Here is a 55,074-nt window from a genome sequence, read left to right as displayed (position 1 = left end):
CACGAACGCGCGTGTCATGCCGGGTCGGTCTGGGCGCCCGGCGACGCGCCCTCAACTGGCGCGTTCGGTGGCTCGACGTGCTGCTGTCCGTCAGTTTTGGTGATGGGCGTGAACGCGGTCAGGTTCTGTCCGCATTGGTTCGTAGGTTTTGGGGACCAGTACGAACTACAGGGGGCATTGATGACGATCGTCGTTACCACTCCGACCGGGCATGTCGGGTCCCGCGTGGTCCGGTTGCTGCTGCAGGCCGGCGTCCGGCCGCGGGTGCTGGTCCGCGACCCGGCGCGGCTGGACGCGGCCACCCGCGAGCGCGTCGACGTCAGGCGCGGCGACCTGACCGACGCCGCGTTCGTCCGCGAGGCGACGTCGGGCGCGCGGACGGTCTTCTGGGTCGATCCGACACCGCACTCGTCCGAGGACCCGATCGAGACGTCCGACCGGACGGCGGATCCGCTGATCGAGGCGGCCCAGGCCGGGGACGTCGCACGCGTCGTCCTGCTGAGCAGCGTCGGCGCCGAGAAGCGCCACGGAGCCGGACACATCGACGGGCTGGCCCGGATCGAGGAGCGGCTCGACGCCACCGCCGCCGACACGCTCCACCTGCGCTGCGGCTACTTCTTCACCAACCTGCTCATGGACGTGGACGGCCTCGCCGGCGGCGTCCTGACCACGCCGTTCCGCTCCGACGTGCCCATGGCGTGGGTCGACCCCCGCGACATCGGGGACGTCGTCGCCGCGCGGCTGCTCAACGACGACTGGAAGGGCCACGAGGTGCAGGCCGTCCACGGGCCGGAGGACCTCACCTTCCAGCAGGTCGCGGCCATTCTCACCGAAGTGCTCGGACGGACGGTCCAGCTCGTGGTCGTCGGCGAGGACGACGTCCGGGGCGCGCTGCGCTCCGCCGGGCTGAGCCCGAGCGCCGTGGAGGGCATCGTCGGCATGTCCGCCGGGATGCGCGACCTCGTCCCCGAGCAGCCGCGCGACCTGGTGACCACGACTCCCACCCCGCTCGCGGCCTGGGCCTACGCCCACCTGCGTCCGGCACTCAGCAGAGCCGGCGGGTGAAGCGGCCGCCCGCCGGAATCAAGAAAGTGACCAACAGGATCTGGTGAGTGGTGAGTCTGTCAGGCGAGGCCAGAAGCTGATGGAGATCCCCGTCCGGCCCGAGGGGACGACGCCCGCCAACACCAACCGCCTCGGGCTCTGATTGGACTTACACCCACCCCGGTTGTGGTGTTTGGCCCACTGCCTGCCGCCGTGCCCGCTCTTAGGTTGACGTTCATCCAGACTGAGGAGCGCGCATGGCGGAGAAGAGCAGAAGGAATGTGTTGCGGGGCGGCCTGGCGGTGACGGCGGCGGGCCTTGCCGTCCCGATCACCGGAGCGAGCCCGGCCGAGGCGACTCCGGGCGGGGCGACTCCGGGCGGGGCGGGCCTGCCGCCGGGTGTCTGGCCGCCGCCTCCCGGCCCCGCCAAGGTCGGACGGGACGACCCGCGCTACGCGTCCCTCGCCTACCGCGGCTACAACCGGCGGTTCGTCGGGAAGCCGGAGCACGTGTGGGTCGCAGGCACGACAGAGCATGTCGTCCGCGCCGTGCAGGACGCGGTCGACACAGGCAGGAGGGTCACGGTCCGCAGCGGCGGCCACGGTTTCGAGGATTTCGTCGGCGATCCCTCCGTGCAGGTCGTCATCGACACCAGCGCCATGACCGCCGTCTACTACGACCCTCGCCGCCGCGCTTTCGCCGTCGAAGCCGGGTCTTCGCTAGGGGAGGCGTACCGCAGGCTGTATCTGGGGTGGGGCGTGACCGTCCCGGCGGGTTGGTGCCCCACTGTGGGTGCAGGCGGGCACGTTCTGGGCGGCGGTTTCGGGCCGCTGTCGCGGATGATGGGCCTGGCCGTCGACCACCTCTACGCGGTCGAAGTGGTCGTGGTGGACGGCCGCGGCCGGGCGCGCAGCGTCATCGCCACCAGGGAGCGGACGGACCCGAACCGCGACCTGTGGTGGGCGCACACCGGCGGCGGAGGCGGCTTCGGCATCGTCACCCGCTACTGGTTCCGGACACCGGGCGCGCGCGGCGACGATCCGTCCCGACTCCTGCCCGCGCCGCCGCCGTCCGTGCTGAGCTTCACGATCACGTGGGACTGGCGGGACTTCACCCAGGACGCGTTCGCGCGGCTCGTCCGCAACCACGGCAGGTGGGTGGAGCGCAACAGCTCTCCCGGTTCCGCGGCGACGAAGCTGTACAGCGAGATCCAGCTCAATCGGCGTCCGATCGGGCAGCTCGGCATGATCGGACAGGTGGCGGCCGCGTCCGGCGCCGCCGAGCGGCTGCTGGACGAGCACCTCGCCGCGATCAACGAGGGCGTGCCGGCGACCCCGTCCCGCCAGGTGAGGACCCAGCCGTGGCTGGCCGCCGCGCTGGCGGGCTCGCCCGGCGATCCCGGCCCCGTGTACCGGCTGAAGGTGAAGTCGGGATATCTGCGCCGCCGCCTGACCGACAGGCAAATCGACGTCCTGCATCATCATCTGACCAGGCCGGACTACGACCATCCCGGCGGCAGCCTGAGCCTTTACACCTTCGGCGGCCAGGTCAACACGGTCGCCGCGGACGCGACGGCCGCGCCCCACCGCGACACGATCATGAAGCTGTTCTTCGCCAACGGCTGGGAGGACCCGAAGGACGACGCCAAACACATCGCCTGGCTGCGGGAGCTTTACCGCGACCTTTTCGCCGACACCGGCGGCGTCCCCGCGCCCGGTGACGGCGCGTTCATCAATTACCCGGACAACGACCTCGCCGACCCGTCCTGGAACCGCGGTGCGCCCTGGCACACCCTGTATTTCCGGGACAACTATCCGCGGCTTCAGCGGATCAAGGCGAAGTACGATCCGCGAAACGTCTTCCACCACGCCCTCTCGGTGCGCGCCGAAGACTGAGCGTTCAGGCGACCTTCGTGTAGATGATGTCGAAGTCGTGTTCCCAGGTCTCGTTGTCGAGCGACTTCTCCCAGGCGGCCTGGATGGTGCGACCGTCGTCGCTGAGCGTCCCGGAGAACCGCTGGTCGAAGCTCGGCGCGTCCCGCCACATCTTCCACAGGCCGTTGTCGAACGTCATCTGGTAGACGCGCGACACCCCACGCGAGTCGTAGTAGAGGACCGTGTAGACATCGGACGAGTCGTCCCGGCTGACGAGCTGCGTGGCAGTCGGGAAGGGTGGCGGCGATTCCGAGTGAATGCGCAGGAAGGCCCCGTCCTCAAGCCATTCGCACGTGACCGCCGCCTCCGCCTCCTCGAAGGTCGGAATACGAATCGTCCATTCTCCGAGCAGCGGCTTCAGCGGCTCCAGCGCCGGATTCGGCGGCAACGTTGTCATGGCATGCCCTCCACTTCCCGTCGCCGAGTCACGGCCCGGCCCGACTGGGCCTCCTACGCTACCGGTCGTCTACCGGTCGTCTACCGGTTCAAAGTGGGAGATAGGGGTGCGGGCCGTGGCCTGCCCGTTGCGCACCGGCCGGGAGTTCGCCATTTCATGATCAGTTCTCCGGCGGCCTGTCATAGCGTGGGCGGTATCGAATGGTTCGCAGCGAGATGCGGAGGGTGGCGGATGATCAACCCGGGGCTGGTGCTGGCGGGACGGTACCGGCTGGTCCAGCCGCTGGGCGCGGGTGGCTTCGGAGAGGTCTGGCGGGGCCTGGACGAGCGCCTGGAGCGCGAGGTGGCGGTGAAGGTCCTGCTCGGCGCCGGCGAGGAGGACGGGCAGGCCGCCCGGCTCTTCGAGCGCGAGGCCAAGGTCGGCGCGAAGCTGACGCATCCGGGGATCACCGTGGTGCACGACGTCGGGGTCGACTCTTCATGCCGGTTCGTGGTGATGGAACTGCTCACCGGCCGCAACCTGGCTGCCGAACTGGAGGCGGCTCCCCAGGGGCTGGGGGTCGCCGAGGTCGCGGAGTGGGGGGCCCAAGTGGCGGACGCGCTGGCGGCGGCGCACGGCGCCGGGGTCGTGCACCGCGACATCAAGCCGGCCAACCTCATGCTGCTGGACAGCCGGCGCGTCAAGGTCTGTGACTTCGGGATCGCCCGAGCCGCCGCGGCTACGGCCAGCGTGACCGCTCAGGGGTTCGCCTCCCTGGCCTACGCGGCCCCCGAGCAGCTCTCGAACGAGACCGTGGACGGACGCGCGGACCTGTATTCGCTGGGCTGCACCCTGTACCACCTGTTGACCGGGAGCCCGCCGTTCACCGGAGACACCCACGCCGCGATTCTGGCCGGGCACCTGTCGAGGTCGCCCGCCCCGCCGAGCCTGCTGCGCGCCGAGATCCCCTCCGCGTTGGACGACGTCGTCGTGGAATTGCTGGCCAAAAGTCCCGCCCAGCGCCCGGACGACGCGTCCGCGCTCGCCGACCGGCTGCGCACCGCCTCACTCGGGCAGGGGCCGTCCACTGCGCGGACGCGGCGGCTGGTGACGGAGGACGTGCCATATTCGCAGGCCGCGGAGCCTGTCTATATCGGCCCTATGAGCTGGAGCGCCACAGCGTCGATCTTTCGTGGGCGTGATTATGAGGTTTTCACTGTTGAGTTCCCGTCTGGGGGGTCCATCGATGATGGAGACGTCTGGGGAAACAGGACCTACACCGACGATTCCTCCATCGGGCTGGCCGCCGTCCATGCCGGGATCATCACCGTTCAACATGGAGGCTCCGTCACCTTCGAAATCCGTCCTGGTGAAGGGGCCTATGGCTCGGCGATAAGCAACGGCATCGAGTCCTCCTCCTGGGGAGACTGGCACGGCAGCTTCGTATTTCCCGAGAACCAAGTAAGCGGGGGTGCGGGTCCGCAGGTGGAGGGCCCGGTCTACGTCGGCCCTATGAGCTGGAGCGCCACAGCGTCGGCCTTTCGTGGGCGTGATTATGAGGTCTTCACTGTCGAGTTCCCGTCTGGGGGGACCATCGATGATGGAGATGTCTGGGGGAACAAGACCTACACCGACGATTCCTCGATCGGCCTGGCCGCCGTCCATGCCGGAATCATCACCCTTCAAGGCGGAGGTCTCGTCACGTTTGAAATCCGTCCCGGAAAAAGGTTCTACGGCTCGGCGAAACGCAGCGGGATCGAGTCAAGCCGCTGGGGACGCTGGCATGGCAGCTTCGTGTTCCACTGACGACCCGGCCGACCCTCGTTGCCTCAGACGCTGGGCCGTCCGCCTGCTGGAGGAGAGCGGGTGACGCGGTCCGGGACCGGTCTCGGAGGGTATGCGGAAGGGTGGCCCGTATGGTTCTGAGAAGGTTCCGCCGCGGGCTGCGGAGTGCGGGCCGCGATGACGCGAGTAAGGGCGGGGTTTCACGCGAAGCGCAGGTGTACATCAACCTGTCCGACGAGGGGCGCACGCACAAATGCTCGCCCGAGTTCGTCAACGATCTGTGCGACAGGATCATGCCTCCCGCGGTGGAGGAGCTGAACCGCCGTCTCGGTCAGGGGTGGGCGCGTGAGATCGAACCCTGGCTCGTTCTCGAAGGCCCGGCCCTCACCTTCAAAATCCTGCTCGTGAAGCTGGACGGGTTGGAGCTGATCGATATGTCCACGCTCGTGAACGAGGTGTTCAACGAGTATTGGGAAAGGGAGATCGACCGCATTCCTCCCGAGTAGCCGGTCGGGTGCGGCGTCAGCGGGCGGGGCGTTCGTAGAGGAGTTCGCGGCCGTCCTCGTCGTCCCATTGCTCGCCGACCTCGGTGAAGCCGTGGCCCGCGATCGTGGCGAGAGACGCGGCGTTGCCAGGGCTGATCGACGCGCGGACCGTCGTGACGGACGGTTCGGACGCGGCGCGGTCGAGCAGGGCGGCGAGCATCGCTTTCGCGTAGCCGCGGCGGCGGTGGGCGGGGTCGACGGAGTAGGCGATCTCGACCGTCCCGCTGGCGTCGGGCGCGCCGTGAAAGCCCGCGTGGCCGACGACGATTCCTTCTGGTTCCGCGACGACGGCGCGGACTATCCAGCGCGCGTGTTCCGGTTCGCGGGCGAGCTGGCCGAGCCGGAATCGCCAGAGGAATTTCGCCTCTTCGGTGACGAAGTATTCGGTGAGTGGGATTCCGGCGGCGGCGCTCGCGGTCGATGTGTCGTCGTCGAGCAGCGCTTTCATCGCTGATCGGGGCAGCTCGACGAAGCGGATGGCAGGTGGCATGGGCGGCTCCTCGGGTCGGAGCCGCCCAGTTTATGTCGGGCTTTCCGACGGTGAGAAACGCATTTAGCGGCGGCGGATCTTCGCGTAGTGGTCGACCAGGCGGCTGCTGGACGGCCCGCAGCCGATCATGTTGCTTGCGCTTGTGAGCGCAGGCGGGCTGCGTGGTAGGTCTGGTTGTCCAGCGCGCGTTGCAGGAACGTCTCGATGACCTCTAGTTCGGCGATGGTGAAGCGGCGCAGCTCGGCCAGGGCATCGGTCACTATTGGTCCCCAGATCTCCTGGCTGAGCAGGTCGGCCTGGTCGGTCAGGTGGACCAGGACGCGGCGCCGGTCCGCCTCATCGCGGACTCGCCGGGCCAGGCCCGCCCGCTCCAAGCGGTCGATGGCGGTGGTGGCCGCGCCTCCGGTCAGTCCGGCGGCGGCGGCCAGTTCGCTCGCGGTGAGCGGGCCGCGCGCGGTGAGCCGGCTCAGACATCGCAGGTCGGTGCGGTTGACGCCCAGGCGCCGGGCCGCCAGCTCATCGATCAGGTCGGTGGCGTCCTGCAGCTCCTGAACGGCCCTGGCGATGGCGCCCGCTCTCAGTTCCTTTGACAATCTAATCCTTAGAAAGTTAAATCAATCGGGTTGTCGAAGTCTAACCCCGAGGGAGGCGGTCGTGCCAGAACACCGGTTGCACCTGCGCCAGGCGATGGCGAGCGATGTTCCCGCTCTGCTGTCGCTGATGGACTCCGTCCTGAAGTGGCTGGTGGCCCAGGGGCGACCCGAGCAGTGGGGGACGGTGCCGTTCTCGCAGCAAGCGGCCTTCCCGGAGCGGGTCGCCGACTGGACGTCTCAAGGCGTCATCACCATCGCGGAGCGGGGCGGTGCTTGTGTCGGGCTTCTGGCTGCTGCGCCCGTCGTCCCGCCGCGCATTCCCGATGGCGTGGTGCCTGAAGGGTCGATGTTTATCCACAGTGTGATGACCGACCGTGGGCCTGGCGGGCGCGGTGTAGGTTCGGCTCTGCTGGCCCACGCCGAGCACCTTGCGAAAGCGCAGGGCGCGCCCGCTCTGGCCCTGGATCACTGGGCGGGCAGCCCTGAACTCGGACGCATCTACGACGAACACGGCTACGTCCGGGTCGCCGAATACACCGATGGGCAAGGTGAGAGCGCCGTCCGCAACCTTGTGCGGGTTCAGCGTCTCAAGGGGAGGTGAGTTCTTCGGAGAGGGCGCGGAGGCGGGCGCGGGCTTCGGGGTCGTATGCCTGGGCGTCGGCTCGGGCTTCCTGGAGGCCGTCGAAGAAGCGTCCTGTGACGTCGTCCAAGGCGGGGTCGGTGACGAGACGGTGCGTCGCGCGCATTCCTTCTTCTAGCGTGCTGATCGGTGATGAGACCATCTTCGTCGGCATGTAGGTGGCCGGGTGGAGGGCGTTCGCGGTGACGCCCGTCCCGGCCAATTCGGCGGCCAGGTCGATGGTGAACAGGATTTGCGCGAGCTTGCTCTGGCAGTAGGCCCGCGTCCCGCTGTATCCACGGGTGATCATGACGTCGTCGAAGTCGATGGCGCGCTGGCCGAGGCTGCTCACGTTGACGATCCGCGCCGGCGCCGACGAGATGAAGGTGGGAAGGAGGAGCCGGGTGAGCAGGTAGCCGGACAGGTAGTTCACCTGGAATGTCAGCTCGTGCCCGTCGGCGCTTTCGCGGCGCGGGCCGTCGTTGCCGATTCCGGCGTTGTTGACCAGCACGTCCAGGCGGGGATGGTCGGCGCGGACGGCCGCGGCCAGCGCGCGGGTCTCGGCCAGGGACGACAGGTCGGCGCGGTACCAGGACGCGCGGCCGCCGAGCTCCTGCAGGGTCGCCTTGCCGCGCTGGTCGTCCCGTCCGTGGACGAGGACCGTCGCGCCTTCGGCGGCGAGTTCGGCGGCCAGCGCGCGGCCCAGTCCATCCGTCGCGCCGGTGATGAGGATGGTCTGCTGATCGATGGAACGCATTACTCCATGGTCCGCTATGGCCGGTCGAGGAAGTCCCTTATGAGCTTCGTGAATTCGTCGGGCCGTTCCATCATCGCCACGTGGCCGGTGTCGAGCTCGGTGTACTCGGCGCCCGGGATGGTGCGGACGAATTCGCGGTGGTTCTCGACGGGGACGGTCTGGTCACGGGTGCAGCCGATGACGAGCGTGGGGGCCTCGATGCGCGGGAGCAGGTCGCGGACGTCCAGCCGCTGGACGAGGTCGAGCTGGCGTAGCCGCGCGTCGGTGGGCTGCATGAAGCCGCGCATCTGCTCGGCGCCATCGTGGCCGATCGCGTTGAGGAACTGGGGGCTGCAGGCGGTCAGCGTGCCGAGGCGTCCGAACGCGTCGGGGTCGGAGGAGAGGCCCAGCCAGGTGGTCATCAGCTGCCGGACGTACTCGTCGCCCGCGTGGTTCAGCCCGGCGACGGGGATCAGCCGGCGGACGAGGTCCGGACGCAGCGCGGCGGCAGCGGCGGCCGTGGGCGCGCCGAGCGAGAAGCCGACGACGTCGGCGGGCCCGGCCCCGGCGTCCTCGATCACGGCGTTGACCTGGGTTGCGAGGGCCTCGATGGTCAGCGGGGAGCCGTCGTCCTCGGCGGGGTCGGAGCCGGCGAGGTCGGGCAGGATCACGGTGTGGTCGGCGGAGAGGGCGCCGGACCAGCCGTCCCACATGGCCGACCCGGGGCCCACGCCGTGGACCAGGACGACGGCGGGCCCGGAGCCCTCCGTGCGGTAGGCGATGCGGGCGTTTCCAACGGTGAGTTTCGTCATGCGTTCAACGCTGCCCGCCCCGGGCGGCGATGAGGAGCGGACCGCTTTGGCTAGGACAAGCGATCCCAGGCTGCGCTCCCGGCGATCACGGATCATGGACGGTATGGGCATGGACCACGGTTTGGGCACGAACCGACGCGAACTCGCCGATTTCCTCCGCCGTTCCCGGGAGCGGCTGCGCCCGCAGGAGGTCGGCCTCGCGGCCGGGCCTAGGCGCCGGACGCCGGGGCTGCGCCGCGAGGAGGTGTCGCAGCTCGCGGGTATGTCCGCCGACTACTACATGCGGCTTGAGCAGGCGCGGAGCCCGCAGCCGTCGGCGCAGATGCTCGGCGCGCTGGCACGTGCGCTGCGGCTGACGGAGGACGAACGCGACCATTTGTACGTCCTGGCTGGGCATCGTCCGCCTGCGGGGCCGTTCGCGGGCGAGCACGTCCGGCCGGGGCTGTTGTATCTGCTCGATCGGCTGCATGAGACGCCTGCGCAGATCGTTGGGGACCTTGGGGACGTCCTGGCGCAGAACGTCCTAGCCGAATCGCTATTCGGTTGTGTGTGCACGGTGGAGCCGGGTGACCGGAACATGGTGTGGCGGTGGTTCACCGATCCGTTCGTCCGAGAGGCGTACCCGCCGGACGAGCACGACCACTACAGCCGCCTGCACGTCGCCGATCTGCGTGCCAGCGTGGCGCGGCGCGGCAACGACGCTGTTGCGTCCGGGCTTGTTCGGCGCCTACACGACGCTAGCGACGAGTTCGCTGAGCTTTGGAAGCGGCATGAGGTGGCTGTGCGCCGCACCAGCCGCATGAGGGTCCTGCATCCGGAGGTCGGGGCGATCGAGTTCGACGCGGAGACGCTGCTCACCCCGGCCGAAGATCAGCGGGTGGTCGTCTTCACGCCGCCGCCCGGAAGCCCCACCATCGAGGCCCTCGAACTCTTGCAGGTCATAGGGCCCGAGACCGCCCACCGCAGCCACGTCTGACTCGGGCTCAGCGGGCTCAGCGCGCTCAGTGGGCTCAGCGGGCCGGCCTCAAGCGCCAGAGGGTCGTCGTCTCGGCGGCGCGGGCGGCGTGGAGAGGGTCGTCGGGGTCGGCAGCGCGCGGGTGCGTCGGCTTGGTGTCGCGCCGTCCGGCGACCTCTAGGCCAGACGACTCGATCAGCTTGAGCAGGTCGTCGCGGGTGCGGAGCCCTAGGAGTTCGGCAAGGTCGGAGAGGATCAGCCAACCCTCGCCGTCCGGTTCAAGATGTTCGGTGAGGCCGTTGAGGAAACCGTGAAGCATCCGGCCGCCAGGGTCGTAGACGGCGTGTTCGAGGGGTGAGCTGGGTTTCGCCGGTAGCCAGGGCGGGTTGCAGACGATGAGCCCGGCGCGTCCTTCTGGAAACAGGTCGGCCTGGACGACTTCGACCTGTTTCGCCACATCCAAGCGGGTGAGGTTCTCCTGGGCGCAGGCAAGCGCGCGCGGGTCGTGGTCCGTGGCGACGACTCGTCCCATACCGCGACGGGCTAGAACGGCCGCCAGGACGCCTGTGCCCGTCCCGATGTCGAACGCCTTGGTCGTCGGTGGGAGTGGTGCTTCGGCTACCAGATCTACGTACTCTCCTCTGACTGGCGAGAACACTCCGTAGTGCGGATGTATCCGATCGTTGCCCAACGCGGGAATGGGTACGCCCTTCTCACGCCATTCATGGGCGCCGATCAGTCCGAGCAGTTCGCGCAAGGACGTCACGTAGGGCCGGTCGTCCGGCCCGTACACCTGCGTACACGCGTCCTGGACGTCGGGTGCGCGGCGTAGCGGAATCACGTGTCCTGGGTCGAACGGGATGAGCAGCATGGCGAGCGTCCGCGCGCGCTGGGCGCGTGCCTGGCGGTAGAGGTGGAACGCCTGTACCTGGGACGGTTCCTCCTTGCGTTTGCGTCGCCGCGCCATCGTCGGAGGACGGTCGATACGGCGCGCCATCGCGTTGAGTAGCTGCCGCGCGTTCTGGAAGTCGCCGCGCCACAGCAGCGCGGTGCCTTCGCAGGCCAGCCGGTAGGCGTCGTCCGCCCGGGTCTCGTCGTCGGCGATCGTCACGCGCCGGGGCGGCGGGGCGCCGCTCTCCGACCGCCAGCGGACGCGCTGGTCCCGGCCGTCCTCCCGCCAGGAGATCTCGTCCACGAACTCACGGTATCGCTGCGGAGGCTATGAGGTCGGCGCTGGAGAGGTGGGCGGACTGGGCGGACGCCTCCGCGAGCCTCCGCAGCGCCTTCTCCGAGGCCGAGCCCGGTTCGGCCGCGTACAGCATGAGGCGGCTGAGGTCGGGGTTGCCGGGCAGGTGCAGCGTCTCGAATGGCAGGACGAGCCGTCCGACCTGCGGATGGTCGATGCGGGCCTCGCCGTGCGTCAGGTCCGTCACGTGGTGCGCCTCCCACAGGGACGCGAACTCGGGGCTCCGGTCGCGGAGGGTGTCGATGAGGGCGCGCAGGCGCGGATCGTTCGGGTCCTGGCCGGAACGGAACCGCAGGTAGGCGACGTTGCGGCGGGCGACGTCCGGCCAGTTGTCGCCCAGCCGCGCCTTGTAGTCGTCGTTCAGGTGGATCTGGTGCGACCAGGTTCGTTCTTCTGGCGGGACGGCGGCGAGGTCGACGAACACGGCGGCGGTCAGCCGGTTCCACGCGACCACGTTCGTGTAGTGGCCCACGATGTACGCGGGCGCGTGGGTGATCGAGTCGAGCAGGTGCTGGAGCGGGGCGCGCAGGCGGGGCGGGCCCTGGACGGGCGTCCGGCGGGGCGGGTGCGCGAGGCGGTGCAGGTGCGCGTGCTCGTCGCCGTCCAGGCGCAGCGCCCGCGCGATCGCGTCCAGGACCTCGGCGGACACGCCGTCCGCCGTGCCCTGTTCGAGCCGGATGTAGTAGGCGACGCTGACGCCCGCGAGCTGCGCCAGCTCCTCCCGCCGCAGGCCGGGCACGCGCCGCCGCGTCCCGTACGACGGGACGCCCGCGTCCTCGGGCCGCAGCCGCGCCCGCCGCGACTTGAGGAACTCGCCCAGCTCAGGATTCCGCGCCATGCCGCCGAGGCTACGCGCCGTGGCACCGAGGTCATCCACAGGGCCGCCGAGGTCATCCACGGGGCGGTCGAGGTTACCCGCGGGCCGCCGAGGTCATTCGCAACGCCACCGAGGTCATCCGCCGGGCTTGACGTTGATGTCGCCGTTGTCGGTGGTCAGGTCGAGGCGGTGCGGGGCGGACGCGTCGTTGGCGATCCCGATCGTCGGGTCGCCGTTGTCGGTGCGCGCGGACACGCGGTAGCGGCCCGCCGGGACGGTCACGGTCACGCCGCCGTTGGACGTCACCGCGCGGATGTTCTGCGGTTTCGCCGGAGTAAGGACGATCTTCCCGTTGTCGGTTCGGACGTCGACGCCGTCGCCCTTGAGCCCGCGTCCTTCGATCTTTCCGTTGTCGGTCTTCGCCTTGACGGACCCGGCGACGTCGTCCAGGTGGATGGAGCCCGAATCGGTCGACACGTTCACCGCGCCTACCCTGGACAGTTTGATCGAGCCGTTGTCCGTGGCGCCGTCCACGGGAAGGCCCGCTGGAACGTCGATCGTGTAGCGGACCGAGCAGTTGTTGCCGCAGCCGCGAAGCTTCAAAACACCGTTCTCGACGCGATGCGTCTGGCCGGTCGGCTTGTCGCCGCGATACTCGACCGTCCGGCGCAGGGACGCCTTGGACGCACCGCCACGCAACGTCACGCTGCCCGAATCAATGTTGTCGAGGTGCACCGCCTTGATTTCGCCGTCGAGCGTGGCGTTGTCATCGAAAGTCGAAGCGAAAGCCATGCCGCACGCGCCAAGAGTGGTCGCGCCGACCGCGGCTAGGACGAGAACTGAAAACTGGCGACGCACGGATTCCTCCTGTTGACCCTAGGCCCTAGGCCTGAATGCTGTTGAGCCTAGAAAGGCGAGGGTCGAACAGCCTTCACGCCAGGGAACGAGGTTCGTCCTGGCTCCCAGGTGCCGGTGCACGCCGCCGGTGGTCTCCTAGCCTGCTACTGCCGGTAGTACTAAAGAGCGGTGGCTGGGTGGCCGTGCCCAGCGCGGCGATCGTCTGTGGCATGACAGCACTGACCACCACCGCCGTATCCGCCCCCTCTGGACGGATGTCTTCGCGGCACAAGCTGGTACTGACCCTTCTGCTCGGCGCGCAGTTCATGCTCGCCATCGATTTCTCCATCCTGAACGTGGCGCTGCCCGTCGTCGGCCGGGGCCTGGGCTTCGGCCTGGACGAGTTGCAGTGGATCGCGACCGCTTTCGCTCTTCCGGCCGCCGGTTTCACGCTTCTGTTCGGTCGCGTAGCCGATTTGTTCGGACGGCGCCGGATGCTGCTCGCAGGCATGGCTCTCTTGGCCGGAGGGTCCTTGGTCGGCGGGTTCGCTACGTCACCGGCGATGCTGCTGACCGGACGGGTTCTCCAGGGGCTCGCCACTGCGATCGCCACACCGGCGGCCCTGTCGCTGCTCACCACGTCCTTCCCGGAAGGCCCGCTGCGGACGCGGGCGCTCGGACTCAGCGGCGCGCTGATGTCCGCCGGTTTCACCGTGGGCGCGATCCTCGGCGGCGTGCTCACGGACGTCCTGAGCTGGCGCTGGGCCTTCCTGATCAACGTGCCGGTCGCGGCGGTGATCCTCGCCGTGATCCCGGCCGTGGTCGCCGAGAGCCGCTCGCAGGACAGGGCGAAGCTGGACGTTCCCGGCGCGGTGACCGTGACCGGCGGCCTCCTCGCCCTCGTGTACGGGATCACGACCGCCGCCGAACACGGCTGGGGGTCGGCGCCGGCGCTCGGCACGCTGGCCGCGGCCGCCGTCCTGCTCATCGCGTTCGTGCTGGTAGAGCGGCGTTCACCGGCTCCGCTCGCACCGCTCGGTGTCCTGACGCGCCGGACCGTCACCTGGGGCAACGTGGGCGGCTTCGTGGCGTTCGCAACGGAAACGTCCCTGGTGTTCCTGATGACGCTCTACCTGCAGAAAGTCCTGGGCTTCTCGCCGCTGGCCACCGGGCTCGCGCTCGGCGTCCTCGGCGCCGGGACGTTCGCCGGAGGCGTCGCCGCGCCCCGGATCATGGCACGGCTAGGCGGCCGCACGACCCTCGTCTCCGGGCTCGTCCTCCAGGCGGCGGCGACCGCGGCGCTGCTCGGACTTGGCGAGTCGCGCGACGGGCTTGCGCTGCTCCTCGTCGCGACCGCCGTCGGGGGATTCGGGAACCTTGTCGCGATCGTCGCGTTCATGGGGACGGCGACGTCCGGGCTGCCGGACGGCGAGCAGGGCCTCGCGACCGGCCTCGCCACGATGACGCAGCAGGTCGCCATCACGCTCGGGATACCCGTGATGAGCGCCGTGGCCACGGCGAACGCGTCCGTCCTCGGCGGCGTCCACGTCGCGACGGCCGCGAACGTCGTGATCGTCCTCGCCGGGGCGGCCCTCGTCCGGACGTTCCTCCGCGCCCCGCGCTCTGAAAGGGTTTGATCATGGATCTGAAGCTCGGCGGCAAGGTCGTCATCGTCACCGGCGCGTCCGCCGGGATCGGCGCGGCGACCGCGGAACTCCTCGCGGACGAGGGCGCGCACGTCGTCGGCGTCGCCCGCAGGCCGTTGGACGGGGGCGTCGCCGCCGACCTGACCGACCCCGCCGCCGCCCAGCGCGTCGTGGACGCCGCGCTGGAGCGGCACGGGCGGCTGGACGGCCTGGTCAACAACGCCGGAGCCCTCGAATCCCGGATCGGCTTCCTCGACGTGACCGACGCCCAATGGCATGCCACGTTCGAGCTGAACTTCCACGCGGCCGTCCGGATGGCGCGGGCCGCGCTGCCCGCGCTGATCGACCAGGGCGCCGGGAGCATGGTGCACGTGTCCAGCGAGGCCGGACGGTTCCCCGACACGCCACTGGTCGACTATGCGGCGTCCAAGACGGCGTTGCTGTCGGTGTCTAAGACGCTGGCGGGGGAGTTCGGACGCTGCGGCATCCGCTCCAACATCGTCACACCCGGCCCTACGCGAACCCGGCTGTGGGACGAGCCCGGTGGGTTCTCCGACCAGCTCGCCGCCCAATTCGGACTTCCGGTGGAGGAGGCCATAGAACGGTTCGTCCGTGAGGAGCGACGCCTCCCTGTCGGACGGCTCGGCACACCACAGGACGTAGCGCGGGTCATCGTTTACCTGCTGTCCCCATTGGCCGCACAGGTCACCGGCGCCGAATGGACAGTGGACGGCGGCGCACTCCGCCAAATCTGAAACCGTCCTAAGAGGGAATCTTGTCGAGGAACCCATGAACGCGGTCGAAGCGGCCGTCGTCGGCGAAGACCGCCACATCGAACCCGACGACGACCGCCTCACTGCCTTCGGGGCCCAGCTCCCAGGTGAAACGGGCCACGTTGTGGTGCGCGTCCGCGACGCCTGCCGGGCGGAACACCATGCCGGGGAACTGCTGGCGCGCCGCGCCGATGTAGGCGTCGATCGCGTCCCGTCCCTCGGCGACGCCGAGCGGATCGACGTAGACGGGGCTGTCCGTCCACAGTTCGTCGATCGCCGCGCGGCGCGCGGCCGGGTCGGCCTCGTTCCAGACCGCGAGGTAGTCCGCGATCCGCTGCTGAACGTCGGTCATTTCATGACTCCCATCTGATCGGCCGGGTTCGTCCCGGCGACGCCCACTACGCTGCCAAGCCGGAGGCCGCAGATCGATTACCTGGGACGTCATGCCAGCCGGGCGCCGACCAGACGTTGATGTCGGATTCTCGCTAGTGGAACGGGCTGACCATCGGTGATGCTTGGGGCATGCACGAGGACGCGGAGAGATGCCTGCGAGCAGTCAAGGCGAAGGACGCCCGCTTCGACGGATGGTTCTTCATCGCGGTCGTCACCACCGGGATCTACTGCCGCCCGAGCTGCCCGGTCGTGGCGCCCAAACCCGAGAACATGCGCTTCTACCCGAGCGCGGCAGCCGCGCAGCAGGCGGGATTCCGGGCCTGCAAGCGCTGCCGCCCCGACACCTCCCCCGGCTCGCCGGAATGGAACCACCGCGCGGACGCCGTCGCCCGCGCGATGCGGCTCGTCGCCGATGGCGTGGTCGACCGTGAAGGCGTTCCAGGGCTCGCACGGCGACTCGGCTACAGCACGCGCCAAATCGAGCGCCAACTCAACGCCGAACTAGGTGCCGGCCCACTCGCCCTAGCACGGGCCCAGCGTGCCCAGACGGCAAGGCTCCTCATCGAAACGACAACCCTGCCGATGGGTGATGTCGCGTTCGCGGCGGGGTTCGCCAGTATCCGGGCCTTCAACGACACCGTCCGCGAAGTGTTCGCCCTAACACCGACTGAGCTGCGCGACCGTGTCGCCAAGGGACACCCGCCCGCCGGTTCGGGCGCGCTGACGCTGCGGCTGCCGTTCCGGGCGCCGCTCTGCCCGGACAACCTCTTCGGCCACCTCGCCGCCACTGCCGTCCCCGGCGTCGAGGAATGGCGGGACGGCGCGTACCGCCGCGCCATGCGCCTGCCCCACGGGCACGGCATCGCCACCCTGCGGCCCCAGCCGGACCACATCGCCTGCACGCTCACCCTCAGCGACCTGCGCGACCTCACCATCGCGATCAGCCGCTGCCGCTGGATGCTCGACCTCGACGCCGACCCCGTCGCCGTGGACGACCTGCTCCGCACCGACCCCGTCCTCGCACCGCTCGTCGACAAGGCCCCTGGACGGCGCGTCCCGCGAACCGTGGACGCCCCAGAGTTCGCCGTGCGCGCCGTCCTGGGACAGCAGGTCTCGACGGCTGCGGCCCGAACCCATGCAGGACGGCTCGTCACCGCCTACGGCGATCCCATAGACGACCCAGGCGGCGGACTGACCCACCTCTTCCCGACCCCGTCCGCGTTGGCAGAACTCGATCCGGAAGACCTCGCGTTCCCGAAAACGCGCCGCACCACCCTCATAACCCTTGTCGACGCACTCGCGAGCGGTGAAATCGACCTCGGTGTAGGGAGCGACTGGGTTGAGGCCCGCGCGCGCTTGTCCGTCCTTCCCGGGTTCGGTCCGTGGACGATCGAGTCGATCGCGATGCGCGCCCTAGGAGACCCGGACGCGTTCATCCCCAGCGACCTGGGAATCCGCGCCGCCGCCAAGACACTCGACCTGCCCACGACACCTGCGGCCCTTACGCGACGTGCCGCCCAGTGGCGTCCCTGGCGCGCTTACGCCGTCCAATACCTGTGGGCCACAGGCGACCACGCCATCAACCTGCTTCCTGCATCCTGACCCTAGGAAGGAACCCATATGGAACCGACGCACGTCATCCTGGACAGTCCCGTAGGTCCATTGACGTTGGTGGCCCTGGACGGTGGTCTGTCCGGCCTGTACATGGATTTGCAGCGGCATCGTCCATCTGAGGAGACGTTCGGCGCGCTAGGCGACCCGGACACCGAACCCTTCGCGACCGTCGCCGAACAGCTCTCCGCCTACTTCGCCGGTGACCTGACTGACTTCGACCTGCCGCTCAACCTCCAGGGCACCGAATTCCAGAAGCGCGTATGGACGGCGCTCCAGGAGATCCCCTACGGCGAGACCACCACCTATGGGCAACTCGCCGTCGAGCTCGGCAAACCGTCCGCGTCCCGTGCCGTCGGCCTCGCCAACGGACGCAACCCGGTCAGCGTCATCGTCCCCTGCCACCGCGTCGTCGGCTCCAACGGCGACCTCACCGGTTACGGCGGCGGCCTCGAACGCAAGCGCTACCTCCTCGACTTCGAGCGCAAATCCAAGATCACCGAGGACGCCCTTTTCTGAACTGTCAGTGGCCGGGGATACCGTGCGTGACACGGCCGGACACCCGGCCGGACCAGCCGTCGCGGAAAGGCAGACGAAGGTGGAGTTCCGAGTCGACCGGCAGACACTCGCCGACGCCGTGGCCTGGGCGGCGCGGACCCTGCCGGCCCGCCCCGCGCTCCCCGTCCTCGCGGGCATGCTCATCGAGGTCACCGAGGAGGGCGAACTCAGCCTTGCCGGGTTCGACTACGAGGTGTCCGCCCGCGCCAGGGAGGACGCCGACGTCGCGGAACCGGGCCGCGTCCTCGTCCCGGGGCGGCTCCTGGCCGACATCGTCCGCAACCTGCCCCCGCACCCCGTGGAGATCCTCACGAAGGGCTCGGAGGTCGTCGTGCGCTGCGGCCCCGCCGAGTTCGGCCTGCTCACGCTGCCCGTCGAGGACTACCCCACCCTCCCCGAGCCGCCCGCCCGCGCCGGAACCATCCCCGGCGACCTGTTCGCGACCGCCGTCGCCCAGGTCACCCCGGCCGCCGGACGCGACGACACGCTCCCGATGCTCACCGGCGTCCGGATCGACATCGAGGGCGACACGATGTGGCTCGCCTGCACCGACCGCTACCGCATCGCCGCCCGCGAGCTGACCTGGTCACCCGCCGACCCCGGCTTCACCGCGGGCGTCGTCGTCCCCGCCCGCACCCTCGCCGACACGGCCAAGTCCATCAAGCGCGGCGCGGACGTCGCCCTCGACCTGGGCGGCGTCGCCGACACCCTCATCGGCGTGTCCGGCGGCGGCCGCAGCATGACCAGCCGCCTCCTGGACGACCAGTACATCAACTACAGGTCCCGGCTCACCGGCACGTGGTCGTCCGTCGCCGAGATCCCCGTCGCGCCGTTCGTCGAGACCATCAAGCGCGCCGCCCTCGTCACCGAACGCGGCACACCCGTCCGGCTGGCGTTCACCGCCGACGAGGTCTGCGTCCGCGCCGCCACCGGCGACTCCGCCCGCGCCAACGAGAGCCTCGAGATCCGACTCACCGGCGACGACCTCGACATCGCCTTCGCCCCCCAGTACCTCCTGGACGGCCTCGCCGGAATCGACACCGAATACGCCCGCCTCGAATGCGCCGGCCCCACCAAGGCCGCCCTCCTCACCGCCATCCCCGACAAGAAGGAGGACTCGTCCAACGAAAAGACCGATGACGCCTCGGAGACCGACACCGGCTACCGCTACCTAGCCATGCCCGTCCGCCTAACATCCTGACCCCGAACCCCCGGTCCTCGCCACCGACGCCAGGCCACCGGCACGAGCCAGGCCTTGATCACCAGGCCGTGATCCCCTAGCCGTGATCATCGACGTCGGCCACTAGCGCCGACCAGCGCCCTGATCACCCACCCCGGTCACCGGCCCGGGCCACAGGTCCTGGCCAGGCCCCCGGATCACCGGCCCGTCCTCGCCCTCGATCGCCCGCCCTCGATCGCCCGCCCTCGATCACCGGCCCGTCTCCGCCTCGATCACCGGCCCTCGATCACCGGCCCTCGATCACCGGCCCTCGATCACCGGCCCTGGGGATTGGCCCTGAGCACCGGCCTGTCCCCGGCCCTGGGGATTGACCCGGGCATCGACGCTGGCCTGGGCCCTTGGCCTGGCGGGTCAGAGGTCGAGGACGGCCAGAATGAAGCGGAGCTCGGCGTCGCCGGCGTTGCCGTACGAATGGGGGCGGTCGCCGACGAACACCGCGGCCGTCCCTTCCTCCACGAGATCTGTCCGGCCGTCCACGCCGAGCGTCAGCGTTCCCTGATCCACGAACACGATCTCCTTGGTGCCCGGCACATGCGGGTCGCTCTCGCGCGTCTCCCCGGGCTGCAGCTCCCAGCGCCACAGTTCCAGCGAGGGCCGGGGGTCGCTGCCGGCGAGCAGCGTTCCCGTCCCGCCGTGCTCGCCCTGCCACAGCACCACATGCCGTTCCGGCCGGAACAGCCGTACCGGCGGCTCCTCCTCGACCTGCACCAGCCGCGTCAACGGGACGCCGAGCGCATCGGAGATGCGGATCAGCGTGCCGAGATTCGGGTTCCCGCGCCCCTGCTCCAGCCCGACCAGCACGCCCTTGCTCACCCCGGCGCGTCCGGCCAGCTCGTCCAGGCTCCAGCCGTGCCCGGCCCGCAGCGCCCGCACGGTCCGCGCCACGGCCTCCCCGATGGCCTCCTGCTCGCTCACTCGTCCTCCAGCCGCCGAACCCGTCACGCAACGATCCCACCGCCGCCGATGACCGGGGACGCGGAAGACCGGCGGGCGCCTCACCGTTGAAGACCGGGTGGAGCGTGCGGTCGGTATGATGGTATCCCTGTATCAATATAATGACCGCGAGAGGGGGCCTGGAATGCTGGATCGGGTTGTCGTGGACGAGGCCGTACGGGAGCTGCGTCCCGACTTCGCCGTGCTCGTCCTGACCGCCGAGGGCCTGGCGAACGGGCCGAGCGACCACATGTCGGAAGGCTGGCTGGCCGAAGCGGCGGAGAAGGCCGACCCCGCCGACCCGCACGTGGAGGCCTGGCGCGAGGCGTACCGGGCGTTCGGCGCCAAGCCCAAGCGGACCCGGCCTTCGGTGGACGCGCTGATCCGGCGGGCTGGCACGCTCCCGTCCATCAACAAGGTCGTGGACGCCTACAACGCGGTGAGCGTCGAGTACGCGCTGCCCATCGGCGGCGAGGACTTCGACGCCTACCAGGGCGCGGCGCGTCTCGTGCGGGCCACCGGCGACGAGCCGTTCGACGTGATCGCGGACGGCGAACCGGCCGTCGAGCACCCGGACCCGGGCGAGGTCGTCTGGCGGGACGACACGGGCGTGACCTGCCGCCGCTGGAACTGGCGGCAGTGCGTACGGACGCGACTGACCGAGACCACGAAGAACGGGTTCTTCCTGCTCGAACGCCTTGAGCCGTACCCGATCGAAAGGCTGGAAGAGGCGGGCGACCGACTCGCCGACCGCCTCCGCGCGATCTCACCGGACGTCCGGGTGGCGAGCAGGCTGATCGGCGGACGGTGATGGTCACCGTCCTCGCGCTGGGCGCTGCCCTCGCGTACGGCGTCGCCGACTTCCTCGGCGGCGCGGTCGCGCGGAAGTCGACCGCGTTGCGGGCGCTGACCTGGTGCGTTCCGGTCGGCCTGCTGGTCGTCCTGGTATCCGCGCTGCTGAGCGGCGGAGATGCCGCGCCCGGGCCGATGGCGTTGGGGTTCCTGGGCGGTCTCAGCGGCGGCGCGGGACTGATCACCTTCTACCGGGCTCTCGCGCGCGGGCCGATGAGCGTGGTCGCCCCGGTATCCGCACTGGCCGCCGCGATCCTGCCGGTCGGCGTGGGCGTCCTGCAGGGCGAGCGGCTGGACGCGTCCGTCATCGCGGGCGTGCTCCTGTGCCTCATCGCGATCGGCCTCGTCAGCATGGAGCCCGGCCCCACCCCAGCCACAGGCCCAGACACACCGCCCGGCGCAGGCGCGGCGTCCGGAGCGGACGCACCGTCCGGCGCGAACGCACCGCCCAGCGCGGACGCACCGCCCGGCACGAACGCAACGCCCCGCGCGGGCGTGGCGCTCGGCGCGAACGCACCGCTCGCTGCCGACGTGCCGCCCGGCGCGGACGCGCTGCCCGGTGCCGACGTGGCGCCCGGGGCGGGTGACGTGGTGCCCAGTGCGGGCGTGGCGGCTGTTGGTTCTCAGCCGAGCGCGGATGTGGCGGTCGGCGCGGAGTCGGGCGCGGGTGTGGCGGTCGGCGCAGGGTCGGGCGCGGGCGTGCTGCTCGGCGCGGACGGGTGGCGGCGGCTCCTGGACTCGGGTCCGCTGATGGCCGGGCTGTCCGGCGCCTGCTTCGGGATCTTCTTCGTCCTGCTGAAGGCCGCCGGGGACGGCACCGGCCTGTGGCCGATCGTCGGCGCACGCGTCGGCACCCTCACCGTTGTCGTCGTCGCGCTGCTGGTCGTGGCCGTCCGCGGCAGCGGCCTCGGCCCGAGAGTGTCCGGACGGACGCTGATCGGCCTCGCACTCTTGTCCGGCACCCTCGACGCAGGCGCGAACGCGCTCTACTTCCTCGCCGCCCACAAGGGGATGCTCAGCCTCGCCGCCGTCCTGACGTCCCTCTATCCGGCGATCACCGTACTGCTGGCCCGGATCGCCTACAGCGAGCGGCTCCGGGTCGTCCAGCGCGTCGGCATGGCCGTCGCCGTGGCGGGCGTCGCCCTCGTCACGGTCGGCTGACGTCCGCCCCCAGATGAATGAGAAAGCCGCCTACCCAAGCCCGGGTCGGCGGCTTTACTGGAGAGCGGTGGTGGTGGGATTCGAACCCACGGAAGGTTGCCCTTCACACGCTTTCGAGGCGTGCGCCCTCGTCCACTAGGCGACACCACCGCGGGAGAGCCTACCCGACTCTGCGGTGGGCGAAGAACTCGGTGAGCAGCGCGCCGCACTCGTCCGCCAGGACCTCCGCGACCACCTCCGGACGGTGGTTGAGACGGCGGTCGCGGACCACGTCCCACAGCGATCCGACCGCGCCAGCCTTCGGGTCGACGGCCCCGTACACGACCCGGTCCAGCCGTGCCAGGACGGACGCCCCGGCGCACATCGTGCACGGCTCCAGCGTCACGACCAGCGTGCACCCGGACAGCCGCCACCCCCCGAGCGACGCGGCCGCGGCCCGCATCGCGATGATCTCCGCGTGCCCGGTCGGGTCGGCGCTGCGTTCGCGGTCGTTGTGACCCGTCCCGATGACCTGGCCGGACGCGTCCAGGACGACGGCCCCGACCGGGATCTCCCCGTCCTCGAACGCCACCCGCGCCTCCTGCAACGCCAGCCGCATCGCCGACACGAACCCAGCCGCGACATCGACGGCATGGCCCCGGGCCGCGCCCGCGGCAGGCTCACGCGCGCCCGCCGCGTCGGAGCCAGCCCCCGAGACGGCAGCCGGATCGGATTCCGGGACGGCAGCGGGGTCGGATTCCTCCGGGACGTCGGCGGGATCGGGATCCGGGACGGCGGCGGAGTCAGCCCCTGGAACGGCGGCGGGGTCGGGTTCGGGGACGGCGGCGGAGCCAGCTCCAGGGACGGCAGCCGGATCGGGCTCCGGGATGGCAGGAGGGTCGGGTTCCGGGACGGCAGTCGGATCGGGTTCCGGGATGGCGGCGGGGTCTGGCTCTGAGACGGTGGCCGGGTCGGGCTCTGGGACGGTGGTGGGGTCGGGGTCCGGGACGGGGGCTGCAGCGGGCTTGACGCCCGGGGCGGGCGGACGGGGCGCGGCGTTGGGGTCAGTCACGGAGGCGGTCGAACTCTTCGCCGAAACCGGCCTGCTCGGCGACCGTGAGCAGTGCGTCGCCGGGCAGGGCGCTCTCGCCGAGGTCGCTGAGCTGCTTGGCGTCGAGCCCCAGGTCTTCGAGGAGGGCGGGGTCGCCGGCGGGGTCGCCGTCCGGGACCTCGCCGACGAGCTGCTGGAACAGCGAGCCGAGTCCGTCCTCGCGGACGGTGGACACGTAGGTGCGCGGCTCGCCCTCGCCCTCGCCGTCCAGCCGGACGACCGCGAACCAGTCGTCGTCCTGCTCGATCAGCAGGACGACGGGATCGCCATAGGACTCGACGGCCGCTTCCCGCATCAGGTCGGCGACGTCGTCGACGTGCTCGGCCTCGGCGATCAGGGCCTCCGCGCCGACCCAGCCCTCCGGGGTCAGCGCGAACACGGCGGCGAAATAGGACACGTTCTCATTGTGACCCACGGGGTTGCCCCGATCACACCCCTCACCTCAGCGGATCACCCGCTTCACCGCAGATGAGTCCGCCGCGTCTGGACGCCAGCGGACGCCAGCGTCGTTCCGGCGGGAGCCCGCGCGTCCGAGAACACCGATTGTGGAGGGCGGTGGAAGGGGGGTCAGGCGATGGCGTCCATGGCCCGCTCGAAGGCCAGGGCGAAGCCGATGCGGCCGGCGATGCTGAGCAGCATCTCGTCCGGGTAGAGCTCCAGGTCGCCGGAGATGGCGCCGAGCTCCATCTCGTCCAGCCCGAGATCGGCGAAGATCGACATGTCGCCGACGGGGAGGACCTGGTCGAGCTCCTCGTCCTCGGGGATCGGGATGTCCAGGTAGTCGAGGACCTGGCCGGCGAGGGGCCAGTCGACGGACGCGGTGACGTCCGACAGGAACACCATGACGTCGTCGCCGAGCAGGCGGATCGCGACGAAGAAGTCGTCGCCGACCGACACCAGCCCGACCGTGCCGCCGAGGCTCGGCTGCTGGCGAAGGGCATGGATGAGCCCCGCGAGGTCCTCGGTCAACGCCACCGGGAGGATCTCGGCCTCCCAGCCCTCGTCTTCCCGATACACCACGACGGCGAAGTCCGTCGCGTCCACATCCGTCATTTCCACCCCACCGGCGCGTCTCCTGCCAGGGCATGGTCGCAGATGCGACGCGCGCTCGTGCGCCCGACCGCCAAACTGGCGCCGCACCCGCGCGTGAGACCCGGAGTCAGCGCCGCCCGCGTAACCGGTGCCCGGCCGCACGAATCTACCGCCTCGACGTCCTTGTCGATCAGCGTCAGTTGATCCGGAAGGTGCGGCGGCGCAGCGCCGCGTGGATCCGCGCGCGGCGGGACCGGTGCGGCGTCACCCGGCGCCGCAGCTCGCGGGCCTCGGCCAGTTCCCGCAGGAAGATCGCCCGGCGGCGCAGATGCTCGCGCACCTCCTCGGGGGAGATGTCGCCCTGGGGACCAGGCCGCGGCTGGACGTCCTGCTCCCCTGTGACATCGGTCACCGAACCCGGGGATTCGGACTCGCCGGACCCCGCGGCGGCGGGGACGGGAGCGTTGGCGGGAGCCCGGCCGGCGACGGGGTCACCGAGGTCGCCGGGAGCGGAAGATCCGGGAGCGGAGGATTCGGCGGCCGCCGCACCGGCCCGGGGCGTCGCCGCCCTGTGCTCCGGAGGCGGAATCGCGGCTTCGGGAGGAGACGCCGCGACCTCCGGCGGCGACATGGAGGCGTCGGGTCGGGGTGCCGAGGCGTCCGGCTGGGGTGCCGCTGCCTCTGGCGGGGGCGTCGCGACCTCGGAGGAAGGCGCCGCCGGCGCCGGTGGATCGGCCGCGGACTCGCGCGCCCGCGCCGGCCCTCCGGGCCGCTGATCGCTTTCGCTGTTCATAACGCCATACTGCCCAGCTCAACGGCGTCTATCCAGTTTCGGCGGCCTCCGGCGGATCGGCCGAGGTGGACTACGGTGAGCGCATGCAGACCCTCGCCGTCGATCATCCGCTCGTCGCGCACAAGCTCACCACGCTGCGGGACGTCCGCACCGATTCCCCCACATTCCGCCGCCTGGCCGACGAACTGGTCACCCTGCTGGCCTACGAGGCGACCCGCGACATGCGGGTCACGGCGGCGACCGTCCAGACCCCGCTCGTCCCGGCCGAGGGCGTCCAGCTGGCGAGCCCGAAGCCGCTCGTCGTGCCGATCCTGCGCGCCGGACTCGGGATGCTGGACGGCATGACCCGCCTGCTGCCCACCGCCGAGGTCGGCTTCCTCGGGATGATCCGCGACGAGGGCACCCTGCAGGCCCAGACGTACGCGACGCGGCTCCCGGACGACCTGTCCGGCCGGCAGTGCTACGTCCTCGACCCGATGCTCGCGACCGGCGGGACGCTCGCCGCCGCCATCCGGCTGCTGTTCGACCGGGGCGCCGACGACGTCACCGCGATCTGCCTGCTCGCCGCTCCCGAGGGTCTGAAGTACCTGGAACAGGCGTTCGCCGACCTCTCGGCGCCCATCCGGGTGGTGACGGCCGCGATCGACTCCCACCTCAACGAGCAGGGCTTCATCATGCCCGGCCTCGGCGACGCCGGAGACCGCCTCTACGGCGTCGTCTGAGCCCCCCGTCCACAACGCCTCCGGGCCCCCGACCACCCTGTCCCGAGCGCCCGATCCCCCTGTCCCGAACGCTTGATCATGCTGTTCCCAACGGTCGATCACGACGCCTCCGAGCGGCCGGTCGCGACGTCTCCCAGCGGTCGATCAAGACGTCTCCCAGCGGCCGGTCACGGCGTCTCCGAGCGGGCGGTCGCGACGTCGTTGAGCGGTCGGTCATGGTGCGCTTGAGCGGGTGATTACGGCGTCCGGGAGCTTGATCACGATCCGGACGCGGTGGTGACCTGCGATGTTCGTTCCCGGCGGCAGAGGGTACGACAGCGCTACGGAACGCCATGTGCGTTCCCCTCCGCCGTCCCGGCACAGGGGGACCGTTACGGACCGGGCGGTGCGAGCGAGCTCGAGGACACGTGATGGCTCACCAGGGGGACGGCGATCTGCCGCGCTACACAGCGATCGAAGAGCGGCTCGTCGAGGAGTTCGAAGGGGTCCACGGCGCCGACACGGTGGACCGGTGCGTTTCCGCCGCACGACACGGTGCCGAGGAGGTCACGGGGTCGGCGCCGGCCGATCTCGTCGAACGGATCGCGCGCAGGCACCTGGAGGTGCTCGCCACCGTCGCGGCCGAGAAGCGCCGCAGGACGCGCCGTTCGTCACTCGACAACGCGCCATAGCGCCTGCTTTGCCGGTGGTACCGGCTGTGCGAGACTGAACCGGGGTCTGTGGGTCGATGCTCCGGGAGGTGCCCGTGCCCGCTAAGAAGTACATGACGTGGGTCGCCGTGGCCTTCGTGGCGTTCTACGTGATCAACCAGCCGGACGGCGCGGCCCAGTCGGTGGAGAACGCGGCGAACGGCCTCGCCTCCGCCGCAGGCTCCCTCGCCACCTTCGTCAACGCGCTCGCCTGAGAGGCCGCCGCCATGAGGCTCGTCACCCCCGGCGACTCCGCGCCCGCCTCGGTGAACAAGTACCTGCTCCCGCACGAGAACCAGGTGATCACGGTGCGGCGGCACCCGGCCGTGCTGATGGTCCCGGTCGCGCTCGTCCTCGGCGGCCTGATCATCGCGGGCGTGCTGAGCAACACCGTCACCGCCGCCATCACGTGGGTGTGGTGGGGCTGGCTGATCCTGCTGGCCTGGTTCGTCTGGCGTGTCGCGGAATGGTCCGTCGACTACTTCGTGATCACCAACCAGCGGATGCTGCTGACCACGGGCCTGATCACCCGCAAGGTCGCGATGATGCCGCTGGCCAAGGTCACCGACATGAGCTTCAAGCGGACGATCGCGGGCCGGATGCTCGGCTACGGGGAGTTCATCCTGGAGTCCGCCGGTCAGGACCAGGCACTCACCAACGTGGACTACCTGCCCTACCCCGAGCAGCTCTACCTCGAAGTCTGCGAAATGATCTTCCCGAACAAGAACCCGGAGCCGGAGACCGCGCTCCCCCCGCCCCCGCCTCCGCGCAGGCCCCGGGAGCCCGTCGAGCCGGACGACGTCCCCACCGCATCGGGCCCGGACGAGTAGACACAGCCCCGGCGTGCCCCATCCCCATCCCCGTCCCCAGACCACGACCCACCCCCACCACCCCGCGCCGGCCCTCCCGCGCGGCTTCGCGTCTGCCAGCCTGTGCGGGCCCGCGCCCGCGTCCGCGTCTGCGTCTGTGTTCTTGGGAGTAGCCGGCGGACGCGGTTGGCTGGACAATATCGGCGGTTTTGGCGATCTTTTCTGGATGGTCGGATACCGTCCGAGGGTGACGGGCGCGGCCGTCGCCGGGGCATGCACCGGCGGGAACCGGCGCGCCAGGGCGCCGCGGCAGCGTGCGCATGGGGGCCCGGCGGGCCCGACCAGGGGGTCTCTTCTCTTGTCGCTTCGTTACTCTCGATGTGCGATAACCCGCAATGTGCAATCATGTCGGCACCCCAGCCGCCTGTTTACTTCCGCTAAGTGAGTCCACATGCCGGGTCCAGGCAACGTCGGCGAACGTGTCCGCAACCTGCGGCTGACCAGACGCTTGTCGCAGGCACAGCTCGCCGGTCACGACCTTTCCGACAGCTACATCTCATTGATCGAATCGGGCAAGCGCACTCCGACGCCGACCGTCCTGCGCATGCTGGCCGAGCGTCTCGGCTGCACGCCCGAATACCTCGCCGAGGGCGTCGAGCCTGAGCAGCGCGCCCACCTCGAGGTACGGGAGCGCCACGCCCACCTGGCGCTGCTGCGCGGCGACCCCGTCACCGCCGAGGCGGGCTTCGACGAGGTGATCGCCCGCAGCGACGACCCAGACCTCACGTCCCGCGCCCGCTGGGGCCGCGCCCGCGCCCTGGAGGAGCTGGGCCGCGTCGACGACGCGATCGCCCTCTTCGAGGAGCTGCGCGAACAGGCCGAGCGTGACCCGGGACGCGCGAGCTGGCTGCCGCCCGTCATCGCGCTGGCGCGCTGCTACCACGCCGTCGGCGACCTGGGCCAGGCCATCGCGCTCGGCGAGCGGGCCGTCGAACGGCTGAACCAGCTCGGGCTCGGCGTCGGCGAAGAGTACACAGAGGTCGGACGCATTCTGCTGCTCGCCTATGTGGATCGCTCCGATCCCGCGCGCGCGCATGAGCTCGGACGGCGGCTGCTCAAGAGCGGCGCGGACGAGCCGGCGAGCGTCCACTACCAGCGAGCCAGCATGCGTGCACTGGAAGAAGGGACGATCGGCGACTCGCTGTACTTCGCCGACCAGGCCCTGGCCGCACGCGGCGACACCGGCCCGACGCAGTCTCGCGCACGTCTTTCCCTTGCGGCGGCCAAGGCGCTGCTCAGGGGGGTTACGCCGTTCTCGGCGGTTGCACAGCCCGATGCTGTGCCCGCTGGGGAGTACGGGTTTGAACGTCCGCGTCCCGAAGGCTCCCCAGAGGCCGCCCAGGAGGCGCTGCAGCTCTTGCAGGGGACGGCCGGTCTCAATGGTGAAGAGTCCACTGAGAGCACCATCGCCAAAGCGCGCGCGCTCGTACTGGTCGGCGACCTGGACGACGCCATCGCCACCCTGGAACAGTTCCTCGACACAGGGTTGGCTTTGTCCGCTCCAGAGCACTCCCATGCCGTGACTCCGCAGCCTGGCACCGACCTGGCGGCACGGACGCAGAAGACCGTCCTCGCGCGGCTCGTCCTAGCTCGTGCACGTGTCGCGCAGGGAGACCCGACGGCCGCCCAGGTTGTACTGCGCGCGGCGTCCGAACAGCTGGCGACGCTGCCTGCGGGACGTCCGGCCGCCCATCTGTTCCGCGAACTGGGCGAACTGTACGAACTCGTCCAGGACGCCGAGCGCGCCGCGATCGCCTACCGCCAGGCGCTGGAAGCCGCCGGATTGTCCGCGTCCCCGTCAACGTCCACTGCCAAGGCCCGCGTCTGACCACACTGGCGTCCGCGCTCCGGCGGGGCGCCCAACGCTCTACCCACGGTCGTCCCTGATCCAGGACGGCTTCCACGCATGCCCGCGCCCCAACGAGCCGTCCCCGCGGTGACCGCCCCCAGACGGACGACGCGCACACCAGGCGTCGTCCCGAGCCGATATGCCCGATGCGTCGACGTGACTACGCTGCGGACCCGCACTTCGTTCCAGGGACGCCTCCTCCCCGCAGCCGTCGCCTGAGTCGCATGGGTCGGCAGTCAGAGGGATGCCCTCCGCCTGGGGCGGAATAAATCCAGGGTGCTGGGTGTCCTATCATCGAAACATAGGATGACTGGATTACCGGAGGTAGGGGTGACTTTGCGGACGGCGCGGCGGTCGTCGCTGGTCGATCAGGTGATCGACCAGCTCAGGGACGAGATCGCTGGCGGCGGGTGGCCGGTCGGCGCGAAGATTCCGCCGGAGCCGGTGCTGTCCGAGACCCTCGGGGTGGGGCGCAACACCGTCCGCGAAGCCGTGCGTGCGCTAACTCATGCGGGGCTCCTGGAGAGCCGTCAGGGGGACGGGACGTACGTGCGGGCCACGAGCGAGCTGTCCGGCGCCGTCCGGCGGCGGTTGGAGACGGCGGAGCTCGTCGAGATCCTTGAAGTGAGGCGCGGACTGGAAGTCGAGGCGGCCCGCCTCGCCGCCGCGCGCCGCACCGAGGCCGACGTCGCCGCCATCGCGGTCGCTCTCGCGCGCCGGGACGCGGCATGGGCGGCGGGCGATCACTCCACGTTCGTCGAGGCGGACCTCACATTCCACACCGCCGTCGTCGAGGCCACCCACAACCGGGTGCTGACGGACCTGTACCGCGACTTCAGTGCCGCGCTCAGGGCCAGCATCGGCGCGGCGGGCACCCTCCTCGAACACGAGGACGTCCCGCACGGGCCCATCGCCGCCGCGATCGAGGCCTGCGACGCGGAGGCGGCAACGCGGGCAACGCACGCATGCCTGGACCAGATCCTCGCCTCGACCGGCCGTCCCGAACCCGCCAGAGAGCCCCATCCGTAGCCGCCCCCGCAGCAAGTCCCCAGGCCACAGCGGAGCCGACGCCTCCGCAGTCGCCCACACGGCGCCGTCCGAGCCCAGGCGAATAGCGGGGCACCGGTCCTGCAGTCGGCAAGCCGCCCAGCGGACCCGGACTGACCGGACTGACCGGACTGACCCGCACGGACTGGACGCCAGACGGGGCCGCCCAGACCGGACGCCAGACGGGCTGCGGAGGCGGGCCGCCCGGGCGGGCCGCATGAGCGAAAACTGACCGGCCGACCAATCGATCGATCCGAGGGTCGGCGCCGGTGCGAAGCGAAACCGTACGTATCCGGTAGATCGCGCGCCCTTGTGGACGCGCGTGCCTACCGGCGCATGACGAAGGACGAGATGAGAACCCACCTGCCCCGCGCCACGGCCGTCTGGTCGCTCATCGGCCTGGTGCTGCTGACGATCAACCTGCGCGCCGCCATCACCGGCATCACGCCGGTGCTCGGCGATCTGCGCGACGTGTTCGGCCTGTCCGGCGCCGAGGTCGGTGTCCTGACCACGCTTCCGGTGCTCTGCCTGGGCGTCTTCGCCTCCGTCGCCCCGGCGGTCGCGCGGCGGCTCGGCGCCGAGGTCGCCATCGCCGGGTCCCTTGTCATGATCACGCTGGGGATTCTGCTGCGCGTGGTCGAGTCGCCGGTCTCGCTGTTCGTTGGAACGATCCTGGCAGGTGCGGGGATCGCGACGGGCAACGTCCTGATGCCGGCCGTCATCAAGCGCGCGTTCCCGGCCCGCGTCGGTTCGCTCACCGGCCTGGCGATGATGCTCATGGCGGCCAGTGGGGCCGTCGCCGCCGGACTCGCGGTGCCGCTGGACGAGGCCGGAGGCTGGCGGGTCGCCCTCGCAGTCTGGGCCGTCCCGTCCGTGATCGCGCTGCTCGTGTGGGGACCGCTCGCCATCCGAGGCCGCCGCACCACGGTGCCCCCGAACACTCCGGCCTCGACCCCGGCCACGGCTTCGGCGGACGGCGGTTCGCTGCTGCGCTCCCCGATCGCCTGGTACGTCGCGGTCTTCATGGGCCTGGCGTCGCTGATGTTCTACGTCCTGATGTCGTGGCTGCCGGAGATCATGCGGGACGCCGGGTACGCGCCCGCGGCCGCCGGGATGATGGTGTCCGCCATGATGATCGCCGGTATCCCGCTGGGCTTCCTCGTCCCCGTGTTCGCCGCCCGCCTGCGCGATCAGCGTCCGCTCGTCGCCGCCGTCGCGATCACCATGGTCACGGGCCTCGGCGGCCTGATGCTGGCCCCGTCCGCCGGGTGGATCTGGGTGCTGGTGCTCGGCCTCGGCACGGGCAGCGCGTTCCCCCTCGCCTACACGCTCCTCAACCTGCGCGCGGCGAGCCCCTCGATCGCCGCGGGCCTGTCCGGGATGGCGCAGACCGGCGGATACCTCCTCGCCGGGTTCGGGCCGCTCGCGGTCGGCGTCCTGCACGACGCGACGGGCGGCTGGAACGTCCCCCTCGCCCTGCTGCTCGCCCTGGTCGTTCCCGAGGTGCTGTTCGGACTGCTGGCCGCACGCCCGGGGTTCGTCCGCCCGGCGGCCCGGACACGGAGCGCCGCGACACGTTCGGCCCGCCCGGAGGTCGGCACGCGCGAGCCGGCCAGGGCCCGCTGATCAGCTCAGGTCGACGGCGTCCAGATCCAGGACGCGGGCGTGCAGGACGAGCCGCTGATGCAGTGCCGCCCGCAGCGCGCGGTGCAGGCCGTCCTCCAGGTAGAGCTCGCCGTGCCATTGGACGACGTGCGGAAACAGGTCTCCGTAGAACGTGGAGTCCTTCGAGAGGAGCGACTGCAGGTCCATCTCGCGCTTCGTGCTCACCAGCTGATCGAGGCGGACTTGGCGAGGCGGGATCTTGGCCCAGTCCCGGGACGAGAACCCGTGCTCCGGATAGGGCCGTCCATCGCCCACCGCCTTGAAGATCACCCTCCGAGTCTACGGCGTCCCCATGACCCGGAGAAGGCGACTCAACAACATGAGTCACTCCACTTACCGCCGCTGGTAAACGGTTACCTCGCAGTTCAACGCCTTCGTGGGAAACTACCGTCCACCGGACATCTCGTTTACCAACACCCCACCCGCCACCCCACTGACCAAGACCGGCCGCCTCCCTGAGCCGACCGATCACCACCCAACGCAACCCCTCTCACAACAACCAAACGCCCGACCACCCACCAAGCACACGCGCCCACTCCAACGACGCAGGACGCTACGCGCACGCGACACCACCCGCCCACCTACCGCTCGGGACGCGGTTTCGGTTCGGGGGGAGGGCTGGGCGTGAGACGAGAGAAGGCCGGTACCCGCTGTGGGTACCGGCCTTGAGGTGGCGGAGGATGCGAGATTCGAACTCGCGAGCGCTTGCACGCAACACGCTTTCCAAGCGTGCGCCCTAGGCCACTAGGCGAATCCTCCGCGGGAAAGCCTACCGGGTCTCGGGCAGTGACCTGACATCAATTACTGCCGAGACCGGGATCGGGCCGAAGACGTGCGGGAAGAGGTCGTCGCCGACCTGCTCGTAGCGGACGGGGGCGTCCAGACGCGACATGTCGATGACCAGGAGCACTAGGGCTGACCTGGGGACGGCGGCATAGAAGCGGTCGAGGACGCCCTCCAGTTGGGGCATGTCGGACGAGCAGTGGATGAAGCCCTCCTCGTCGAGGGTTCTGCCTAGCGTCGACATGCTGTACGACACTCCCGTGTCGCGGGCGGCCTCCCAGTGGGCCCGTTCGGCTATGTGCAAGAGCGTGTCGTGTGTCGGGGCGGGCATGCGGCGCAGACTACGCGGGAAGCGTGGCAATCCTGTGCGTGGGATGCCATAGACTGAGGCAGACCCCTCGCACGGCGTCACCCTGTGAACCTCCCCAGGGCCGGAAGGCAGCAAGGATAAGCAGGCTCTGGCGGGTGTGCGGGGGGTCCCTTGGTTTGACGGCGACACTGCACTTCCGACGCTCTGCTTCTCGAGGGAGGGCGGACCCCCGATGAGTCTGGCTCTGTACCGCAAGTACCGGCCAGCGACGTTCGCCGAGCTGAAAGGGCAGGAACACGTCGCCGAGCCGCTGCAGCAGGCGCTGCGCAACGGCCGGATCAACCACGCGTACCTGTTCAGCGGCCCGCGCGGCTGCGGCAAGACGTCCAGTGCCCGGATCCTCGCCCGTTCGCTGAACTGCGAACAGGGGCCGACGCCCGATCCGTGCGGCGAGTGCGATTCCTGCGTGGCGCTCGGGCCCGCCGGGACGGGCCACATCGATGTGATCGAGATCGACGCCGCGTCCCACGGTGGTGTCGACGATGCTCGCGACCTGCGGGAACGGGCGTTCTTCGCGCCGGTTTCGGCGCGCTTCAAGGTGTACATCATCGACGAGGCGCACATGGTCACGCGAGAGGGCTTCAACGCGCTGCTGAAGCTCGTCGAGGAGCCCCCGCCGCACCTGAAGTTCGTGTTCGCGACCACCGAGCCGGAGAAGGTCATCGGGACGATCCGGTCCCGGACGCACCACTACCCGTTCCGGCTGATCCCGCCGGGCGTCCTGCAGGAACTCGTCGAGGAGATTCTGCAGGCGGAGAACGTCCCGTACGAGTCGTCGGCGCTGCCGCTGGCCGTCCGGGCGGGCGCCGGCTCGGCCCGCGACACCCTCTCGATCCTCGACCAGCTCCTCGCCGGGTCGGACGAGAAGGGCATCACCTACACCGGGGCCGTCACGCTGCTCGGATACACCGACTCGGCGCTCCTGGACGAGGTCATCGGCGCTTTCGCGGCCCGCGACGGCGCCGCCGTCTTCGCCGCGATCGACCGGGTGATCGAGAGCGGCCAGGATCCGCGCCGCTTCACCGCCGACCTGCTGGAACGCTTCCGCGACCTGGTCATCCTGTCGAACGTCCCGGAGGCGGGCGGTTCGGGGCTGCTGAACGTCCCGCCGGACGAGCTGGAGGACATGCGGCGCCAGGCGTCCTCCCTCGGACCGGGGGAGCTGACCCGCGCCGCCGACCTCCTGCACACCGGACTGACCGAGATGCGCGGCGCCACGTCTCCGCGGCTGCTGCTGGAACTGATCTGCGCTCGCATCCTCCTTCCCGCCGCCTACGAGGACGAGGCGTCGATGTTCGCCCGCCTCGACCGTCTGGAACGTCAGGCCGCCCAGGGCGGATTCGCGGGCGGCCAGGGGGGCGGTGCCATGCCGCAGGCGATCATGTCCGCCCCCACGCCCCCGCCGCGGGAAACCCCCGCCCAGAGTGGCCCGGACGTTCCCGAGACGCGCGGAGAGCAGCCCCCGCCCTCCCAGGGGGGCGACCCCACTTCTAGTGTCAACCCCCGGCCCACCACAGCACCCTCCGAACAGAACTCTGTGGATAACCGCCGCCCCGCGCCCCGCGGCGGGCCTTCCGACAGCACACCGGCCGGTCCCGCTGAGAGCTCGCCAGTCGGCCCTGCGGCTCACCCCACCGCTCCCGCGGCCCCGCCCAGTGGTCCCGTCGGCGGCGCGTCCGGCGAGCGATCCGCGGCTTCGTCTCCTGGCCCCGCCCGAGGCGCGTCGGGCGGGCAGGCTGCGGGTTCGGGCGGGGGGGTGGACTTCTCGTCCGTTCAGCGGCTCTGGCCGGACATCGTCGAGGCGGTCAAGCAGAAGAGCCGCGCGACCTGGATGGTCATCATGGCCGGGGTGCAGCCGGTTTCGCTCGACGGACGGATCCTCACCCTGGGGTTCGACGCGGAGGGACGCCGCCTCGGTTTCGTCAACGGCGGCCGTGACACCGTCCTTCGCGAGGTCCTCAAGGAGCGGATGGGCGTCGACTGGCGGATCGAGACCGTCGTCGGCGGAGCACCGGCAGGGTCTCCGCCCGGTCGATCAGGCCCTAACGGCGGGTTCGGTGCCGCGGCCACACCGAACCCGGCACCTCAGCCGCGGCCGCCCGTCCAGCCGTCCGCCCAGCAGTCGGCTCCGAGGGCCGACCAGGCGGCTCAGGAACCGCCGCCCCCGCCGCCGGACGAGCCTCCGCCGCCGCCCGAACCGCCTCCGATGGACGAGAGCGACGAGGTCGACCCGGAAGGCGACGCGGACGCCGAAGGCGCCGAGGCCGAGATGAACGGGATAGCACTCCTCCAGCGCGAACTCGGCGGCCAGATCATCCGAGAGAACGACAACTCGTAACCGTCCAGTCCAGGCGCTCCATGCGCAGGCTCCGGACGGTGAATGAGGTGTTCGACGGGAGTCCTGCCCACTGGGCCGCCGCGAAGACCTGCTCACGTTGATCCAGCGCCTCGGCGGTCAGGCGTAGCACGGTCACATGCGGGATCCATCCGGCGATCTCCAGCGGATGCATCTGGGCGTCCGCGTGCCGGGCGATCGCGTCGACGAGGGTGCGGTGCAGCCGCGTCCAGCCGGGTGACTCAACCGGCCGTTGGCGGGGATTGGGGGGAGTCGGCACACCGGTGGGCGCTCTTACCGCATCCTGGTGCGAACCCGTAGTCTCGGGGGACGGACGTCCGGTGGCTGGCGGAGCGCCAGGAGATGGTCCTCACTAGGGCCCGAAGAGGGAGGTGCACCGTGGAACCCGGTGGTTTGAACATGCAGGAACTGCTCCAGCAGGCGCAGGCCATGCAGGAGCAGCTCTTCAGTGCGCAGCGCGAGCTCGCGGAGGCCGAGGTGACGGGGACCGCCGGGGGCGGGCTCGTCAGCGCGACGGTCAACGGGCAGGGCGAGATCACGGGGCTGACGATCGACCCGAAGGCCGTCGACGTCGACGATCCGGCCGACACGGCGGAGACCATCGCCGACCTGGTCCTGGCCGCGATCCGCGATGCCGGACGCGAGGTGCAGGAGTTGCAGCAGGAGAAGATGGGACCGCTCGCCCAAGGGCTGGGCGGCGGGGGCGGCATCCCCGGCCTCGGCGGCGGAGCCGGCGGTGGCGGATTGCCCGGCGGATTTCCCGGGCTCGGCGGCGGCCCCGGCGGTGGTTCGGGGGGACCTGGCGGCGCCTGATCAGGGCGGCGGTATCGGACGACATAGGACGTAGCAGAAAGGAGGGGTCCGTTGTACGAGGGGGTGGTTCAGAACCTCATCGACGAGCTGGGCAGGCTGCCCGGCGTCGGCCCCAAGAGCGCGCAGCGGATCGCCTTCCACCTTCTCGCCGCCGACCCCGCCGACGTGGAACGCCTCGGCAAGGCGCTCAAGGAGGTCAAGGACAAGGTCCGCTTCTGCAAGACGTGTGGGAACGTCGCGGAAGAAGAGGAATGCCGGATCTGCCGGGACGTGCGCCGCGACCCGCACGTGATCTGCGTCGTGGAGGAGTCCAAGGACGTCGTCGCGATCGAGAAGACCCGCGAGTTCCGGGGGCGCTACCACGTCCTCGGCGGCGCGATCAGCCCGATCGAGGGCGTCGGACCGGACGATTTGCGCATCCGTGAGCTGATGCAGCGCCTCGCGGACGGGTCGGTGACCGAGCTGATCCTCGCCACCGACCCCAACCTGGAGGGCGAGGCGACGGCGACGTACCTCGCCCGGCTCGTCAAGTCCATGGGCCTCACCGTCACCCGTCTGGCCAGCGGCCTGCCGGTGGGTGGCGACCTCGAATACGCCGACGAGGTCACCCTTGGCCGCGCATTCGAAGGACGGAGGCTGCTCGATGTCTGACACCAACAGCCCGCAGGACTGGAACGCCCTAGCCGAACGTGTGGCGTGCCACGTCGACAACTATCTGAACGGACTGGAGGCCGTCGCGCGCGGCGACGGCGGCGTCCATACCGTCCCGCTGCTCCTTCTCGAGGTGTCACAGGTCATCCTGGCGGGCGCGCAGCTCGGCGCCAGCGCCGACGTGATCCTCCCGGACAACTGGGAGCCCGAGGTCGGCGACGACCCCGACCTCGACGCCGTCCGGCAGGGGCTGTCGGAGCGCCTGTCCGTCATGGACGAGTACGTCGAGGTGTTCGACCCGTACAAGGACACCGAGCCCACGTCCTACCGCCTGTCGGACGACCTGGTCGACGTCGCCAGCGACCTCGTCCACGGGCTGCGTCACTACAACCAGGACCGTCCGCTGGAAGCCCTCTGGTGGTGGCAGTACTCCTACTTCAACCACTGGGGCAACCACGCCGGCGCGGCCCTGCGCGCCCTCCACGCCTTCGTCGCGAACGCCCGTCTGGACGTCGCTCCCGAAGTCGCCACGGTGCCCCTGGCCCCTTAGCGGGCCCCGCAGGTCGTCCCTGCGAAGCGGTGAGCGCACGTTCTGCGGTGTGTGGTGGATGGGACGTCTCCGCGTGTGGTGATCATCGGGGCGGTCCGAATGCGGTCAGGGTGTGGCTTTGATGATCAGTACTTGGAACGTTGGTCGCAGGCCCCTGCTCACGGGGGCGGGGCGTCCGGTGCGGCGCGCTACCGGCTTGGGGGTCTGCGGATGCGGCGACGGCTGGGGCTGGTCGCGCTGGGGCTGGTGGGCTGCCTCGCGGTGAGCGGGTGCGCGGGCGGCGAGGAGCCGTCCATCCTCGGGCAGGAGACGCTGGTGGCGGGCGTCCGGCCGGATCTCCCGGGGATCGGGTTCAAGCTGCCGGACGGACGGTTCGAGGGCCTGGACGTCGACGTGTCGCGGTACCTGGCCGAGAAAATGGGGAAGAAGGTCCGGTTCGCTCCGGCGCTGGCGGCTGATCGGGAGCAACTGCTGCGGGACGGGAAGGTCGACATGGTGCTGACCTTCTGGCTCGAACCGGAATGGAAGCAGCGGCTCGGTTTCGCGGGCCCGTATCTGCTGTCGTACCAGGACATCCTCGTCCGCGACGCCGAGCGCAAGGTGCGCGGCGTGCGGGACCTCAAGGGACGCAAGATCTGCGCCGTCACGGGATCGGGCGCCGCGGAGGCGGTGACCCGGGAGCGGCAGGTGGCGGCGGTGCCGGTGGCGGCGAGGTCCTACGACGACTGCCTGACGATGCTCGGCGACGGCCGGATCGACGCGATCACGACGAACGACACGATCCTGGCGGGGCTGAAGACGCGGCGGGGCGACGCGTTCCGGCTGCTGAACGCCAGGTTCGGGGAGCGGCGGACGGGCATCGCGATCCGGAAGGGCGACCCCGACGGCTGCGAGGCCCTCAACCGGGCCATCACCCAGATGTACCAGGACGGGACGATGGCGGCCCTCATGGCCAAATGGTTCGGCACGTCCGGGCTGGACCTCTCGGACGTCGAGGTCCCGCAGTTCGAGGGCTGCCTGTGACGTGTGCCGCCGGGGTTGGGGCGCGCGTGCTCGGGCATGATTCGTCCGGTTGAAGGAGGGGGTGGCCGGCTGTGGAGCAAGGGCGGGGTTCGTGGCCTCAGTTGCGAGTTGACGACTGGCGCGAGACGCGTGACACGTTGCACATGTGGACGCAGATCGTCGGGAAGGTCCGGCTCGTCAATTCGCCGCTGGTGAATCACTGGTGGCAGGTGACGCTGTACGTCAGCCCGCGCGGCCTCACCACGTCCGCGATCCCGTACCAGGGCGGGGCGTTCGACATCGAGTTCGACTTCGTCGAGCATCGGCTGCAGGTGCGCGCCAGCGACGGGGGCACGGGCGGGTTCGCGCTGGAGCCCATGCCGGTCGCGGAGTTCTACGACCGGACGATGCGCGCCCTCGCCCAGCTAGGGATCGAGACCGCCATTCAGGGTCGTCCCAACGAGGTCGACCCGTCGATCCCGTTCGCGGAGGACGACCGGCACGCCTCCTACGACGCCGCAGCGGCGCACCTGTTCTGGCGCCAACTGCTGCAGGCGGCGCGAGTGATGGGCGAGTTCCGGTCCCGTTTTGCAGGAAAGGTCAGTCCCGTGCATTTCTTCTGGGGCGCGATGGACCTCGCCTGCACGCGGTTCTCCGGACGGGACGCGCCCCGGCACCCGGGCGGCGCCCCCAACTGCGGTGACTGGGTCATGGAAGAGGGCTACTCCCAGGAGCTGAGCAGCTGCGGTTTCTGGCCGGGCGGCGGTGACGAGGGTGCTTTCTACGCCTACGCCTACCCCGAGCCGGACGGGTTCGCCGACCGTCCGGTGGGGCCGTCCGGCGCGTTCTACAGCCGGGAGAACGGCCAGTTCCTGCTGCCGTACGAGGAGGTGCGCACCGCCCCCAGCCCCGACGAGGCGTTGCTCGAATTCCTGCAAGGCACCTATGAGGCGGCGGCCGACCTCGGCGGCTGGGACAGGCCCGCCCTGGAAGCGGACCCGGCCAGGTGGGCCCACAAGTCGAACCGGAACGAACGACAGGCGTCCGCGACCTGACCGACGCCGAAGTGTCAGTACCGTGAGCCGGTGCCGGTGCCGGTGGTGCTCCCGACTCCTGAGCCGGTTCCCCTGCGGGGGGCGGTGGTCGGCGGAGGGTTCTCGCCCGGGGTTCCGCCGCTCGTCGTGGTGTTGCCCGGTGCGGCGCCGCCCTCGGTGGGCGTGTTGCCGTTGTCGACGCCGGGCCCGCGCGGAGGCTCCGGGGTGTGCCTCGGCGGACGGGGCTTGGGTTCCTTGGTCTTCTTCTGCTGTCCCGGTGCGCCCGACTTGCCGTGCTGCTTCGACTTGCCGTGCGGCGACCCCGTGGACGGCGGCGCCGGCGACGAGGACCTGGTGGCCGGGTTCTCGTCGCCATTCGTGTCCTTGCCCTCCCGGTGCGACGGGCTGGGCGACGACGGCGCCGGGTCGCGGCCCGGCAGCTGCCCGGTGATCGTGGCGTAGGCGGCCCCTCCGGTCAGGATGAGCGCGCCGCCCGCGACGGCCAGGGCTTTGATCGTCAGAAAGCGGCGCAGGGCGGCCGTCCTGGACCGGGGCTCGGGACGCGGCGCGGCCCTGAAGGCGGCGACGGCGGCGTCCTCGCCCGCGAGTTCCTCCGGACGGCCCGGCGCTGCGGCCGCGGCGAGGAGGGCGTGCAGGCGGGCATGGTCGTACGCGCCGTCGAGGAGGCGCTCGGCGGCCCGCCTGTCGAGGTTTCCGGGCTGGTGATGGTCGCTCATGTCACCCCTTCAGCGCCGGTACCACCGCTTTTGTCACTCTGGGCGAAGGGACGGGTGCCGGACGCCGCGTCCTCGGTGTCCGGATCGGCGGGTGGCGCCGCGTCCGGGTCGGTCGGTGGCGCCGTGTCCGGATCGGCGGGTGACGCGGTGTCCGGATCGGCGGGCGCCAGCCGCTCGGCGAGGCGCCGCAGGCCGCGGTAGGCCGCCGTCCGGACGGCGCCGGGCCGCTTGCCGAGGACCTTTCCGGCGGATTTCGCGTCCAGGCCGACGACGACGCGGAGCATGACCGCCTCGGCCTGGTCGCGGGGGAGTTCGGAGATCAGCCGCAGGGCGTCCTGCGTGGCGATGCCGTCGAGGGCGTCGAGTTCGGTGTCGGCCTCGGCGGCCATCGTGACCAGTTCCTCGACGGGGAGGTCGGATCCGGGCCGGCGCGACTTGCGGCGCAGGTGGTCCAGCGCCCGGTGCCGGGTGATCGTCGCGGTCCAGCCGCGGAAGCCGTCGAGGTCGCCGCGGAAGGTGGGCAGGTCCCTGGCGATCTGCAGCCAGGCCTCCGACGTCACGTCCTCGGCGTCCGGGCCGACGAGCGCGCCGGCGAAGCGGATCAGGCGGGGCTGGACGTCGCGGTAGAGCATGCGGAAGGACTCCTCGTCGCCGTCCTGCGCCGCCCGCAGGGCACGGCCGAGATCCTCCTCGTCGGCCCGTTCCACCCACGCCATTGTGCAGGGATTCTGACAGGCGTGTGACATGTACGCGGGTGTTCGGCGCTGAACCAGTGAACGTCCGGGTCGGCACGGCACCCGGGCGTTCGCCACCCCTCACGAAGTGTGACGAAATCTGGACGGAAATGATCCGCGACCCCATATCCGGCAGTGCCCGCCACCGCCGGGACAAGCTGGTCGTCACGGGCATCCCGCCGGTCACCGGGACTGAGCCCGTCACGCAGCCCGCGCCGCTCGCGCAGCCCGCGCCGCTCACGCAGCCCGCGCCGCTCACGGAGATCGAGTCGCTCATGGAGACCGCGCCGCTCACGGAGCCCGACCCCGTCACGGAGACGGCGGCCGCGCCCGTGTTCGTCGACTCGACCGGCGGGCGGGCCCGGCTCGGGCGGCGGCTCGGCCTCGCCGCCGGGGCGGTGCTCATCGTGTTCCTGGGCGCGCTGGGCATCGGCATGGCGACCGGCCCGGACGTGCCGCTGACGCCTTGGAAGGAGCCGTCCGGACGCCCGAGCGTGGAGCTGAGCCGTCCGGCCGTCCCGTCGGAGAAGCCGCGTGACCAGCGCGCCGCAGGTCGGCCCGGTTCGGCCGGAGGGGGCGAGGGCGCGGCTTCCGCGCCGTCCGGGTCCTCCGCCGCGCCGTCGCCGGCCCCGCCCCCCACGTCCACGAGCCGTCCGGGCAAGTCGCAGGCGAGCCCGCCCGCGTGGGGACGCAAGAAGAAGAGCAATTGATCGCGCGGCGCGCCGAGCCCCGGGGGCACTGGGTCCTGCTGGTGCTCGGCGGCCTCGTGCTGACCGTGCTTCTGCTGCTGGACGGGTTCGCCAACGGCGCCGTGGGCGAGGCGCCGCGGGACGAGAGCCCGGACGCCGGGAAGGGGACGGTTCCGGGCGCGGTCGCGTCCGGCGGACCGGTGGTCAACCTCGCGGATGGCGTCCCGCGCGGCCGGCGCATGCCCCTGAAGACGATCGCGCTGACGTTCGACGACGGCCCCGACCCGGTCTGGACGCCCCGCCTGCTGGACGTCCTGCGCCGCCACGGCGCGCACGCCACGTTCTTCACGGTCGGCGCGCGCGTGGCCGAGAATCCGGGGCTGACCCGCCGGATCCTCCGCGAGGGCCACGAGATCGGCTCGCACACGTACTCGCATGTGGACCTCGCGACCGCCCCGGCGTGGCGGGCGGGCCTGGAGCTCGATCTCACGCAGCGGGCGCTGGCGGGGGCGGCGGGCGTGCACACGAGGCTGATGCGGATGCCGTACTCGTCCCGTCCGGACGGCCTGACCGGGCCGGAGTGGCGTGCGGCCGAGCGGGCGGGCGAGGACGGGTACGTCGTCGTCCTGACCGACCGCGACACCGAGGACTGGGCGCGTCCCGGCACCGCGAAGATCGTCCAGGCGGCGCTGGCCGGGGCGGGGCGCGGCGAGGGCGCGGTGGTGATGCTGCACGACTCAGGCGGCGACCGGGCCGACACCGTCGCGGCCGTCGAGCAGATCATCCGGCGGCTCCAGCCGCAGGGGTACCGCTTCACGACGCTCACGGAGGCGCTGGGCATGCCCTCCGCGGTCGTCCGGGTGCCCGCACACGAGAAGGCCGTCGGCTGGACGCTCGTCGCCGCGCAGCGCTCCGCGTCCGCCCTCACCGGGACGATGGGCGTGCTGTTCGCGGTGGCCGGGATCGCGTACGTGCTGCGGCTCGTGATGCTGCTGCTGTTCGCGCACGTCCACATGCGGCGCGTCCGGGGCCTGTCGCGCCGGGGCCGGCATGCCAACCCGGGGACCGCCGCCCCCGGAACCGCCACCCGCGAGACCGCCACCCGCGCGACCGTCCCCGACGGGTTCCAGCCCGACCCGGAAATGTCGGACATGCTGGACAACGAGCTGCCACCCGACCCGTTCCCGCCCGTCTCCGTGATCGTCCCCGCATACAACGAGGAGGCGAACATCGCCTCGACGGTCGCCTCGCTCCTGGACACCGACTACCCGGGCACCGTCGAGGTCATCGTCGTGGACGACGGCTCCACCGACCGCACCGCGCTGATCGTCGAGTCGATCGCACTGCCGACCGTCCACCTGATCCGCAAGCCCAACGGCGGCAAGCCCAGCGCGCTCAACGCGGGCATCGGGGTCGCCCGCGCCGAGATCCTCGTGCTCGTGGACGGCGACACCGTCTTCCAGCGCGACACCGTCCGCCACCTCGTCGCGCCGTTCGCCGACCCCGGGGTCGGGGCGGTCAGCGGCAACACCAAGGTCGCCAACCGCGGCGGCATCCTCGGCCGCTGGCAGCACATCGAGTACGTGATCGGGTTCAACCTCGACCGGCGGATGTTCGACGTCCTGCGGTGCATGCCGACCGTCCCCGGCGCGATCGGGGCGTTCCGCCGGTCGGTGCTGGCGCGGCTGGGCGGCGTCCCGGGCGACACCCTCGCCGAGGACACCGACCTCACCATGGCGATCTGCCGCACCGGCCTGCGCGTCGTCTACGAGGAGAAGGCCCTGGCGTGGACGGAGGCGCCGTCCACGCTGCGGCAGCTGTGGAGGCAGCGCTACCGCTGGTGCTACGGCACGATGCAGGCGATGTGGAAGCACCGCCGCTCCGTCATCGAGAGCGGCGGCTCGGGACGGTTCGGACGCCGCTGCCTCCCCTACCTGACGCTGTTCCAGATCGTGCTGCCGCTGTTCGCGCCCGCCATCGACCTGTTCGCGCTGTTCGGCGTGGTGTTCCTCGACCCGGCCGTGCCGCTCCTCACGTGGCTGGTCTTCGTCACCGCGCAGGCCGCCGCCGGCGCCTACGCACTCTGGCTGGACGGCGAACGGATCCGCCCGCTCTGGACCCTGCCGCTCCAGCAGTTCGTCTACCGGCAGCTGATGTACCTGGTCGTCGTCCAGTCCGTGGCCACCGCGCTGCTGGGGGCCCGGCTGGGCTGGCACACCGTCCGCCGGACGGGCGCGTTCACGGATCTGCGAGGCCGGGAACAATCGCAGGGTCCCGTCGGTTACACATGACAGCCGGTGTGCCTGGTGTCCCCGGGCCTCACCTTTTGCCTTCACGGAATACCGTCCGGCTGGAGCCGTGTTGTGCCTTTCGCCGAGAGGCGACCCCACACACCGGCGCAAGATCAGAGCCCCGCCGGGTCGCACGACTCGGCGGGGTCTGATCATTTCCGGCCCCTGGGGGATGCGAGACTGCGGCCATGAGTCTCGCGGCGCATCTGGAGGAGCTCGGCCGTCCGCTGGTGGACGAGCAGCTCAAGCACCCCACCGTGGAGGGCATCGCCCAAGGAACCCTGGACGAGTCGATATTCCGCTCCTGGCTGGAGCAGGACTACCTCTTCCTCCACGACTACGTCCGCGTGTTCTCCCGCCTCGCCTGGCAGGCCCCCGCCGCCCACCTCGGCGACCTGGTAGACCTCGCCTACGCGACGTTCCACGACGAGCTCGACCTGCACCGATCGCTTTCCGCGAGCTTCGCCGCCGACCTGGACGGCGCGCAGAAGGGCCCGGCCTGCGCCGCCTACACGTCGTTCCTCCTGGACAGCGCCGCCACATACGCCGACGGCCTCGCCGCCCTCTACCCCTGCATGTGGGGATATTCCACACTCGGACGGCGCCTCGCCGAGAACCCGCCGTCCGACCCCCGCTACCGCCGCTGGGTCGACACCTACGCCGACCCCGCCTTCGCCGAACTCACCACCCGCATAGCCCAAATGATCGACGAATCCGCCGCCGACCCCAAAACAGCCGAACGCCTCTTCCTAGAAGGCATGCACCACGAGATCGCCTTCTGGAACATCCCCTGTTCATAGCATTTCTCTCCTCCTTCGGGCCCTGGGGGCCCTCCATCGTCGAGAAACGCGCGCGATCGCTGGCATCGCTCCGTCTCGCCTGGCGCCTCGCTGCGCGATCAGGTTTCTCGCAAGCTCGAAACCTGCCTTCGGACGCGATCGCGACGGTTCAGGCTGTCGCGTGGTTGCGGTGGTGGCTGGGCTGGGTGCGTCCGCCTGATTGTGCTGGGTAGTCGGTGTAGCCCGCGGCGCCGCCGCCGTAGACCAGGTTGGGGATGTGCGGGGTGAGTTGGGCGCCGGTTGCGAAGCGGGTGGGTAGGTCGGGGTTGGAGATGAACAGGCGGCCGAAGGAGAAGATGTCGGCCAGGCCCGCGGCGACGGTTTCCTCGCCGGCCTTCTGTGAGGTTGGGGCGGGGCCGTTGAAGTTGCCGATCAGCGTGCCTGACCAGCGTGGACGAAGGTCGGCCAGGGCCTCGTACGCGCCGCGCTGGATGATGTGCAGGTAAGCGAGGCCGAGCGGGTCGAGGGCGTCCACGAGAGCGCGGTAGGTGCCCTTCGGGTCCTGTTCGGCGATCTCGTTCTCGGGGTTGTCGGGGGAGATCCGCAGGCCGACGCGTCCAGGGCCGATCTCGGCGGCCACGGCGGTCACCACGTCGAGTGCGAAGCGCAGCCGTCCGTCGCGGGAGCCGCCGTAACGGTCGGTGCGCCGGTTGGTGTTCTCGGCGAGGAACTGCTGGATGAGGTAGCCGTTCGCGCCGTGCACCTCTACCCCGTCGAACCCGGCCCGCACGGCGTTCCGGGCTGCAGTGGCGAAGTCCGCGACCGTCGCCTCCACCTCGGCGGTCGTCATCGGGCGCGGCGTCACATGCGGGACGCGGCCCTCGGTCGTGCGGATCTTCGCCGACTCGATCCGGACCGCCGAGGGGGCGACGGGCGTCGCGCCGCCCGGCAGGGTGCGGGGGTGCGTCATGCGGCCGACGTGCCAGAGCTGGGCGAAGATCGTCCCGCCGGCGGCGTGCACGGCCTCGGTCACCGCGCGCCACCCGGCGACCTGCGCGTCCGTCGTGAGGCCGGGGACGCGGGGCTCGCCCTTGCCGAGCACGCCCGGCCAGATCCCCTCGGTGACGATCAGCCCGGCCGTCGCGCGCTGCGCGTAGTACTCGGCGGTGAGGGGGTTCGGGACGCCCGTCGCGTCGTCCGCCCGGTTGCGCGTCATCGGCGCCATCGCGATCCGGTTGCGGAGCGTCAGGTGCGGTCCCTCGTAGGGCAGCAGCAGCGGACTGGTCATCGTCGAGCCCTTTCGTCTGAATAACTTGTATGTACATGCAGATGTTCACATTGCATGTATGCTGGCGTCAAGAGAGAGGGGCGCGAAATGGGCGCTGGCGCGAAGACCACCACCGCGGACGGCCTGCTCTGGGACGGCGTCGTCACCCTGCACGGGCGGGTCGAGCATCAGCTGTCCAAGGCGCTCCAGCGCCGCCACGGGCTCGGGCTGTCGGAGTACCGGGCGCTGTGCCGCCTGTCCCGCGCCGAGGACGGCGAGCTGCGCATGCAGGAGCTCGCCGACCTCATCGGCCTCAACCAGAGCTCCGTCAGCCGCCTCGTCGCGCGGCTGGAGAGCGCCGGTCTCACCCGCCGCGCCATGTGCCCCAAGGACCGCCGCGGCGTCTACACCGTCATCACGGACGAGGGACGGGCCGTCCAGGACAAGGCCGCCCCCACCTACGCCGAAACCCTCACCGAAGCGCTGGACGCGGCCGCCGACGCTCCGTCCCTCGTGCCCGTGCTCAGCGCGCTGCGCCGCATGTCCCCGGACGCGTGACCCCCGGCGGGCGCCGGTGCCCGCTCCGAACCATTCGTCCCGCATCGCCGTCCTAGTCGGCGGAGGGGACGATCACCATGGCCGGATGGCTGGAGAAGGCCGCCAGGGAGTACCGGGGACGCCTGGTCCTGGCGGGCGCCTGCTGGTTCCTCATCGTCGCCCTGTTCAGCGTGATCGGCGGCATGGTCGCCTACACCGCGCTCTGGGGCGAGACCGCGACGGCCCGCGTGGCGAAATGCGACTACGAGACGCAGCAGGAGGGCAGGTCGCCCGACCTGGTGTGCACCGGCACCTGGCTCACCGAGGCCGGGACGTCGAAATCCGGCTTCATCGAGGGAGTCGGTCATGGGGACGTCGGCCGGGAAGTGAAGGTCCGGCTCGGCCCGGGAGGGGACGCCTATGCCGGAAGGCTCACCGACCACCCGATCGGGTTCGCGCCGCTCCTCCTCGTCCTCACGGTCGGCTTCTACGCGTGGGCCTGGCGGCGGGTCCGGCGGGCCGGGCGGATCGAACCGCTCTTCGCCCAGGCGGCGGGCACCGACGCGACGAGCAACGTCCGTGTGATCTCCACCGGAGATCACACGGACGAAGGCCGCTAGCGCTCAGAGCGCCTTGAAGCGGCGCAGCCGGAGGCTGTTGCTGACCACGAAGACCGACGAGAACGCCATCGCGCCGCCCGCGATCATCGGGACCAGCAGCCCGGCCGCCGCCAGCGGCAGCGCCATCACGTTGTAGGCGAACGCCCAGAACAGGTTGCCCTTGATCGTGCCGAGCGTGCGGCGGGACAGCCGGATCGCGTCGGCCGCGGCCCGCAGGTCCCCGCGGACGAGGGTCAGGTCGGACGCCTCGATCGCCACGTCCGTGCCGGTGCCCATCGCGAGGCCCAGGTCGGCCTGCGCGAGCGCGGCGGCGTCGTTGACGCCGTCCCCGACCATCGCGACCGTCCGTCCTTCGGACTGGAGGCGCTTGACGACGTCCACCTTGTCCTGCGGCAGGACTTCGGCGATGACCTCGTCGATCCCGACCGCGTCCGCGACCGTGCGGGCCACCGTCTCGTTGTCGCCCGTCAGCAGGACGGGACGCAGCCCGAGCGCCCGCAGCCGGTCGACCGCCTCCTGCGAGGTCGGCTTGACCTGGTCCGCGACGGTGATGACCGCGCGGGCCCCGCCGTCCCAGCCGACCGCGACGGCCGTGTGGCCGAGTGCTTGCGCGTCCGCCATGGCGCGTTCGAGGTCGGGCGTGAGGTGCTGCGACCATTCGGCGAGGAGCTGCGGACGGCCCGCCAGGACGCCGTGACCGTCCACGACTCCCTGGACGCCCAAGCCCTCGACGTTCGCGAAGTCCTCGACCGTGCCGAGATCCCCGACGCGCTCCACCGCTCCCTTCGCGATCGCCTGGGCGATCGGGTGCTCGGACGCGTTCTCCAGCGCCCCCGCCAGCCGCAGGACGTCGGCCTCGTCCACGCCCTCGGCGGTGACGACGTCGACCAGCGCCATCCGCCCGGTGGTGACGGTGCCCGTCTTGTCCAGGACGATCGTGTCGATCTTCCGGGTGGACTCCAGCACCTCCGGGCCCTTGATCAGGATGCCGAGCTGCGCGCCGCGTCCCGTCCCGACCATGAGGGCGGTCGGGGTGGCGAGGCCGAGCGCGCACGGGCAGGCGATGATCAGCACGGCGACCGCGGCGGTGAAGGCGGCGGCGAGGGGCTCGCCGGTGCCGATCCAGAACCCGAGCGTGCCGAGCGCCAGCGCGATCACGACCGGGACGAACACGCCGGAGATCCGGTCGGCGAGCCGCTGGACCTGCGCCTTCCCCGTCTGCGCGTCCTCCACGAGCCGCGCCATCTGCGCGAGCTGGGTGTCGGAGCCGATGCGCGTCGCGCGGACGAGCAGGTGCCCGCCCGCGTTCACGGTCGCGCCGACGACGGTGTCGCCCGGACCGACCTCCACCGGGACCGACTCGCCGGTCAGCATGGACGCGTCCACCGCGGACGAGCCCTCCTCGACCGTCCCGTCCGTGGCGATCTTCTCGCCGGGGCGGACGACGAACACGTCCCCCACGGTCAGCCGGTCGACCGGCACCCGCTCCTCGCGCCCGTCCCGGACGACCGAGACCTCCTTCGCGCCCAGTTCGAGCAGCGCGCGGAGGGCCGCCCCGGCGCGGCGCTTGGACCGCGTCTCGAAGTAGCGCCCGGCCAGGATGAACATGATCACGCCGGACGCGGCCTCAAGGTAGATGTTCATCGACCCGTCCGACCGGGACATCGAGAACTCGAACCCGTGCTTGACGCCCAGCTCGCCGGCGGTGCCGAAGAACAGCGCCCAGAGCGACCAGCCGAACGCGGCCAGCGTGCCGAGCGAGATCAGCGTGTCCATGGTGGCCGCGCCGTGCCGCAGGTTGGTGTACGCGGCCTTGTGGAACGGCCAGCCCGCGTACACGACGACCGGGGCCGCCAGCGTCAGCGACAGCCACTGCCACGCCTCGAACTGCAGGGCCGGGATCATCGCCATCGCGATCACCGGGATCGACAGGACGATCGCGGTGAGCAGCCGCTGCCGCAGCGCCCGGAGGCCGTCTTCCTGCTCCGGCGCCTCCCCGCCGGCGCCCTGCTCGGGCTTCGGCGGGGCCGGGAGCTCCGCGCTGTAGCCGGCCTTCGCGACCGTGGCGATCAGCTCGTCCGGGGACACCCCCTCGGCGTACTCGACCTTGGCCTTCTCGGTGGCGTAGTTGACCGTCGCGGTCACGCCGTCCAGCTTGTTGAGCTTCCGTTCGATGCGGTTGGCGCACGATGCGCACGTCATCCCGCCGATCGCCAGCTCGATCTGCCCGGACGCGGTGTCCGTGCTCATCGTCGCCCTCCTCTGCGTTCTGCGTCGATCGTTCGGGACGGGTCAGTGGGTGTGGGGCGTGTCATCGTGGCCGCCCCCGTTCTCCTGGGTGGGCACCTGCGCGTTCCCCGCGTGGACGGTGAACTCGGCCGTCCGGACCTTGCCTTCGTGCTTGAAGTCCAGGTAGAGACGGTAGGCGCCGGTGCTGGGCGCCTCGGCGAAGAACGTGATGCCGGGGCCCGGCTTCGTCTCGCCGTCGCCCGGCTCCCCGTCCGGGTGGACGTGCAGGTAGGCGAGGTCGCCCTGGCGCAGCGCGACCAGGTGGCCGTACGCCTCCAGGTACGGCTCCAGGTCCGTGACGGGCTTGCCGTCCTTGCTCACCGAGAGGGTGACTTCGGTGGACTTGCCGGGCGTGAGGCCGCCGGACAGCGTCACCTCGTAGCCGTCCACCTTCGCGACCTGCTCGGGCTTCGGCAGCGGCGCCGTCCGCAGGTCGCCCTGGACGAACACGTCGGTGCCGAGCGTGAGCTGCCGCTTCGCGCCGTCCGGCTGGATGTCGGTGAAGAACCGGTACACGCCGGACTTCGGGATCGTGAGCGAGACCGTCCAGACGCCGCCGCCCGCCTCGGACGGGTGCAGGTGCTGGAAGCCCGACAGGTCGCGGCTCGCCACGATCAGGTGCAGGCGCTTGCCGTGCAGGGGCTTGAACCCGGTGACGGGCTTGCCGTCGGGGCCGTTGATGGTGAACCGGAAGTCGGTCCGCTTGCCGGGGGTCAGCGTCGTCTTGCGCGGGACGAGCGTGTAGCCGTCCTCGGAGACCTGGAGGCCGCCGGGCGGGTTCGACGTCGCCCCACCGCCATCGCCGCCGCTCGCGCCTCCGCCGTGGCCGCCGCCGTGGGACGCGGTCTCGGCCGACGCGCCAATGGGTCCGACGACCTTGCCGACGCCGGCGGCGCCGCCGAAGACGACCGCCAGCCCGGCGGCGTAAGCTCCCAGCTTGATCGCGTTGTTCATTCCGATCACTCCAACCCGGTGCCCGGGGGGCACGGTGTTCAGGGGGCGCACCCCGCCGCTGCGGGGGGCGCGCCGGTCATGGCTTCAGTGCGTAACCGGCCTCTTCGACGGCGTCCTTGACCAGGGCGTCGTCGATCGGCGCGTCGCTCGTCACGGTGACCCGGCCGGTCGGCAGGTCGACCTCGACGCCGGTCACCCCGGTGATCTGCTCGACCTCCTCGGTGACCGAGCTGACGCAGTGGCCGCAGGTCATTCCGGTGACGGTGTAGGTGGTGGTGCTCATCTGGCGACTCCCTCGAATATTTACCCCTAGGGGGTATCTCGCGGCCCTCATGCTGCCATAACGGTTCACCCGTGGCAACCCGTACCCCCTAGGGGTTATTTCGAGATCCCGGTCACATGCCCGCCGAGTCGGGTCTTGGGGCCGCTCGGGGCGGTTACCGGCGGGTTGTTACGCGGAAGTTATCCACACCCTCGGTGACGGGCCGTCCCCGGCCCCGTCCGGTGGTTTGCGGGGATTCATTGAGGTATCGACCCTGTAAACGCCCGGCGCCCCGCCGCGTCCGGAGTTGTGCACAAGCTTTTCCACAGGCTTCCACAGCCCTGTGGACACAGCCATCGCCCCTCTTCGCCGATACTGAGGCCATGCCCGAACTTCCTGAGGTGGAGGCGCTGGCGGGGTTCCTGCGGGAGCGCGTCGTCGGACACGTCATCGCGCGCGTGGACGTTCTCGCCATCTCCGCGCTGAAGACCTACGACCCGCCGATCACCGCGCTCGGCGGGCTCGCCGTCACCGGCGCGGCCAGGCACGGCAAGTTCCTCGACCTCGACGTGGACGGCCTGCACCTGGTGATCCATCTGGCGCGGGCCGGCTGGCTGCGCTGGCGCGACGAGATCCCGGCGAGGCCCGTCCGGCCGGGCGGCAAGAACCCGCTGGCCATGCGCGTCCATCTGGACGACGACTCCGGCTTCGACCTGACGGAGGCCGGGACGAAGAAGGGGCTCGCGGTCTACGTCGTCCGCGACCCCTCGGACGTTCCCGGCGTCGCGTCCCTCGGCCCCGACCCGCTGGACGACGCGTTCACCCCGGCGGCGCTCGGCGCGATCCTCGACGGCAAGCGCACCCAGGTCAAGGGCCTGCTGCGCGACCAGAAGGTGATCGCCGGGATCGGCAACGCCTACTCCGACGAGGTGCTGCACGTCGCGAAGATGTCCCCGTTCAAGATCGCCGCCTCGCTGACCGAGGACGACGTCGCGACCCTGCACGACGCCATCGTCACCACCCTGCGCGACGCGGTGGAACGTTCGCGCGGCCTGGAGGCCCAGGACCTCAAGGGCGAGAAGAAGACCGGCCTGCGCGTCCACGGCAAGACCGGCCAGAAATGCCCCGTCTGCGGCGACACGGTCCGCGAGGTGTCCTTCGCGGACTCGTCCCTCCAGTACTGCCCGACCTGCCAGACGGGCGGCAAGCCCCTCGCCGACCGCCGGATGTCCCGCCTCCTGAAGTGAAACAGGCCCCGCCCGGATGACCGGGCGGAGCCGATGGGTAGTCGTGGTTGTCTGGACGGAGCCGGAACGGGGATGGCTCGTTCAGCGGACCTTCGGCACGGGGCCGAAGAGCGGGCCGACCTGCTCCCAGCGGTGCAGCTGGCAGCCGTCGTCACGCGAGAACTCGGCGTTGATCTCCTTGCCCTGCCAGGTGCCCTTGACCGTGGCGAGCTCCGGCCCGCCGTAGATCATGGTGCACTGCTGTTCCTTGGGGACGGGTTTGAAGGGGTCCTTGGCCTTGGTGAGGGCCGCGCAGGCGTCGGCGACCTTGGGATGGTCGCCGCCCGGCGGTTCGCAGTTCAGGGTCCAGGTCTTGGCGGGGGCCTCCTTGGAGGCCTTGACGTTGATGGTGAGGGTGTCCGCCGGTGTGCCGGAGGGCTGCACGGACGTCGTGCCCGAAGGCTTGTCGGCGGGGGTCCCCTTGGCTTGTTCGTCGCCGCAGGCGGCCAGGGACAGCACCATGGCCAGCCCGGGCGACGCGAAAAGGAGCGTCCGATACCGCATGCGTGATTCGACGCAGGGGGGCTTCGCGCGGTTCCATGGGGGTGTGATGAATTTCGGGGACGACGTGCCGGCGGTGGGAGCCGCTGACGTACCGCAGGACGGCTACCTGCTGGACGTCCGGGAACAGGACGAGTGGGACGCGGGCCACGCCCCCGCTGCGGTCCACATCCCCATGGGCCAGCTGGGCGATCGTGCCGGCGAGGTACCCCGCGACCGGGAGGTCTACGTGATCTGCCGGTCCGGGGCGCGGTCCGCGCAGGTGACGGTGGCGCTCAACCAGGCGGGCTGGCTGGCCAGGAACGTCGACGGCGGGATGAAGGGCTGGGTCGAGGCGGGTCGTCCGATGGAGGGCGGCGGCGACGGGGCCCCCTACGTGGCCTGAAGCGGCCCGGCCATATGTGGCCGGGACGGGGCCGCGCATGATCGGTTGACTCCGGGGCGATCCGCGCCCTTTTAGTGATCTGTGTCCTTTTGGGGGAAGTCGGGCGGTTGTACGATCGGGCCCGACCGATGACCGCGGGAGCTCGGGCCGCGCCGGACCGGTACATACCGGACGGGTGCATGCCGGGCTGAGAGGGCGGCCTTAGAGGCGCCGCCGACCGCATGAACCTGTCCGGGTAATGCCGGCGTAGGGAGTGTGTTGTCCCGTGGCGTCCGAGGTTGATGCGCGCGCTGGTGCGGCGCGTGCGAACAGCGAGGCACCGTTCACGCTCGACGAGCCCGCGCCCAGGGTGCTCGGCTTCTGGGACCAGAGCGCCTTCTGGGCGAACCTCGGGGTCAGCCTGCTGGCCTTCTCCGGTGCCTACACCGTCCTGGCGCCGGGAGCCGACGGCCGGCCCACCCTGTCGATCATGGCGGGCATCGTGGCGATGGCCGTCGGAACGGCCCTGGGCGGGCTGATGCTGGGCCTCGCCGCGGTGCCGGGCGCGCGCACCGGCCAGCCCGCGATGGTGCTGCTCCGCGGCCTGTTCGGCGCGCGGCTGTCGTACGCGCCGACCGTGCTGAACGTCGCGCAGCTCATCGGCTGGGGAACGTTCGAGCTGATCGTCATCGCGGACGCGGCGCGCCATCTGTGGGACGGCGTGCCGCGCTGGGGCTACGTGGTCGCCGCCGGGGCCCTCACGACGGTCCTGACCATCTGGCCGCTCGGCTCCGTGCGGATCCTGCGCCGCTACGTCACGGTCGCGGTGGCGATCGCGCTGGTCTACTTCTACGTCCAGCTCCTCCGCGAGCCGCTGCCCGACCTGACGCAGGGGTCGTGGGGCGGCTTCTGGATCGGGGCGGACGCGGCGCTGGCGGTGTCGATCTCCTGGGTCCCGGTGGCCGCCGACTACACCCGGCATTCCCGGACGGAACGGGCCGCGTTCGGCGCCGCCGCCGTCGGCTACTCGGTCACGCAGATCGTCGCGTACGTGCTCGGCCTGCTGGCGCTGGCGCTCGTGGCGGGCGACTCGTCGAAGGTCTTCGACCCGTTCCTCAACGTCACGCTCGGCGTGGTGTTCTTCGCGGTGTTCGTGCTGCGCGAGGCGGACCAGTCGTTCGCCGACACCTACTCCACGGCCGTGTCGATCCAGAACCTCGTCCCGCGCGCCGACCGGCGCGTGCTGAGCGTCGCGCTCGGCGTGATCGTCACGGTGCTCGCGCTGGCGCTGGACATTGGCGACTACGCCGGATTCCTGTCACTGATCGGATCGGTGTTCGTGCCCATGCTCGGCGTCCTGGCCGCTGACTTCTTCCTCGGACGCCGCCGCCGTGGACGCGGCTGGGACGTGTCCCGGACGGCGCCGTCCCGCTGGGGCATGATCGCCGCCTGGGCGGCCGGGTTCGTCGTCTACCAGCTCATCAACCCCGGCACCGTCACCAGATGGGCGGGCTTCTGGCAGGACGTCCAGGACGTGCTGCGCTTCGGCCCGCAGAGCTGGATGAGCGCCTCGCTGCTGTCGTTCCTGGTCGCCGGGGCCGCCGCGCTCCTCATCGGCAGGCTTACTAAAAAGTAAGGTTCCTGTTCGTACGGGGTTTCAGCAGAAAGTTTCGGCGTAAGTTACCCGGCGCGGCGCCGGAGACCGGTGGCACGATGACAGGCGTGCATCACCACGTCCATGACCCGATCGCGCGGGCGGTCATCGAGAGCGCCGCCGACGCGATCGTGGCCGTGGACCAGCGGCACCGGGTCACCGTGTGGAACCCGGCCGCCGAGCGCATGTTCGGCTGGACGGCCGAGGAGATGGCCGGACGGGTGCCGCCGATCGTCCCGCACGAGCTGAAGGCCGAGCACAACGCCGTCCAGGAACGGCTCCTCACCCGCCGCGCCGGTGACGACGCCGCGGAAGGCGACGGGGACGGCGGGCAGATCTCGATCGCGACCCGCCGGTTCCACCGCAACGGCCGCCTCATCGACGTCCGGATCGACACGAGCCTGCTGAAGGACCCGTCCGGCACCCTGCTCGGCTGGGTCGGCGTGTACCACCCGGTCGGCGAGGACGAGATCGTCCAGCACCACATGACGGAGCGGGCCCGGCTCGTCCGCCGGCTGAACGACATCGTCGCCGACCTGAACGCCGAGCTGGACCTCGCCGTCGTCCTCGACCGGATCACCGCCGCGCTGATCGAGCTGACCGGCGCGGACGCGGGCGGGTTCGCGCGGATCGAGGGCGACCGGCTGCGGCTGGTGAACATGTCCGGGCTGCCGGAGCACATGCGCGGCACGTCCGCCGACCTGAAGACGAGCCTGGTCGGGGAGCTGCTGCGGTCGGGCAAGACGGTCAAGCTCGCGACGGGCGAGCAGCGCCTCGGCGACCTGATCTGGTCCGAGCTGTCCGGGCTGCACACGATCGCGCTCGGCCTGTCGTACCTG

At 70.8% G+C, this 55,074-nt stretch carries 57 protein-coding genes, 2 tRNA genes, 1 other RNA gene, 1 pseudogene and 1 riboswitch (1 of these 62 running past the window's edge); of the genes and pseudogenes, 36 read left to right on the top strand and 25 right to left on the bottom strand.

Annotation, left to right across the window (positions count from 1 at the left end; all coding sequences use genetic code 11):
- The first annotated feature begins 180 nt into the window (after positions 1-180).
- A complete protein-coding gene (locus ACH35V_RS16420) occupies positions 181-1,065 on the top strand; it encodes an NAD(P)H-binding protein (RefSeq protein WP_395973177.1) in 885 nt (294 codons plus the stop codon).
- 236 nt (positions 1,066-1,301) lie between these two features.
- Entirely contained in the window at positions 1,302-2,939 is a 1,638-nt protein-coding gene (locus ACH35V_RS16415) for an FAD-binding oxidoreductase (protein WP_395973176.1), read from the top strand.
- 4 nt (positions 2,940-2,943) lie between these two features.
- Here the strand turns inward: ACH35V_RS16415 and ACH35V_RS16410 are convergent, their stop codons facing one another.
- Positions 2,944-3,375, bottom strand: a complete 432-nt coding sequence (locus tag ACH35V_RS16410) for a hypothetical protein (RefSeq protein ID WP_395973175.1) — start codon at positions 3,373-3,375, stop codon at positions 2,944-2,946.
- 231 nt (positions 3,376-3,606) lie between these two features.
- Here ACH35V_RS16410 and ACH35V_RS16405 point away from each other — a divergent pair, with 231 nt between their 5' ends.
- Entirely contained in the window at positions 3,607-5,160 is a 1,554-nt protein-coding gene (locus ACH35V_RS16405; RefSeq protein WP_395973174.1) for an LCCL domain-containing protein, read from the top strand.
- 110 nt (positions 5,161-5,270) lie between these two features.
- Entirely contained in the window at positions 5,271-5,645 is a 375-nt protein-coding gene (locus ACH35V_RS16400; RefSeq protein ID WP_395973172.1) for a hypothetical protein, read from the top strand.
- 16 nt (positions 5,646-5,661) lie between these two features.
- Here ACH35V_RS16400 and ACH35V_RS16395 read toward each other — a convergent pair whose 3' ends face one another.
- Complete coding sequence (locus ACH35V_RS16395; RefSeq protein WP_395973170.1) at positions 5,662-6,174, bottom strand: GNAT family N-acetyltransferase; 513 nt, start codon at positions 6,172-6,174, stop codon at positions 5,662-5,664.
- Positions 6,175-6,299: 125 nt separating this feature from the next.
- Positions 6,300-6,767, bottom strand: a complete 468-nt coding sequence (locus tag ACH35V_RS16390) for a MarR family winged helix-turn-helix transcriptional regulator (RefSeq protein ID WP_395973169.1) — start codon at positions 6,765-6,767, stop codon at positions 6,300-6,302.
- A 61-nt stretch (positions 6,768-6,828) separates the two neighbouring features.
- Between ACH35V_RS16390 and ACH35V_RS16385 the strand changes: the two genes are divergently transcribed.
- Positions 6,829-7,368: a GNAT family N-acetyltransferase gene (locus tag ACH35V_RS16385; RefSeq protein WP_395973167.1), complete on the top strand. Its 540-nt coding sequence runs from the start codon at positions 6,829-6,831 to the stop codon at positions 7,366-7,368.
- Here ACH35V_RS16385 and ACH35V_RS16380 read toward each other — a convergent pair.
- Entirely contained in the window at positions 7,355-8,143 is a 789-nt protein-coding gene (locus tag ACH35V_RS16380) for an SDR family NAD(P)-dependent oxidoreductase (RefSeq protein WP_395973165.1), read from the bottom strand. The genes ACH35V_RS16385 and ACH35V_RS16380 overlap by 14 nt on opposite strands.
- A 14-nt stretch (positions 8,144-8,157) precedes the next feature.
- Entirely contained in the window at positions 8,158-8,934 is a 777-nt protein-coding gene (locus ACH35V_RS16375; RefSeq protein WP_395973164.1) for an alpha/beta fold hydrolase, read from the bottom strand.
- Between the two features lie 109 nt (positions 8,935-9,043).
- Here ACH35V_RS16375 and ACH35V_RS16370 point away from each other — a divergent pair, with 109 nt between their 5' ends.
- The gene (locus ACH35V_RS16370) at positions 9,044-9,910 is read left to right on the top strand and encodes a helix-turn-helix transcriptional regulator (RefSeq protein WP_395973163.1); all 867 of its coding nucleotides are present in this window, start codon (positions 9,044-9,046) and stop codon (positions 9,908-9,910) included.
- 34 nt (positions 9,911-9,944) lie between these two features.
- Here the strand turns inward: ACH35V_RS16370 and ACH35V_RS16365 are convergent, their stop codons facing one another.
- From ACH35V_RS16365 to ACH35V_RS16355, 3 genes are all read right to left on the bottom strand, one after another.
- Entirely contained in the window at positions 9,945-11,084 is a 1,140-nt protein-coding gene (locus ACH35V_RS16365; RefSeq protein WP_395973161.1) for a methyltransferase, read from the bottom strand.
- A 4-nt stretch (positions 11,085-11,088) separates the two neighbouring features.
- Entirely contained in the window at positions 11,089-11,973 is an 885-nt protein-coding gene (locus ACH35V_RS16360) for a helix-turn-helix transcriptional regulator (protein WP_395973159.1), read from the bottom strand.
- Between the two features lie 114 nt (positions 11,974-12,087).
- Positions 12,088-12,744: a DUF4097 family beta strand repeat-containing protein gene (locus ACH35V_RS16355; protein ID WP_395973158.1), complete on the bottom strand. Its 657-nt coding sequence runs from the start codon at positions 12,742-12,744 to the stop codon at positions 12,088-12,090.
- Between the two features lie 275 nt (positions 12,745-13,019).
- Here ACH35V_RS16355 and ACH35V_RS16350 point away from each other — a divergent pair, with 275 nt between their 5' ends.
- Together ACH35V_RS16350 and ACH35V_RS16345 are read left to right on the top strand one after the other, a co-directional pair.
- Positions 13,020-14,426, top strand: coding sequence for an MFS transporter (locus tag ACH35V_RS16350; protein WP_395973156.1), 1,407 nt, complete (start codon positions 13,020-13,022; stop codon positions 14,424-14,426).
- A gap of 2 nt (positions 14,427-14,428) precedes the next feature.
- Positions 14,429-15,190 carry an SDR family NAD(P)-dependent oxidoreductase gene (locus ACH35V_RS16345; protein ID WP_395973155.1) on the top strand — a complete coding sequence of 254 codons (762 nt, stop codon included), beginning with the start codon at positions 14,429-14,431 and terminating at the stop codon, positions 15,188-15,190.
- 7 nt (positions 15,191-15,197) lie between these two features.
- Here the strand turns inward: ACH35V_RS16345 and ACH35V_RS16340 are convergent, their stop codons facing one another.
- Positions 15,198-15,560 carry a nuclear transport factor 2 family protein gene (locus tag ACH35V_RS16340; protein ID WP_395973154.1) on the bottom strand — a complete coding sequence of 121 codons (363 nt, stop codon included), beginning with the start codon at positions 15,558-15,560 and terminating at the stop codon, positions 15,198-15,200.
- 170 nt (positions 15,561-15,730) lie between these two features.
- Between ACH35V_RS16340 and ACH35V_RS16335 the strand changes: the two genes are divergently transcribed.
- From ACH35V_RS16335 to dnaN, 3 genes are all read left to right on the top strand, one after another.
- Positions 15,731-17,203, top strand: a complete 1,473-nt coding sequence (locus tag ACH35V_RS16335) for an AlkA N-terminal domain-containing protein (protein ID WP_395973153.1) — start codon at positions 15,731-15,733, stop codon at positions 17,201-17,203.
- An 18-nt stretch (positions 17,204-17,221) separates the two neighbouring features.
- Positions 17,222-17,731: a methylated-DNA--[protein]-cysteine S-methyltransferase gene (locus ACH35V_RS16330; RefSeq protein ID WP_395973152.1), complete on the top strand. Its 510-nt coding sequence runs from the start codon at positions 17,222-17,224 to the stop codon at positions 17,729-17,731.
- A 79-nt stretch (positions 17,732-17,810) separates the two neighbouring features.
- The gene (gene dnaN / locus ACH35V_RS16325) at positions 17,811-18,971 is read left to right on the top strand and encodes a DNA polymerase III subunit beta (protein WP_395973151.1); all 1,161 of its coding nucleotides are present in this window, start codon (positions 17,811-17,813) and stop codon (positions 18,969-18,971) included.
- Between the two features lie 390 nt (positions 18,972-19,361).
- Here the strand turns inward: dnaN and ACH35V_RS16320 are convergent, their stop codons facing one another.
- Positions 19,362-19,925 carry a helix-turn-helix domain-containing protein gene (locus tag ACH35V_RS16320; RefSeq protein WP_395973150.1) on the bottom strand — a complete coding sequence of 188 codons (564 nt, stop codon included), beginning with the start codon at positions 19,923-19,925 and terminating at the stop codon, positions 19,362-19,364.
- A gap of 163 nt (positions 19,926-20,088) precedes the next feature.
- Here ACH35V_RS16320 and ACH35V_RS16315 point away from each other — a divergent pair, with 163 nt between their 5' ends.
- Entirely contained in the window at positions 20,089-20,754 is a 666-nt protein-coding gene (locus ACH35V_RS16315) for a B3/4 domain-containing protein (protein ID WP_395973148.1), read from the top strand.
- On the top strand, positions 20,754-21,956 hold the full coding sequence (locus ACH35V_RS16310; protein WP_395973428.1) for an EamA family transporter: 1,203 nt from the start codon (positions 20,754-20,756) through the stop codon (positions 21,954-21,956). Before ACH35V_RS16315 ends, ACH35V_RS16310 begins: the two co-directional genes overlap by 1 nt.
- Before the next feature lie 65 nt (positions 21,957-22,021).
- Here the strand turns inward: ACH35V_RS16310 and ACH35V_RS16305 are convergent.
- The 5 genes from ACH35V_RS16305 to ACH35V_RS16285 form a co-directional block, all read right to left on the bottom strand.
- Positions 22,022-22,106 (bottom strand) — tRNA-Ser (locus tag ACH35V_RS16305).
- 10 nt (positions 22,107-22,116) lie between these two features.
- Positions 22,117-22,554: a tRNA adenosine(34) deaminase TadA gene (gene tadA, locus ACH35V_RS16300; protein WP_395973427.1), complete on the bottom strand. Its 438-nt coding sequence runs from the start codon at positions 22,552-22,554 to the stop codon at positions 22,117-22,119.
- 445 nt (positions 22,555-22,999) lie between these two features.
- Positions 23,000-23,443, bottom strand: coding sequence for a hypothetical protein (locus tag ACH35V_RS16295; protein ID WP_395973146.1), 444 nt, complete (start codon positions 23,441-23,443; stop codon positions 23,000-23,002).
- Positions 23,444-23,613: 170 nt separating this feature from the next.
- Entirely contained in the window at positions 23,614-24,099 is a 486-nt protein-coding gene (locus ACH35V_RS16290; RefSeq protein ID WP_395973145.1) for a tRNA adenosine deaminase-associated protein, read from the bottom strand.
- A 175-nt stretch (positions 24,100-24,274) separates the two neighbouring features.
- A complete protein-coding gene (locus ACH35V_RS16285) occupies positions 24,275-24,490 on the bottom strand; it encodes a hypothetical protein (protein WP_395973143.1) in 216 nt (71 codons plus the stop codon).
- Positions 24,491-24,954: 464 nt separating this feature from the next.
- On the opposite strand from ACH35V_RS16285, the gene upp reads away from it, so the two are divergent.
- From upp to ACH35V_RS16250, 7 genes and pseudogenes are all read left to right on the top strand, one after another.
- On the top strand, positions 24,955-25,593 hold the full coding sequence (gene upp / locus ACH35V_RS16280) for a uracil phosphoribosyltransferase (RefSeq protein ID WP_395973141.1): 639 nt from the start codon (positions 24,955-24,957) through the stop codon (positions 25,591-25,593).
- 410 nt (positions 25,594-26,003) lie between these two features.
- Complete coding sequence (locus tag ACH35V_RS16275; RefSeq protein WP_395973139.1) at positions 26,004-26,264, top strand: hypothetical protein; 261 nt, start codon at positions 26,004-26,006, stop codon at positions 26,262-26,264.
- Positions 26,265-26,338: 74 nt separating this feature from the next.
- Positions 26,339-26,497, top strand: coding sequence for a hypothetical protein (locus ACH35V_RS16270; RefSeq protein WP_395973138.1), 159 nt, complete (start codon positions 26,339-26,341; stop codon positions 26,495-26,497).
- Between the two features lie 12 nt (positions 26,498-26,509).
- Positions 26,510-27,007 (top strand): annotated as a pseudogene (locus tag ACH35V_RS16265) (PH domain-containing protein); the annotation flags it as partial.
- A gap of 535 nt (positions 27,008-27,542) precedes the next feature.
- Complete coding sequence (locus tag ACH35V_RS16260; protein WP_395973136.1) at positions 27,543-28,979, top strand: helix-turn-helix domain-containing protein; 1,437 nt, start codon at positions 27,543-27,545, stop codon at positions 28,977-28,979.
- A 351-nt stretch (positions 28,980-29,330) separates the two neighbouring features.
- Positions 29,331-30,029 (top strand): FadR/GntR family transcriptional regulator, encoded by a 699-nt coding sequence (locus ACH35V_RS16255; protein ID WP_395973135.1) that lies wholly within the window; start codon positions 29,331-29,333, stop codon positions 30,027-30,029.
- 354 nt (positions 30,030-30,383) lie between these two features.
- Positions 30,384-31,673, top strand: coding sequence for a CynX/NimT family MFS transporter (locus ACH35V_RS16250; protein ID WP_395973133.1), 1,290 nt, complete (start codon positions 30,384-30,386; stop codon positions 31,671-31,673).
- Here the strand turns inward: ACH35V_RS16250 and ACH35V_RS16245 are convergent, their stop codons facing one another.
- The 3 genes from ACH35V_RS16245 to ACH35V_RS16235 form a co-directional block, all read right to left on the bottom strand.
- A complete protein-coding gene (locus ACH35V_RS16245; protein WP_395973132.1) occupies positions 31,674-31,982 on the bottom strand; it encodes a type II toxin-antitoxin system VapB family antitoxin in 309 nt (102 codons plus the stop codon).
- A gap of 401 nt (positions 31,983-32,383) precedes the next feature.
- Positions 32,384-32,471, bottom strand: a tRNA-Ser gene (locus ACH35V_RS16240).
- 10 nt (positions 32,472-32,481) lie between these two features.
- The gene (locus tag ACH35V_RS16235) at positions 32,482-32,826 is read right to left on the bottom strand and encodes a DUF952 domain-containing protein (protein WP_395973131.1); all 345 of its coding nucleotides are present in this window, start codon (positions 32,824-32,826) and stop codon (positions 32,482-32,484) included.
- A gap of 58 nt (positions 32,827-32,884) precedes the next feature.
- On the opposite strand from ACH35V_RS16235, the gene ffs reads away from it, so the two are divergent.
- The 7 genes from ffs to ACH35V_RS16200 all read left to right on the top strand — a co-directional run bounded on the left by ffs (position 32,885) and on the right by ACH35V_RS16200 (position 39,292).
- Positions 32,885-32,980, top strand: an RNA gene (gene ffs, locus ACH35V_RS16230) — signal recognition particle sRNA small type.
- Between the two features lie 57 nt (positions 32,981-33,037).
- Positions 33,038-35,203 (top strand): DNA polymerase III subunit gamma and tau, encoded by a 2,166-nt coding sequence (locus ACH35V_RS16225; protein WP_395973129.1) that lies wholly within the window; start codon positions 33,038-33,040, stop codon positions 35,201-35,203.
- Between the two features lie 417 nt (positions 35,204-35,620).
- Positions 35,621-36,034, top strand: coding sequence for a YbaB/EbfC family nucleoid-associated protein (locus tag ACH35V_RS16220; protein ID WP_395973128.1), 414 nt, complete (start codon positions 35,621-35,623; stop codon positions 36,032-36,034).
- A 51-nt stretch (positions 36,035-36,085) separates the two neighbouring features.
- Positions 36,086-36,685 (top strand): recombination mediator RecR, encoded by a 600-nt coding sequence (gene recR / locus ACH35V_RS16215; RefSeq protein WP_395973127.1) that lies wholly within the window; start codon positions 36,086-36,088, stop codon positions 36,683-36,685.
- Complete coding sequence (locus ACH35V_RS16210) at positions 36,678-37,235, top strand: DUF5063 domain-containing protein (protein ID WP_395973126.1); 558 nt, start codon at positions 36,678-36,680, stop codon at positions 37,233-37,235. Before recR ends, ACH35V_RS16210 begins: the two co-directional genes overlap by 8 nt.
- Before the next feature lie 210 nt (positions 37,236-37,445).
- Positions 37,446-38,258 (top strand): transporter substrate-binding domain-containing protein, encoded by an 813-nt coding sequence (locus ACH35V_RS16205; RefSeq protein ID WP_395973125.1) that lies wholly within the window; start codon positions 37,446-37,448, stop codon positions 38,256-38,258.
- Between the two features lie 71 nt (positions 38,259-38,329).
- Positions 38,330-39,292 (top strand): DUF5996 family protein, encoded by a 963-nt coding sequence (locus ACH35V_RS16200; protein WP_395973124.1) that lies wholly within the window; start codon positions 38,330-38,332, stop codon positions 39,290-39,292.
- A gap of 14 nt (positions 39,293-39,306) precedes the next feature.
- Here the strand turns inward: ACH35V_RS16200 and ACH35V_RS16195 are convergent, their stop codons facing one another.
- Positions 39,307-40,008: a hypothetical protein gene (locus ACH35V_RS16195; protein WP_395973122.1), complete on the bottom strand. Its 702-nt coding sequence runs from the start codon at positions 40,006-40,008 to the stop codon at positions 39,307-39,309.
- The gene (locus ACH35V_RS16190; protein ID WP_395973120.1) at positions 40,005-40,715 is read right to left on the bottom strand and encodes an RNA polymerase sigma factor; all 711 of its coding nucleotides are present in this window, start codon (positions 40,713-40,715) and stop codon (positions 40,005-40,007) included. The genes ACH35V_RS16195 and ACH35V_RS16190 overlap by 4 nt, the downstream gene beginning before the upstream one ends.
- Before the next feature lie 137 nt (positions 40,716-40,852).
- Here ACH35V_RS16190 and ACH35V_RS16185 point away from each other — a divergent pair, with 137 nt between their 5' ends.
- The 3 genes from ACH35V_RS16185 (at position 40,853) to ACH35V_RS16175 (ending at position 44,522) form a co-directional block, all read left to right on the top strand.
- Positions 40,853-41,452, top strand: a complete 600-nt coding sequence (locus ACH35V_RS16185; protein WP_395973118.1) for a hypothetical protein — start codon at positions 40,853-40,855, stop codon at positions 41,450-41,452.
- Complete coding sequence (locus ACH35V_RS16180) at positions 41,449-43,722, top strand: bifunctional polysaccharide deacetylase/glycosyltransferase family 2 protein (RefSeq protein ID WP_395973117.1); 2,274 nt, start codon at positions 41,449-41,451, stop codon at positions 43,720-43,722. The genes ACH35V_RS16185 and ACH35V_RS16180 overlap by 4 nt, the downstream gene beginning before the upstream one ends.
- Before the next feature lie 188 nt (positions 43,723-43,910).
- Positions 43,911-44,522, top strand: coding sequence for a TenA family protein (locus ACH35V_RS16175; protein ID WP_395973115.1), 612 nt, complete (start codon positions 43,911-43,913; stop codon positions 44,520-44,522).
- Between the two features lie 148 nt (positions 44,523-44,670).
- On the opposite strand, the gene ACH35V_RS16170 is transcribed toward ACH35V_RS16175, so the two are convergent.
- A complete protein-coding gene (locus ACH35V_RS16170) occupies positions 44,671-45,789 on the bottom strand; it encodes an alkene reductase (protein ID WP_395973113.1) in 1,119 nt (372 codons plus the stop codon).
- A gap of 87 nt (positions 45,790-45,876) precedes the next feature.
- On the opposite strand from ACH35V_RS16170, the gene ACH35V_RS16165 reads away from it, so the two are divergent.
- Positions 45,877-46,326: a MarR family winged helix-turn-helix transcriptional regulator gene (locus ACH35V_RS16165; protein ID WP_395973112.1), complete on the top strand. Its 450-nt coding sequence runs from the start codon at positions 45,877-45,879 to the stop codon at positions 46,324-46,326.
- A gap of 77 nt (positions 46,327-46,403) precedes the next feature.
- Positions 46,404-46,925 (top strand): hypothetical protein, encoded by a 522-nt coding sequence (locus tag ACH35V_RS16160; protein WP_395973110.1) that lies wholly within the window; start codon positions 46,404-46,406, stop codon positions 46,923-46,925.
- A 3-nt stretch (positions 46,926-46,928) separates the two neighbouring features.
- Here ACH35V_RS16160 and ACH35V_RS16155 read toward each other — a convergent pair whose 3' ends face one another.
- The 3 genes from ACH35V_RS16155 to ACH35V_RS16145 all read right to left on the bottom strand — a co-directional run bounded on the left by ACH35V_RS16155 (position 46,929) and on the right by ACH35V_RS16145 (position 50,451).
- Complete coding sequence (locus ACH35V_RS16155; RefSeq protein ID WP_395973108.1) at positions 46,929-49,175, bottom strand: heavy metal translocating P-type ATPase; 2,247 nt, start codon at positions 49,173-49,175, stop codon at positions 46,929-46,931.
- Between the two features lie 42 nt (positions 49,176-49,217).
- A complete protein-coding gene (locus ACH35V_RS16150) occupies positions 49,218-50,168 on the bottom strand; it encodes a hypothetical protein (RefSeq protein WP_395973106.1) in 951 nt (316 codons plus the stop codon).
- Between the two features lie 76 nt (positions 50,169-50,244).
- The gene (locus ACH35V_RS16145; RefSeq protein WP_395973104.1) at positions 50,245-50,451 is read right to left on the bottom strand and encodes a heavy-metal-associated domain-containing protein; all 207 of its coding nucleotides are present in this window, start codon (positions 50,449-50,451) and stop codon (positions 50,245-50,247) included.
- A 362-nt stretch (positions 50,452-50,813) separates the two neighbouring features.
- Between ACH35V_RS16145 and ACH35V_RS16140 the strand changes: the two genes are divergently transcribed.
- Positions 50,814-51,677 (top strand): Fpg/Nei family DNA glycosylase, encoded by an 864-nt coding sequence (locus ACH35V_RS16140; protein WP_395973102.1) that lies wholly within the window; start codon positions 50,814-50,816, stop codon positions 51,675-51,677.
- An 81-nt stretch (positions 51,678-51,758) separates the two neighbouring features.
- Here the strand turns inward: ACH35V_RS16140 and ACH35V_RS16135 are convergent, their stop codons facing one another.
- A complete protein-coding gene (locus tag ACH35V_RS16135; RefSeq protein ID WP_395973100.1) occupies positions 51,759-52,220 on the bottom strand; it encodes an SSI family serine proteinase inhibitor in 462 nt (153 codons plus the stop codon).
- 46 nt (positions 52,221-52,266) lie between these two features.
- Here ACH35V_RS16135 and ACH35V_RS16130 point away from each other — a divergent pair, with 46 nt between their 5' ends.
- The 3 genes from ACH35V_RS16130 to ACH35V_RS16120 form a co-directional block, all read left to right on the top strand.
- On the top strand, positions 52,267-52,602 hold the full coding sequence (locus ACH35V_RS16130; RefSeq protein WP_131965873.1) for a rhodanese-like domain-containing protein: 336 nt from the start codon (positions 52,267-52,269) through the stop codon (positions 52,600-52,602).
- A gap of 161 nt (positions 52,603-52,763) precedes the next feature.
- A riboswitch (TPP riboswitch) is annotated at positions 52,764-52,873 on the top strand.
- Positions 52,868-54,217, top strand: a complete 1,350-nt coding sequence (locus tag ACH35V_RS16125) for a purine-cytosine permease family protein (protein ID WP_395973099.1) — start codon at positions 52,868-52,870, stop codon at positions 54,215-54,217. (Overlaps the previous riboswitch by 6 nt.)
- A 77-nt stretch (positions 54,218-54,294) precedes the next feature.
- Positions 54,295-55,074 carry the 5' portion of a PAS domain S-box protein gene (locus ACH35V_RS16120; RefSeq protein WP_395973098.1) on the top strand. The gene runs 1,245 nt beyond the window's last position, so 780 of the gene's 2,025 nt are visible here — the first part of the coding sequence; it begins with the start codon at positions 54,295-54,297; the stop codon falls past the right edge of the window.

The organism is Actinomadura sp. 1N219 (genome assembly GCF_044326405.1).
GTDB lineage: Bacteria > Actinomycetota > Actinomycetes > Streptosporangiales > Streptosporangiaceae > Spirillospora.
This window is presented reverse-complemented; position numbering and strand designations above follow the sequence as displayed.

Coding starts and splice junctions, on each gene's coding strand:
- ACH35V_RS16420 (WP_395973177.1), top strand. CDS start 181: ATGACGATCGTCGTTACCACTCCGACCGGGCATGTCGGGTCCCGCGTG.
- ACH35V_RS16415 (WP_395973176.1), top strand. CDS start 1,302: ATGGCGGAGAAGAGCAGAAGGAATGTGTTGCGGGGCGGCCTGGCGGTG.
- ACH35V_RS16410 (WP_395973175.1), bottom strand. CDS start 3,375: ATGACAACGTTGCCGCCGAATCCGGCGCTGGAGCCGCTGAAGCCGCTG.
- ACH35V_RS16405 (WP_395973174.1), top strand. CDS start 3,607: ATGATCAACCCGGGGCTGGTGCTGGCGGGACGGTACCGGCTGGTCCAG.
- ACH35V_RS16400 (WP_395973172.1), top strand. CDS start 5,271: ATGGTTCTGAGAAGGTTCCGCCGCGGGCTGCGGAGTGCGGGCCGCGAT.
- ACH35V_RS16395 (WP_395973170.1), bottom strand. CDS start 6,174: ATGCCACCTGCCATCCGCTTCGTCGAGCTGCCCCGATCAGCGATGAAA.
- ACH35V_RS16380 (WP_395973165.1), bottom strand. CDS start 8,143: ATGCGTTCCATCGATCAGCAGACCATCCTCATCACCGGCGCGACGGAT.
- ACH35V_RS16375 (WP_395973164.1), bottom strand. CDS start 8,934: ATGACGAAACTCACCGTTGGAAACGCCCGCATCGCCTACCGCACGGAG.
- ACH35V_RS16370 (WP_395973163.1), top strand. CDS start 9,044: ATGGACCACGGTTTGGGCACGAACCGACGCGAACTCGCCGATTTCCTC.
- ACH35V_RS16360 (WP_395973159.1), bottom strand. CDS start 11,973: ATGGCGCGGAATCCTGAGCTGGGCGAGTTCCTCAAGTCGCGGCGGGCG.
- ACH35V_RS16355 (WP_395973158.1), bottom strand. CDS start 12,744: ATGGCTTTCGCTTCGACTTTCGATGACAACGCCACGCTCGACGGCGAA.
- ACH35V_RS16350 (WP_395973156.1), top strand. CDS start 13,020: ATGACAGCACTGACCACCACCGCCGTATCCGCCCCCTCTGGACGGATG.
- ACH35V_RS16345 (WP_395973155.1), top strand. CDS start 14,429: ATGGATCTGAAGCTCGGCGGCAAGGTCGTCATCGTCACCGGCGCGTCC.
- ACH35V_RS16340 (WP_395973154.1), bottom strand. CDS start 15,560: ATGACCGACGTTCAGCAGCGGATCGCGGACTACCTCGCGGTCTGGAAC.
- ACH35V_RS16335 (WP_395973153.1), top strand. CDS start 15,731: ATGCACGAGGACGCGGAGAGATGCCTGCGAGCAGTCAAGGCGAAGGAC.
- ACH35V_RS16330 (WP_395973152.1), top strand. CDS start 17,222: ATGGAACCGACGCACGTCATCCTGGACAGTCCCGTAGGTCCATTGACG.
- ACH35V_RS16315 (WP_395973148.1), top strand. CDS start 20,089: ATGCTGGATCGGGTTGTCGTGGACGAGGCCGTACGGGAGCTGCGTCCC.
- ACH35V_RS16310 (WP_395973428.1), top strand. CDS start 20,754: ATGGTCACCGTCCTCGCGCTGGGCGCTGCCCTCGCGTACGGCGTCGCC.
- tadA (WP_395973427.1), bottom strand. CDS start 22,554: ATGCGGCTGGCGTTGCAGGAGGCGCGGGTGGCGTTCGAGGACGGGGAG.
- ACH35V_RS16290 (WP_395973145.1), bottom strand. CDS start 24,099: ATGACGGATGTGGACGCGACGGACTTCGCCGTCGTGGTGTATCGGGAA.
- upp (WP_395973141.1), top strand. CDS start 24,955: ATGCAGACCCTCGCCGTCGATCATCCGCTCGTCGCGCACAAGCTCACC.
- ACH35V_RS16275 (WP_395973139.1), top strand. CDS start 26,004: ATGGCTCACCAGGGGGACGGCGATCTGCCGCGCTACACAGCGATCGAA.
- ACH35V_RS16260 (WP_395973136.1), top strand. CDS start 27,543: ATGCCGGGTCCAGGCAACGTCGGCGAACGTGTCCGCAACCTGCGGCTG.
- ACH35V_RS16250 (WP_395973133.1), top strand. CDS start 30,384: ATGACGAAGGACGAGATGAGAACCCACCTGCCCCGCGCCACGGCCGTC.
- ACH35V_RS16235 (WP_395973131.1), bottom strand. CDS start 32,826: ATGCCCGCCCCGACACACGACACGCTCTTGCACATAGCCGAACGGGCC.
- ACH35V_RS16225 (WP_395973129.1), top strand. CDS start 33,038: ATGAGTCTGGCTCTGTACCGCAAGTACCGGCCAGCGACGTTCGCCGAG.
- ACH35V_RS16220 (WP_395973128.1), top strand. CDS start 35,621: ATGCAGGAACTGCTCCAGCAGGCGCAGGCCATGCAGGAGCAGCTCTTC.
- ACH35V_RS16210 (WP_395973126.1), top strand. CDS start 36,678: ATGTCTGACACCAACAGCCCGCAGGACTGGAACGCCCTAGCCGAACGT.
- ACH35V_RS16205 (WP_395973125.1), top strand. CDS start 37,446: ATGCGGCGACGGCTGGGGCTGGTCGCGCTGGGGCTGGTGGGCTGCCTC.
- ACH35V_RS16195 (WP_395973122.1), bottom strand. CDS start 40,008: ATGAGCGACCATCACCAGCCCGGAAACCTCGACAGGCGGGCCGCCGAG.
- ACH35V_RS16185 (WP_395973118.1), top strand. CDS start 40,853: ATGATCCGCGACCCCATATCCGGCAGTGCCCGCCACCGCCGGGACAAG.
- ACH35V_RS16175 (WP_395973115.1), top strand. CDS start 43,911: ATGAGTCTCGCGGCGCATCTGGAGGAGCTCGGCCGTCCGCTGGTGGAC.
- ACH35V_RS16170 (WP_395973113.1), bottom strand. CDS start 45,789: ATGACCAGTCCGCTGCTGCTGCCCTACGAGGGACCGCACCTGACGCTC.
- ACH35V_RS16165 (WP_395973112.1), top strand. CDS start 45,877: ATGGGCGCTGGCGCGAAGACCACCACCGCGGACGGCCTGCTCTGGGAC.
- ACH35V_RS16160 (WP_395973110.1), top strand. CDS start 46,404: ATGGCCGGATGGCTGGAGAAGGCCGCCAGGGAGTACCGGGGACGCCTG.
- ACH35V_RS16155 (WP_395973108.1), bottom strand. CDS start 49,175: ATGAGCACGGACACCGCGTCCGGGCAGATCGAGCTGGCGATCGGCGGG.
- ACH35V_RS16150 (WP_395973106.1), bottom strand. CDS start 50,168: ATGAACAACGCGATCAAGCTGGGAGCTTACGCCGCCGGGCTGGCGGTC.
- ACH35V_RS16145 (WP_395973104.1), bottom strand. CDS start 50,451: ATGAGCACCACCACCTACACCGTCACCGGAATGACCTGCGGCCACTGC.
- ACH35V_RS16140 (WP_395973102.1), top strand. CDS start 50,814: ATGCCCGAACTTCCTGAGGTGGAGGCGCTGGCGGGGTTCCTGCGGGAG.
- ACH35V_RS16135 (WP_395973100.1), bottom strand. CDS start 52,220: ATGCGGTATCGGACGCTCCTTTTCGCGTCGCCCGGGCTGGCCATGGTG.
- ACH35V_RS16130 (WP_131965873.1), top strand. CDS start 52,267: ATGAATTTCGGGGACGACGTGCCGGCGGTGGGAGCCGCTGACGTACCG.